This is a genomic window from Cytobacillus sp. IB215665 (assembly GCF_033963835.1).
GTDB lineage: Bacteria > Bacillota > Bacilli > Bacillales > SM2101 > Nanhaiella.
In genome coordinates, this window is sequence record NZ_JAXBME010000016.1 from 57,672 (window position 1) to 111,617 (window position 53,946).

54 protein-coding genes, 1 tRNA gene and 3 pseudogenes (1 of these 58 cut by a window edge) are annotated in these 53,946 nt (G+C 33.5%); 20 read left to right on the plus strand and 38 right to left on the minus strand.

The genetic code is table 11. The annotated features are described in order from the left end of the window. On the minus strand, positions 1 to 709 hold the start of the coding sequence (gene acnA / locus SLH52_RS17375; RefSeq protein ID WP_320210542.1) for an aconitate hydratase AcnA. It extends 1,997 nt beyond the left edge of the window; the window shows 709 of its 2,706 coding nt (coding positions 1-709); its start codon is at positions 707 to 709; its stop codon lies beyond the left edge, outside the window. A gap of 315 nt (positions 710 to 1,024) precedes the next feature. On the opposite strand from acnA, the gene sspO reads away from it, so the two are divergent. Beyond that, positions 1,025 to 1,174, plus strand: coding sequence for a small acid-soluble spore protein O (gene sspO / locus SLH52_RS17380; RefSeq protein WP_214482393.1), 150 nt, complete (start codon positions 1,025 to 1,027; stop codon positions 1,172 to 1,174). A 252-nt stretch (positions 1,175 to 1,426) separates the two neighbouring features. Here sspO and SLH52_RS17385 read toward each other — a convergent pair whose 3' ends face one another. After that, complete coding sequence (locus SLH52_RS17385) at positions 1,427 to 1,687, minus strand: hypothetical protein (RefSeq protein WP_320210543.1); 261 nt, start codon at positions 1,685 to 1,687, stop codon at positions 1,427 to 1,429. Between the two features lie 124 nt (positions 1,688 to 1,811). Between SLH52_RS17385 and SLH52_RS17390 the strand changes: the two genes are divergently transcribed. Then, entirely contained in the window at positions 1,812 to 1,955 is a 144-nt protein-coding gene (locus tag SLH52_RS17390; protein ID WP_214482391.1) for a small acid-soluble spore protein P, read from the plus strand. Between the two features lie 4 nt (positions 1,956 to 1,959). On the opposite strand, the gene selA is transcribed toward SLH52_RS17390, so the two are convergent. Then, positions 1,960 to 3,363: an L-seryl-tRNA(Sec) selenium transferase gene (gene selA, locus SLH52_RS17395; protein ID WP_320210544.1), complete on the minus strand. Its 1,404-nt coding sequence runs from the start codon at positions 3,361 to 3,363 to the stop codon at positions 1,960 to 1,962. A gap of 115 nt (positions 3,364 to 3,478) precedes the next feature. Between selA and SLH52_RS17400 the strand changes: the two genes are divergently transcribed. After that, positions 3,479 to 3,859 carry an Hsp20/alpha crystallin family protein gene (locus SLH52_RS17400; protein ID WP_320210545.1) on the plus strand — a complete coding sequence of 127 codons (381 nt, stop codon included), beginning with the start codon at positions 3,479 to 3,481 and terminating at the stop codon, positions 3,857 to 3,859. Between the two features lie 223 nt (positions 3,860 to 4,082). Here the strand turns inward: SLH52_RS17400 and SLH52_RS17405 are convergent, their stop codons facing one another. After that, complete coding sequence (locus SLH52_RS17405; protein ID WP_413785560.1) at positions 4,083 to 4,292, minus strand: Rdx family protein; 210 nt, start codon at positions 4,290 to 4,292, stop codon at positions 4,083 to 4,085. A gap of 208 nt (positions 4,293 to 4,500) precedes the next feature. On the opposite strand from SLH52_RS17405, the gene selD reads away from it, so the two are divergent. After that, positions 4,501 to 5,553, plus strand: coding sequence for a selenide, water dikinase SelD (selD, locus tag SLH52_RS17410; RefSeq protein ID WP_413785557.1), 1,053 nt, complete (start codon positions 4,501 to 4,503; stop codon positions 5,551 to 5,553). Between the two features lie 119 nt (positions 5,554 to 5,672). On the opposite strand, the gene selB is transcribed toward selD, so the two are convergent. The 3 genes from selB to SLH52_RS17425 all read right to left on the minus strand — a co-directional run bounded on the left by selB (position 5,673) and on the right by SLH52_RS17425 (position 8,410). Further along, positions 5,673 to 7,583 (minus strand): selenocysteine-specific translation elongation factor, encoded by a 1,911-nt coding sequence (gene selB / locus SLH52_RS17415; RefSeq protein WP_320210546.1) that lies wholly within the window; start codon positions 7,581 to 7,583, stop codon positions 5,673 to 5,675. 216 nt (positions 7,584 to 7,799) lie between these two features. Next, positions 7,800 to 8,003 (minus strand): hypothetical protein, encoded by a 204-nt coding sequence (locus SLH52_RS17420; RefSeq protein WP_320210547.1) that lies wholly within the window; start codon positions 8,001 to 8,003, stop codon positions 7,800 to 7,802. A 74-nt stretch (positions 8,004 to 8,077) separates the two neighbouring features. Then, on the minus strand, positions 8,078 to 8,410 hold the full coding sequence (locus tag SLH52_RS17425) for a DUF4257 domain-containing protein (RefSeq protein ID WP_320210548.1): 333 nt from the start codon (positions 8,408 to 8,410) through the stop codon (positions 8,078 to 8,080). A 622-nt stretch (positions 8,411 to 9,032) separates the two neighbouring features. On the opposite strand from SLH52_RS17425, the gene SLH52_RS17430 reads away from it, so the two are divergent. The 3 genes from SLH52_RS17430 (at position 9,033) to SLH52_RS17440 (ending at position 10,791) form a co-directional block, all read left to right on the plus strand. Beyond that, a tRNA-Sec gene (locus SLH52_RS17430) sits at positions 9,033 to 9,129 on the plus strand. 539 nt (positions 9,130 to 9,668) lie between these two features. Further along, a complete protein-coding gene (locus SLH52_RS17435) occupies positions 9,669 to 9,875 on the plus strand; it encodes a KTSC domain-containing protein (protein ID WP_320210549.1) in 207 nt (68 codons plus the stop codon). A 490-nt stretch (positions 9,876 to 10,365) separates the two neighbouring features. Further along, positions 10,366 to 10,791, plus strand: a complete 426-nt coding sequence (locus SLH52_RS17440; RefSeq protein ID WP_320210550.1) for a DUF2621 domain-containing protein — start codon at positions 10,366 to 10,368, stop codon at positions 10,789 to 10,791. 227 nt (positions 10,792 to 11,018) lie between these two features. Here SLH52_RS17440 and SLH52_RS17445 read toward each other — a convergent pair whose 3' ends face one another. From SLH52_RS17445 to sirA, 7 genes are all read right to left on the minus strand, one after another. Beyond that, complete coding sequence (locus SLH52_RS17445) at positions 11,019 to 11,495, minus strand: cytochrome c biogenesis protein CcdC (protein ID WP_320210551.1); 477 nt, start codon at positions 11,493 to 11,495, stop codon at positions 11,019 to 11,021. 417 nt (positions 11,496 to 11,912) lie between these two features. Then, positions 11,913 to 12,269, minus strand: a complete 357-nt coding sequence (locus SLH52_RS17450; protein ID WP_320210552.1) for a response regulator — start codon at positions 12,267 to 12,269, stop codon at positions 11,913 to 11,915. Between the two features lie 182 nt (positions 12,270 to 12,451). Beyond that, the gene (locus tag SLH52_RS17455) at positions 12,452 to 13,159 is read right to left on the minus strand and encodes a cytochrome c biogenesis protein CcdA (protein WP_320210553.1); all 708 of its coding nucleotides are present in this window, start codon (positions 13,157 to 13,159) and stop codon (positions 12,452 to 12,454) included. A 117-nt stretch (positions 13,160 to 13,276) separates the two neighbouring features. Further along, positions 13,277 to 15,064 (minus strand): ABC transporter ATP-binding protein, encoded by a 1,788-nt coding sequence (locus tag SLH52_RS17460; protein ID WP_320210554.1) that lies wholly within the window; start codon positions 15,062 to 15,064, stop codon positions 13,277 to 13,279. Between the two features lie 2 nt (positions 15,065 to 15,066). Then, positions 15,067 to 16,815: an ABC transporter transmembrane domain-containing protein gene (locus SLH52_RS17465; protein ID WP_320210555.1), complete on the minus strand. Its 1,749-nt coding sequence runs from the start codon at positions 16,813 to 16,815 to the stop codon at positions 15,067 to 15,069. A gap of 307 nt (positions 16,816 to 17,122) precedes the next feature. Beyond that, positions 17,123 to 17,335, minus strand: coding sequence for a YneF family protein (locus SLH52_RS17470; RefSeq protein WP_320210556.1), 213 nt, complete (start codon positions 17,333 to 17,335; stop codon positions 17,123 to 17,125). Between the two features lie 184 nt (positions 17,336 to 17,519). Then, on the minus strand, positions 17,520 to 17,957 hold the full coding sequence (sirA, locus tag SLH52_RS17475; protein WP_320210557.1) for a sporulation inhibitor of replication protein SirA: 438 nt from the start codon (positions 17,955 to 17,957) through the stop codon (positions 17,520 to 17,522). Between the two features lie 299 nt (positions 17,958 to 18,256). On the opposite strand from sirA, the gene SLH52_RS17480 reads away from it, so the two are divergent. Next, positions 18,257 to 18,679: a hypothetical protein gene (locus tag SLH52_RS17480; RefSeq protein WP_320210558.1), complete on the plus strand. Its 423-nt coding sequence runs from the start codon at positions 18,257 to 18,259 to the stop codon at positions 18,677 to 18,679. A 110-nt stretch (positions 18,680 to 18,789) separates the two neighbouring features. On the opposite strand, the gene tkt is transcribed toward SLH52_RS17480, so the two are convergent. From tkt to SLH52_RS17500, 4 genes are all read right to left on the minus strand, one after another. Then, positions 18,790 to 20,796, minus strand: coding sequence for a transketolase (tkt, locus tag SLH52_RS17485; protein ID WP_320210559.1), 2,007 nt, complete (start codon positions 20,794 to 20,796; stop codon positions 18,790 to 18,792). Between the two features lie 197 nt (positions 20,797 to 20,993). Further along, the gene (locus SLH52_RS17490) at positions 20,994 to 21,224 is read right to left on the minus strand and encodes a DUF896 domain-containing protein (protein WP_214482369.1); all 231 of its coding nucleotides are present in this window, start codon (positions 21,222 to 21,224) and stop codon (positions 20,994 to 20,996) included. A gap of 619 nt (positions 21,225 to 21,843) precedes the next feature. Then, the gene (locus tag SLH52_RS17495) at positions 21,844 to 22,494 is read right to left on the minus strand and encodes a recombinase family protein (RefSeq protein WP_320210560.1); all 651 of its coding nucleotides are present in this window, start codon (positions 22,492 to 22,494) and stop codon (positions 21,844 to 21,846) included. A gap of 12 nt (positions 22,495 to 22,506) precedes the next feature. Beyond that, a complete protein-coding gene (locus SLH52_RS17500) occupies positions 22,507 to 22,821 on the minus strand; it encodes a LysM peptidoglycan-binding domain-containing protein (protein WP_214482367.1) in 315 nt (104 codons plus the stop codon). A 242-nt stretch (positions 22,822 to 23,063) separates the two neighbouring features. Between SLH52_RS17500 and lexA the strand changes: the two genes are divergently transcribed. The 3 genes from lexA (at position 23,064) to SLH52_RS17515 (ending at position 26,339) form a co-directional block, all read left to right on the plus strand. Next, positions 23,064 to 23,687: a transcriptional repressor LexA gene (lexA, locus tag SLH52_RS17505; protein WP_214482366.1), complete on the plus strand. Its 624-nt coding sequence runs from the start codon at positions 23,064 to 23,066 to the stop codon at positions 23,685 to 23,687. A 727-nt stretch (positions 23,688 to 24,414) separates the two neighbouring features. Next, entirely contained in the window at positions 24,415 to 25,020 is a 606-nt protein-coding gene (locus SLH52_RS17510) for a TetR/AcrR family transcriptional regulator (protein WP_320210561.1), read from the plus strand. Positions 25,021 to 25,205: 185 nt separating this feature from the next. Continuing rightward, positions 25,206 to 26,339, plus strand: coding sequence for an alpha/beta fold hydrolase (locus SLH52_RS17515; protein WP_320210562.1), 1,134 nt, complete (start codon positions 25,206 to 25,208; stop codon positions 26,337 to 26,339). 247 nt (positions 26,340 to 26,586) lie between these two features. On the opposite strand, the gene SLH52_RS17520 is transcribed toward SLH52_RS17515, so the two are convergent. Both SLH52_RS17520 and SLH52_RS17525 read right to left on the minus strand, forming a co-directional pair. After that, positions 26,587 to 26,808 (minus strand): hypothetical protein, encoded by a 222-nt coding sequence (locus tag SLH52_RS17520; RefSeq protein ID WP_320210563.1) that lies wholly within the window; start codon positions 26,806 to 26,808, stop codon positions 26,587 to 26,589. Between the two features lie 420 nt (positions 26,809 to 27,228). Continuing rightward, on the minus strand, positions 27,229 to 27,822 hold the full coding sequence (locus SLH52_RS17525; protein ID WP_320210564.1) for a dienelactone hydrolase family protein: 594 nt from the start codon (positions 27,820 to 27,822) through the stop codon (positions 27,229 to 27,231). A gap of 606 nt (positions 27,823 to 28,428) precedes the next feature. Between SLH52_RS17525 and SLH52_RS17530 the strand changes: the two genes are divergently transcribed. Both SLH52_RS17530 and rarD read left to right on the plus strand, forming a co-directional pair. Then, a complete protein-coding gene (locus SLH52_RS17530; protein ID WP_320210565.1) occupies positions 28,429 to 30,078 on the plus strand; it encodes a M20/M25/M40 family metallo-hydrolase in 1,650 nt (549 codons plus the stop codon). A gap of 227 nt (positions 30,079 to 30,305) precedes the next feature. Beyond that, positions 30,306 to 31,217: an EamA family transporter RarD gene (gene rarD / locus SLH52_RS17535; protein ID WP_320210566.1), complete on the plus strand. Its 912-nt coding sequence runs from the start codon at positions 30,306 to 30,308 to the stop codon at positions 31,215 to 31,217. Between the two features lie 306 nt (positions 31,218 to 31,523). Here the strand turns inward: rarD and SLH52_RS17540 are convergent, their stop codons facing one another. The 6 genes from SLH52_RS17540 to sigY form a co-directional block, all read right to left on the minus strand. Continuing rightward, on the minus strand, positions 31,524 to 31,808 hold the full coding sequence (locus tag SLH52_RS17540; RefSeq protein WP_320210567.1) for a hypothetical protein: 285 nt from the start codon (positions 31,806 to 31,808) through the stop codon (positions 31,524 to 31,526). Between the two features lie 495 nt (positions 31,809 to 32,303). Continuing rightward, positions 32,304 to 33,101: an ABC transporter permease subunit gene (locus SLH52_RS17545; protein WP_320210568.1), complete on the minus strand. Its 798-nt coding sequence runs from the start codon at positions 33,099 to 33,101 to the stop codon at positions 32,304 to 32,306. A gap of 13 nt (positions 33,102 to 33,114) precedes the next feature. Continuing rightward, positions 33,115 to 33,990, minus strand: coding sequence for an ABC transporter ATP-binding protein (locus SLH52_RS17550; protein ID WP_320210569.1), 876 nt, complete (start codon positions 33,988 to 33,990; stop codon positions 33,115 to 33,117). Between the two features lie 34 nt (positions 33,991 to 34,024). Next, a complete protein-coding gene (locus tag SLH52_RS17555) occupies positions 34,025 to 34,243 on the minus strand; it encodes a sigma-Y antisigma factor component (protein ID WP_320210570.1) in 219 nt (72 codons plus the stop codon). Then, positions 34,240 to 34,581 (minus strand): YxlC family protein, encoded by a 342-nt coding sequence (locus SLH52_RS17560; protein WP_320210571.1) that lies wholly within the window; start codon positions 34,579 to 34,581, stop codon positions 34,240 to 34,242. The genes SLH52_RS17555 and SLH52_RS17560 overlap by 4 nt, the downstream gene beginning before the upstream one ends. Beyond that, positions 34,535 to 35,098: an RNA polymerase sigma factor SigY gene (gene sigY, locus SLH52_RS17565; protein ID WP_320210572.1), complete on the minus strand. Its 564-nt coding sequence runs from the start codon at positions 35,096 to 35,098 to the stop codon at positions 34,535 to 34,537. The genes SLH52_RS17560 and sigY overlap by 47 nt, the downstream gene beginning before the upstream one ends. Positions 35,099 to 35,468: 370 nt before the next feature. On the opposite strand from sigY, the gene SLH52_RS17570 reads away from it, so the two are divergent. Beyond that, a complete protein-coding gene (locus tag SLH52_RS17570; RefSeq protein WP_320210573.1) occupies positions 35,469 to 36,905 on the plus strand; it encodes an NAD(P)/FAD-dependent oxidoreductase in 1,437 nt (478 codons plus the stop codon). A 120-nt stretch (positions 36,906 to 37,025) separates the two neighbouring features. Here the strand turns inward: SLH52_RS17570 and SLH52_RS17575 are convergent, their stop codons facing one another. Beyond that, a complete protein-coding gene (locus tag SLH52_RS17575) occupies positions 37,026 to 37,946 on the minus strand; it encodes a DMT family transporter (protein ID WP_413785558.1) in 921 nt (306 codons plus the stop codon). A gap of 332 nt (positions 37,947 to 38,278) precedes the next feature. Here SLH52_RS17575 and SLH52_RS17580 point away from each other — a divergent pair, with 332 nt between their 5' ends. Next, positions 38,279 to 38,479 carry a cold-inducible protein YdjO-related protein gene (locus tag SLH52_RS17580; protein ID WP_320210574.1) on the plus strand — a complete coding sequence of 67 codons (201 nt, stop codon included), beginning with the start codon at positions 38,279 to 38,281 and terminating at the stop codon, positions 38,477 to 38,479. Positions 38,480 to 38,737: 258 nt separating this feature from the next. Here SLH52_RS17580 and SLH52_RS17585 read toward each other — a convergent pair whose 3' ends face one another. Next, positions 38,738 to 38,899, minus strand: coding sequence for an LPXTG cell wall anchor domain-containing protein (locus tag SLH52_RS17585; RefSeq protein WP_320210575.1), 162 nt, complete (start codon positions 38,897 to 38,899; stop codon positions 38,738 to 38,740). 341 nt (positions 38,900 to 39,240) lie between these two features. On the opposite strand from SLH52_RS17585, the gene SLH52_RS17590 reads away from it, so the two are divergent. The 3 genes from SLH52_RS17590 (at position 39,241) to SLH52_RS17600 (ending at position 43,324) form a co-directional block, all read left to right on the plus strand. Beyond that, on the plus strand, positions 39,241 to 39,678 hold the full coding sequence (locus tag SLH52_RS17590; RefSeq protein WP_320210576.1) for a MarR family transcriptional regulator: 438 nt from the start codon (positions 39,241 to 39,243) through the stop codon (positions 39,676 to 39,678). A gap of 184 nt (positions 39,679 to 39,862) precedes the next feature. Beyond that, complete coding sequence (locus tag SLH52_RS17595; RefSeq protein ID WP_320210577.1) at positions 39,863 to 41,239, plus strand: MATE family efflux transporter; 1,377 nt, start codon at positions 39,863 to 39,865, stop codon at positions 41,237 to 41,239. Positions 41,240 to 41,638: 399 nt separating this feature from the next. Next, the gene (locus SLH52_RS17600; RefSeq protein ID WP_320210578.1) at positions 41,639 to 43,324 is read left to right on the plus strand and encodes a HAMP domain-containing methyl-accepting chemotaxis protein; all 1,686 of its coding nucleotides are present in this window, start codon (positions 41,639 to 41,641) and stop codon (positions 43,322 to 43,324) included. A gap of 336 nt (positions 43,325 to 43,660) precedes the next feature. On the opposite strand, the pseudogene SLH52_RS17605 reads toward SLH52_RS17600, so the two are convergent. Next, positions 43,661 to 44,306: pseudogene (locus SLH52_RS17605) on the minus strand (MOSC domain-containing protein). A gap of 288 nt (positions 44,307 to 44,594) precedes the next feature. Next, positions 44,595 to 45,410: a VOC family protein gene (locus tag SLH52_RS17610; protein ID WP_320210580.1), complete on the minus strand. Its 816-nt coding sequence runs from the start codon at positions 45,408 to 45,410 to the stop codon at positions 44,595 to 44,597. Positions 45,411 to 45,775: 365 nt separating this feature from the next. Here SLH52_RS17610 and SLH52_RS17615 point away from each other — a divergent pair, with 365 nt between their 5' ends. Then, positions 45,776 to 46,045: a DnaJ family domain-containing protein gene (locus tag SLH52_RS17615; RefSeq protein ID WP_320210581.1), complete on the plus strand. Its 270-nt coding sequence runs from the start codon at positions 45,776 to 45,778 to the stop codon at positions 46,043 to 46,045. 895 nt (positions 46,046 to 46,940) lie between these two features. Here SLH52_RS17615 and SLH52_RS17620 read toward each other — a convergent pair. The 8 genes and pseudogenes from SLH52_RS17620 to SLH52_RS17655 all read right to left on the minus strand — a co-directional run. Continuing rightward, positions 46,941 to 48,221, minus strand: coding sequence for an MFS transporter (locus SLH52_RS17620; RefSeq protein WP_320210582.1), 1,281 nt, complete (start codon positions 48,219 to 48,221; stop codon positions 46,941 to 46,943). Between the two features lie 294 nt (positions 48,222 to 48,515). Further along, entirely contained in the window at positions 48,516 to 49,688 is a 1,173-nt protein-coding gene (locus tag SLH52_RS17625; RefSeq protein ID WP_320210583.1) for a HesA/MoeB/ThiF family protein, read from the minus strand. 84 nt (positions 49,689 to 49,772) lie between these two features. Next, complete coding sequence (locus SLH52_RS17630) at positions 49,773 to 49,919, minus strand: hypothetical protein (protein ID WP_320210584.1); 147 nt, start codon at positions 49,917 to 49,919, stop codon at positions 49,773 to 49,775. Positions 49,920 to 49,947: 28 nt separating this feature from the next. Further along, positions 49,948 to 50,640 (minus strand): TfuA-like protein, encoded by a 693-nt coding sequence (locus tag SLH52_RS17635; protein WP_320210585.1) that lies wholly within the window; start codon positions 50,638 to 50,640, stop codon positions 49,948 to 49,950. Next, positions 50,606 to 51,886 carry a YcaO-like family protein gene (locus SLH52_RS17640; protein ID WP_320210586.1) on the minus strand — a complete coding sequence of 427 codons (1,281 nt, stop codon included), beginning with the start codon at positions 51,884 to 51,886 and terminating at the stop codon, positions 50,606 to 50,608. Before SLH52_RS17640 ends, SLH52_RS17635 begins: the two co-directional genes overlap by 35 nt. 6 nt (positions 51,887 to 51,892) lie before the next feature. Next, positions 51,893 to 52,162 (minus strand): MoaD/ThiS family protein, encoded by a 270-nt coding sequence (locus SLH52_RS17645; protein ID WP_320210587.1) that lies wholly within the window; start codon positions 52,160 to 52,162, stop codon positions 51,893 to 51,895. A 238-nt stretch (positions 52,163 to 52,400) separates the two neighbouring features. Beyond that, positions 52,401 to 52,599: pseudogene (locus SLH52_RS17650) on the minus strand (mercuric reductase); the annotation flags it as partial. Between the two features lie 219 nt (positions 52,600 to 52,818). Next, positions 52,819 to 53,337, minus strand: a pseudogene (locus SLH52_RS17655) (DDE-type integrase/transposase/recombinase); the annotation flags it as partial. A gap of 97 nt (positions 53,338 to 53,434) precedes the next feature. Between SLH52_RS17655 and SLH52_RS17660 the strand changes: the two are divergent. Further along, entirely contained in the window at positions 53,435 to 53,572 is a 138-nt protein-coding gene (locus SLH52_RS17660) for a hypothetical protein (protein ID WP_320210588.1), read from the plus strand. The last annotated feature ends 374 nt before the right edge of the window (positions 53,573 to 53,946 follow it).

Genomic DNA, 53,946 nt, shown 5'->3' on the forward strand with positions numbered 1-53,946 from the left:
TACCTGCCTCTGCTTCTATACCACCAACACCCCAGCCTAGAACTCCTATACCATTGATCATTGTCGTATGTGAATCCGTACCTACAAGCGAATCAGGATAAGCAACAAATTCGCCATTCTCCTCTTCAACCGCTTGAACAACATTTGCTAAGTACTCTAAATTTACTTGGTGAACGATACCAGTAGCTGGTGGTACAGCACGATAATTATCAAAAGATTTTTGAGCCCAGCTTAAAAATTTATAACGCTCTGCATTTCGCTCAAATTCTAAGTCCATGTTAAAGTTTAACGCATCTGCACTACCTGCTTTATCAACCTGTACAGAGTGATCAATTACTAAATCTACAGGAATTTCAGGGTTAATTTTATCTGGATCTCCACCCATATCTGCCATAGCTTTACGCAGTGACGCTAAATCAACGACAGCTGGTACTCCTGTGAAATCCTGTAAAATAACACGTGATGGCTTAAAAGGTACATCTATGGCTTTTATATCCTTAGTGCCCCATTTAGCTAAATTTTCCACATGCTCTTTTGTAATTACTCGACCGTCAACTTGACGTAAAACTGATTCCAACAAAACTTTAATAGAATATGGTAGGCGAGTAATGTTACCTAATTTTTGTAAAGAACTTAATTGAAAATAATTATACTTTTTTCCATTAACCTCAAATGAAGAACGCGCTTGAAAAACGTCTTGCTTTGTCATTTGTCCTTCCCCCTGTGTCGAAATTTTAAGAATGTAGTCTCAAAAACCCTTCTGAGCGCACATTAATTTGAACATATTATTAATATGTTCAATAATTAGTTGAGAGTATTATCGAAAAATATCATTTTTTCTCCCAATTCTAAATTACTTCTCATCCATCTTAATACAAGGAAGATTATAAGTAAATATCAATAATGTTATTGAAAATGATAAGTTTCCCTTATTATACATATTTTTTCCCTTGCAAATAAAAAATAGTAGTGTGTGCAATTTATCAGCAAAAATTGTAATTATAAAGATGATGGAGGTGAAGAAATGGGCAAACGTAAAGCAAACCATGTCATCCCTGGTATGAATGATGCAAAATCACAAGGAATGGGTGCGGGTTATAATGAAGAAATGCAAAATGAGCCATTGACTGCTGAGCAAAGAGCGAACAATAAGAAGAGAAAGAAAAATCAATAAAAGAGATCAGACCAATTCGAAAATTTATTCATGATTAATGCACGAACCTTGTTTTATTTAACATTACATCAAAAAAAAATATTCTGAACAAAATTTCAAGGACAAGTGCCATTTCGCAAGAATATACACCTCTTCTCTTGTGAAATGGTTATTTCATTAATACGTAAGTTCAACGCACATCAATTGAATCTAAAAAATTTCAAGAAAAACGAAATTAACATGATGAAGACAAAAAAACCTGCCAATGCAGGTTTAAGGTGTATTATTGATTTCATTTACAATCGTGTGTAAATCTTGCTGAAATTGCTCAAGTTTCGGCTTTTGGTTTTCAGAGGCAACTTCAAGTGCATTATTTATTTGTTCGTAAGCTTCATTTATTTCATTAGATAAATGTTTTAATTCAGAACCATAATCCGCACGATTCTGTACGATATTATTGTATACGTCCCTAGCTTCCTCTGTACCTTGTTGTGCAGCTTGAAAAGCTTGCTGTTTATTTTTATGATAAGGCACTTAATGTCAACTCCTTCAAATAGATGGAACTTTCTTAGCTAGTATAGACAAAGCCTCTAATATCTATTCATTGAATAAAAAAAAACTATACTGTCATCCTAAACAAGAAGGAGGAGATTTATCCATGGATGAAAATAATACTAAAGGAATTCGAAAAAATGCTCCTGATGGTGAAAACCCTGGTCAGCCTGAACCATTAGACGGATCGAAAAAAGTGAAAAATCATAACCATACGAGACAGAAGCATAATAAAGGACATGATATGTAAAAAATTATGAAATCCTATGTAATATATCAACTATTACATTTGCCTCTTCTAAAGTCACAGTTCTAAAATCTAGTACGACCTTGCCTTTATTAATTCTAGTAACAATGCTAGGTGTGCTCCTTCTTAACTGTTGTGATAGCTGTTGAGACGATTTGCTATGGTGCTCTACTGTTACAACATATGTAGGGAGAGTTACTCCTGGCATTGTTCCTCCGCCAATTTCGGATTCACCTTTTAATAAATCGAACTTATAATCATTTGTTTTGGTGTTAACCAACTCTATAAAATGCTCAGAACGCTGTTTAATCGCTTCAGTCGTTTCTAATATATCTCGCAATGTTGGGATCTCAAGTATATTACCTTTCAAGTATGACAAAAGTGTATCTTCAAGTGCTGCAAAAGTCATTTTATCAACTCTTAAGACTCGCGCAAGCTGATGTTTTTTTAACAGATCAATAAGAGGCTTTTTCCCAACAATTATTCCTGCCTGAGGCCCCCCTAATAATTTATCTCCACTAAAAGATACTACGTCAACTCCTTGTTCAAGGATGTCTCTTACAACAGGCTCATCCCCAATGCCATTTTTCTGAAAATCAAATAAACTCCCACTACCTAGATCTTCATAATATATAATGTCTTCATACTTTTCTTTAAGCTGTACAAGGTTTTGTGTAGGTACTGTTTTAGTAAATCCAATCGTTTTAAAGTTACTCGTATGCACCTTCATGATCATCGCAGTTTGCTCATTTATTACTTCTTCATAATCGTGTAGATGAGTTTTGTTAGTCGTCCCAACTTCTTTAAGGGATACTCCACTCTCCTCCATAATAGCTGAGATTCGAAATGAACCCCCGATCTCTACAAGCTGCCCTCTAGACACAATGACCTCTCGATCCTTTGCTAATGCTCTTAATACTAAAAATACAGCAGCGGCATTATTATTGACAACCATCGCAGCCTCAGCACCTGTCACTTTGCTAATGATGTGCTCAATGATGTCATGTCGAGAGCCCCTAGTGCCCGAATCAAGGTCAAATTCTAAATTGGAATAGTTTGATGCAATTTCTGCTACTCTCTTTACAGCTGAATCACTTAAGCGGGCTCTCCCTAAGTTTGTATGTAGGATTACTCCCGTAGCATTAACTACCTTTTGTAAATGATATTCAGACATTGACTGTAGTTTAGCTTTAACATTAGTAAATATATGATCAATCATGGAGACCTGCCCATGAAATTGAATGATATATTCATTAGATAAAAGCTGTTCTCTCAATTGATTCACTTCGGTTTGAATAACTTGAGTCAACGTTGGCTCGTCTATATTAAACTCTAATAACATAGTAAAAAATTGATTGTTTTTTTGCAATATATGTATTGGTGGTATTTGTCTTAATAAATCAATTCTCATGAAATCTTCCCCTGTCCATTTTTTATCAATTATTATTAACCATTTTAATTGTTGACACCTTTTTCGTTCAATCATCATATCATATCCAATAGTATATTTCTGGAGGATAATTCAAATGGTTAATAACAAATATCCTAAAGCGATGCAAATCCAATGTATTGAAGATTGGATGGAGCAATTTTTTCATGACTCTTTCTATCAGATGCTTGACGAGCAGCAATTTAGAGTTGATTTATTTGAGACTGAACATGAATATATAGTCGAAGCAGAATTATCTAATGTGAAAAAACAGCACATTAATATAACAAGACACAATAATGAGGTTTCAATTATCGTTAACAAAGATGAGCAAGAGGTAGTTGAAAGAAACGTGACTCTTCCATTTTCTATTGAATCGAAAGAAATGAAAGCACTGTTTCATAATGACATTTTAGAAATTTATATTAGTAAAGAAGCTAAAACAAATATTCAAACAAAACATATTAACATACAGTAATATCCTATTCATCTTCTACGCTATATGGTAGGAAATTTGACCACAATAATAAGCATCAGTCACACGCTGTGAACAGATGCTTTTTAAATTGTTCTGATTGCTTTATAAGTGTACCGCTACCGAGATAAATGGGATATTTTGCAACCTCGGTCAGGAGGAATAAAGTCTCCACATCATACACCAATGTTTATGTTATTTTGAACATGTTCACATCTTATTCCATTTATTCTTTTTGCTCAATCATATTTATAATTTCATTGGGATCCGGATGTTCACCAGTTTCAAGCTTTGAATAAATCTTCTCACCATTAACTGAAACTTCGAAAGCACCACCTGAACTTGGAATAAGCTCAAGACTTGATATTTTAGAATAAAAATGAGAAAACAACTTCTCTGCGAAACTCGCAGCTCTAGGTGCATAGTTTCACTGCATACAAAATTCTACGGATACTTTATAATTTTTCACAACTATTCCTCCAGTACTAAATTAATTATTTCAACATATGCCTAAGTAACATGTGATAGCAAATATTTTGCAACCACTTTTATTGTAGTACATCCATTATTATATCGTAAAGTTACTTAAACTATTGGTTTTTTTTTATTGTCAGTCTATACTTTTATTAACGGAGGTGAAGATGATGAGTGAACATGAAAAAATCCGTTTAACTGCGTTATCAACAAAAGCTGGTTGAGGCTGTAAAATTGGTCCACAAGACCTAGCGCAAGTTTTGCGCTATTTACCTGAACAAAAGAATAATCCAAACCTTCTGGTCGGACATGAAACATCCGATGATGCAGGAGCCTACAAAGTAACTGATGAATTAGCATTAGTACAAACTTTAGATTACTTTACTCCAATCGTTGACGATCCATATATGTTTGGTCAAATTGCAGCTGCGAATGCATTGAGTGACCTGTATGCGATGGGAGCTACGCCAAAAACAGCATTAAACATTGTCGGTTTCCCAATCAAAAAGCTAGGTGCAGAAATTCTAGCACAAATCTTAAAGGGAGCTGCTGATAAGGTAGCAGAAGCAGATGCACTAATTATTGGTGGGCATTCCATTGATGATCAAGAGCCTAAATTTGGGTTATCTGTTACTGGCTTTGTTCACCCGAACAAAATATGGAAAAATATTGGTGCTACACCTGGAGATGTATTGGTGATTACGAAACCACTCGGTGTAGGAGTTTTAACAACTGGCATTAAACGCGATAAAACAACACTCGACCAGTCAAAACTAGTTTCAGCAACCATGGCACAATTGAACAAGCTGGCAGCTGATTTGCTACAAAAATATACACCAAGTGCTGTTACTGATATAACGGGATTCGGATTACTTGGACATGCAAGTGAAATGGCGCGAGGAAGCAATGTAAGCATGTTAATTGATTATTCGAAAACACCTCTATTAGACGGTGCACATAAGCTAGCAGAAAATGGAGTAATACCAGGAGGCTCAAAAGCCAACCATAAATGGCTGAAACAATTTGTGACATATGGTACGAACATCACTGAAACTGAACAGTTACTATTATGTGATGCCATTACTTCGGGTGGGCTCTTTATAAGTATGCCTATAAACGATGCAAAATCGTATGTAGAAGAGCTACATAATAACGGTATTGAAGACGCAGCGATTATCGGGCGTGTAATAGAAAAAGAAGATCAGTTTATATACGTGGAATAAGTTTTTACTTTAATAGGATTTATATACGAGAAATAATGGTTAAACAATTACAAACTAAGCTGTTCACAAGCCATGAAATGATAAAAGCAAAAGGTCCAAACAGTAGAAGCAGCGGGAATCTATTCTGAACCGCTGCTTCTTATTTGAACCCATACTCGTTTAGAGTCTTCTCTTGTTGTATATTTTAGCTTATCAAATAGTTCAAGTAATGGTACTAAATACTTCCTAGATAGTTGGAGAACATCTTTAGCGTCTTTGAGCTCAAACTGTTTCGGAAAATGTGAACGTAGCTTAGCATTAGCTTCTTGTAAAGCTGCAAAATGAATATAGTGTTTATCATTCATACCTACAAGTTTTCCAGTAGATATCAAATAATTTCGTAGTTCGTCAGCTTCTGTATTAGGTATTCCTGATTGTTTTACATATTCTGCCCAAGACAGAACTGTGATTCCGTCCTTTCGGATCATTTGAATCATATTCTCCATTCGTTTTGCCCATTGTTTAGGATAACTAGGAGTAAAGCAATGCATTGAGATATATTGCTCTTTCTTAATAAATATATCTTGATCCGACGTTTGATTAAGTACAAAATCAAGCACTTGTGTTGGATATTTGGTTGAAAAGTGTTGAAGTAATTCCGCTTTGTTGATTCCTGTTCTTAGTGGATAACGAACATGGTAAGTATGTAAATACGATTTCAACTCTTCGATTATATTAAGGATAATAGCATTTAGTGTAACTTGGTTATCGTTAATAACAACAAACTCTGGATGTAAGACCAATTCACCTACCAGGCGTTCGTCAATCGAACTACGCTTATTAATGTCAGATATGGAAATGATACCAGCTTGTTCGATCAAATCTATTAAACGTTCTTTCGGAGTCCCTTTCATTTTGCTATGCAACATAGATACCGAATCTTTGCCAAAACGGTATTTCTGACCATTAGGGTCAATTACCCATCCCCCACCAATTGTTTCTACTGGAGTAGGCCTACGAATTATAAAACGATCTCCTCTTGTCACAACCGTTGACTCTGCTAAACGGAGTTGACAGAGAATTTCTGCATGATCTTCATCACTATTTACTTCATTACGATCAAAGAAAATAATTTTCGCCATTATTTCAGCTGTTCCAATGTGGCATTTTACTAGAGACCTTTGTTTTAGTGTGTGCTTAACATGCTTACTTAGTGAAAGTGCAATATCAATCGTATTTGTCACTAAATAAGATTCTGAAGAAGAAACTAAAACATCTCCACGTTTCACTTCACCACGTAAGGACGATACATTTATGGCTATTCTTTGTCCAGCCCAAGCTTCATCTACTGGTTTGCTATGCATTTGCATTTGCCTTATATTTGCTCTTTGGTTTGAAGGTAATATCGTTACTTGCTCATCTTCTCGCACAGACCCATCAAAAACTGTTCCTCTTACGACTGTTCCTTGACCTTTTAACGTAAAAACTTGGTCGACTGGCAAGCGAAATGCATTTCTTGTATTTCGTGGAGAGATAGCCCGTAATAGTTTTAATAATAGCTCTTTTAGCTCATCAATTCCCTTATTTGACAAACTATCAACTAACAGGGCTGGAGCATATTCAAAAACTGTCCCTTGTAACTCTGACTGAATATCTTCTTTAACGAGTTCAAGCATTTCATCATCTACTGTATCTATTTTAGAAATTGCAATAACTCCATGTTTAATTCCTAAAAAAGATAATATTTCTAGGTGTTCCTTCGTTTGTGGCATGACACCTTCATCGGCTGCAATTACTATAACAACAACATCTATGCCAGCCACTCCTGAGATCATCTGTCTAATAAACCGTTCGTGACCAGGACAATCAATGATTGAGGCTATCATGTTTTCATGAAGGTGCAAAGGTGCAAACCCTAACTCTATAGTAATCTTGCGCTCCTTCTCCTCTTTCAATCTGTCAGTATCTACATTTGTCAACGCTTTTGTTAAAGCTGTTTTTCCGTGATCTATATGACCCGCTAGGCCGATCGTATAATGCTGCTCTGTCAAGTAACATCACCTGCAACTCAATCACAATATTACATTGTAATTTCTCTTTGTATTATTTTAAAACTGATACAGTAATGACCTATTCTATATACTTCTTAAATAGCATTGAAAAAAACACTAATCACACCATTTTAAAGGCATAATTTTTGAGTGTCACAACACGAATACTTGGCACTAAATGTATGATATAGTCCATGTATGCCAAGGACAAATATATTACGCAATGGTAGCTGCTTGTTCTTCTATTGCCTTTTGCATATCTTGGTTAGTTACACGTTTTTCAACTTCATCTAATAGATCATGGATCTTGTTTTCAAAATACTGTACTTCTTCTTCGGTTAAGGCATTCTTCATTTTTTCTGTTAGCCGATCAACATGCTCTTTCTCTGCTTCAGTTAGATGCTTTGCTAATCCTCGCATGAAAAGACCTCCGTTAATTTATCAGTACTGCTATTATATCATAAAAACCTTTAATCGTTAGATCATTCATGCGACTACATTAACCTTTTTTTAACACGTTCAAGTCCATCTACTTTTGTTCGCTCAGTTTTAATTTCTCGATGTAATAATATATTTTCAGCTGCCATTCCTGATAATATTGAGATACCGACTAAATCTGTAACATTACACGGTGAAAATAAATATGTTGTGGCTAAAACTGCAGCCACTGCACCTATTAAAAAGTCCGCAATAAATCCAACATCATAACCTTTTGGCTCTGTCCTTTTTTTGGGGAAGATGAGAACTCTTTTATTGCGAATGAGATGGGCAATGATTCCCGTAACCCCCCCTACTATCGCCGAAATTAACACGGTTTCAAGTAGCATTTCTCACCTCAACCTCCTTTTAGTTATAAAACAATAAAATTCTACTTAACTTCCTTTACAATTTTACAAAACCTAAGCATATGACGATGTAGATAGCAGTTAATAAAGAGTTAATACTATATTCAATTGCATAATATAGGTTTGATAGAAATTGGAAGCAATAGTTTTAATAGTGGGTAGATGGGTTAATAAATATATTGGGGGATTGAATTTATTGAAGTAATAAAAGTAAAGCACATCTAATTTTTCTTAATTTTCAGTCTTTTATAAGCGTTTCTTAAGCTTGTTCACTGTCCTTGAATGGGCTATAGTATTATTTATTATCATAACATATATAAAAACATTATTTTCCTTTTTTATCTTATAATTATAAAAATAGGAATTTGTACTTGCATAACTCTTGTTTTGCTATGGTATTCAAGTACTAGTATCAATATTGCAGAAACTAATATCTTAACTAACATCATTAAATTATTTAATATTATTATTATTTATATATATAAATAGATTTCTTGACTTAATCTATCAACCTTAAAATTAATATATGCAAAAAATTTCTCTTGCAGATTTTATGTAGTGGATTGTATAATGTTACTCGTAAATTACTATTATAAATCATTGTGGGGCTGGGTGTACATCTGGTGAGTGCCGCGGTCTTCAAAACCGTTTGAGAGGCGCGTGTCGTCTTTGGTGGGTTCGATTCCCATGCAGTCCCGCCAACATACATATAACTTATTGTGTAGATTTAATAAATAAACCCCACAGATTTCATACAGTCACAATCAACATTGCTTTGAACTGCTATAAAAAACCGTTATAGTCTATAGCTAAAACTGTCCGCTTTAACAATATAAAGGCGGGCGTTTTTTTATGCCTAAAGGTTAAGTTATTAACAAACAGGATGACGGAACATAGAGTGGAGTGAGATAGTATTCAATGTAAAGCAGGCATTAGTATTTCCCTCTTACCTACTTCTTATTCGTCAAAACCTGAAACTGTATCGTCAACACTTGCTGTTTAGTACACTGTTCCAATAATCGTTCTCCATTAAAAGTACCTTCCAACGTTACCCATACGATTGTTTTTCGGTCTACATGACTTCTTGAGAAACTCCATTCTAGCTCTGGCCAACTAGTCCAGCAAGCAAAAAATAGAGTGCTTTAAAATTTAATGATATGTAAAGTGCATCAGTTACCATTTTACAGCTAAAGTAACACAATTTTTATTTATTATGTATATTCTGTAAAGAGGTGATATCATGCAACTACAAGCAATAAATTCATCAAAAATTGAAGCAGTGGGATATGATAACAACGGAATGATTTTAAGGCTTAAATTTAAATATATCACTTGTGACTACTACGAAGTTCCCAGCCAAGTATACAGAAACTTAATGGCAGCATCTTCAAAAAGTGGATATTTTACAAAACATATAAAAAATTCATACCGTTATTGTATCGTTTAAAACATATTAATGAGAAATAACTGCTCGTACAAGTAGTTATTTCTTGTTCCTCTCAAAGATATCTACACTGTAAGATTTTAAATGAGACATCAAACAGTATGTAGAGATTTTTTGGAGCTTTTCTTTTTACTCTTTTTATAAACTTTGTTCTTTCTGCTACTAAATTATGACCGTAAAAAATAATGTTTACCATTAGGCATCGTTTTAATAGTAGAAATTTGCCACAATAGTTAGGTGAGAGAAAACACTATACATATAAATCTTGCGGCAAGTTTACTTCTACTAATAATTTGTTATATTTTATACCAATTATATTATATAATCAGATATACGTTTAACATATACTGTATATTTAAATGTACGAAAATTGTTACAATTAATGTCGAAATGTTATTTTAAACATTTTCATAGAATTTGTTGCTTTATATCTCAAACAATAATAATATTAATTTTGATGTTATGAACGTGAGAATTTTTTGAGGTGAAAAAGATGTTAACTGGTTGGTTTTTATGGTTTATTCTGTTTTGGGTCGTTTTTCTTATTGGCATGTTTGCAATCGGAGGCTATTTCATGTTCCGCAAATTCTTCAAAAGACTTCCGAAAGAGGATGGTAAATCCGAATTGGATTGGCAAGATTATTATATTGAAAAAACGTATCACTTGTGGACTGATGACCAAAAAGCTTTATTAGAAGAATTAGTTAAGCCAGTACCTGAACTTTTTAGGGATGTTGCCCGCCAAAAGATTGCAGGGAAAATTGGTGAAATAGCATTAGAGGAAAAAGCAAACTCAATTACACAAAGTTTAGTCATCAAGGGTTATATTTTAGCAACACCTAAGAGAGATCATAAATTTTTAGTTCGCACTTTACGCGAAAAACAAATTGATCTAACACCGTACGAAAGTTTTTTTTAACACCTACTAAAAGAGGCTGACTCAATTAAAGTGCTCCCTTTATAAAGGACATTTTAAAATGAGAACAGCCTCTTTTTATCATTGTTTGTTGTCTTCGTACTAAGAGTAAACTGTGTTTTGTGCATCTTATCATTTCTAATTTAATTAAAACCGTTTCTAGATTGCTAACAAAAGCAACAACGTTGTTAACAAGAGCTATTTTAAAAGCTCTTCAAATTTTGCAAGTGTTACACCGATTCGTTCGTGGCCAACCTGGATGTATAAATCTTTTTATATTGAAAATACATTGCAATACGCCAAGGTACAATCATGCCAAAAGCTAAAATCCAAAACATGCCACTCAACTCAGCATAGTTAATTTGTGTACTTAAGTATGATTTAAAGATGATTCTAATGATTAATAGCCCTATTAAAATGAACACAAAAGCTTTTGATCTTTTTAAATAAATATCTTCCCCTCTCACTTCAAACTTAGAAGTCTTAATTAAAAGTATTGAAAAGAGAGCCCCGACTGTCAATGCTTCTATCAATTCAGCTGAAGAAACACGAAACATTGGATGGATAAACATCAATGCCCCCGTGCTCATAAATATTGGTGGTAACACTATTTTTTTTACATTCGTAGGTTTTTTGGCTGCTTTCATTCTAATTAAGATGACAGCAATCGCCATTAAAATTGCAACTATTGATGAAGCGTAAATCAATCAAATCAATCCTTTGCTTATTTATCTATAAAGTTTATTATACGTAATCATCATTATAAACGATAGTAGATAAATAAAAAAACCATTTAAGCCTTTTCTTAAATGGTTTTTTACATTAGCATTGTTTTTATGTTGTGATCGTCTAGAACATTTAAATGAGGTTTTATGCCATCGTCTTTAAAATAGGTGATTTTCACATTAATAGCTATTTTACTTCCTCAGAGCTGACACGAATACATGAATGATTCGTAGCATGTATGCAACTCGAAAGAGCAATTGCTCAAATTTCATGGAAAATAGCAAAAACTTTTATGTATGGAGCCTAGTTGTAAAGAAGAAAAGCATGAACTTTAAGGGTAGTGTCGTTAATTCGTTATTACAAATTACGTCAACAGAAACCTAAGCCGTATCATCGAATTAGATAACTCGATTAATAGCTTCTATTACACGACCCTCATCGAACGGTTTAACAATAAAATCTTTTGCACCTGCTTCAATTGCTTCAACAACCATTTTTTGTTGTCCCATCGCTGAACACATAATAATTTTTGCATGCGGATATTTTTGTCTAATTCCTTTAACTGCATCAATTCCACCCATACCAGGCATTGTTATATCCATAGTTACTAGATCAGGATGTAATTCATCGTATAACTTAATCGCTTCATTTCCGTTCTCACCTTCACCAACGACTTCATGGTGTGCTTTTTTTACTATGTTTCCAAGTGTCATACGCATAAATTTCGCATCATCAACAATTAATACTCTTGCCATACAATTCTTCTCCCCCTCGACTCTAATAGCTCTATATAGTCAAAAAGTAGTGACATCATATACTTTATCGAAAAATCACAATTTTTTCAATACTTTTGTTGTGATATGAAAGTCCTAATTTATCACAAAATGACCCTTTAAAACATTAACGGGGAACAAAAGTCCCCGTCACTCCTCTTGAGTTAAAATCCTGTAAAACCACCAAATAATGGAGTAAGATAAATCGTTATTTTCGTCATTAAGTCAAAAAACAACATAATTCCAAAGACTATCATTATAAATCCACCAATTTTCATGATGGTTACATTATGTTTGCGTATCCAGTGCATTTTTCCTATGAAAAGGGATAGGATTAAAAATGGGATTGAAAAACCTAAAGAGTACGCAGTCATGTATATTACTCCTGAACCCGGATTAGCTGCAGCTAGCACTAACACACTTGAAAGGATTGGACCAGTACAAGGCGTCCAACCTGCTGCGAATGCCATACCAATTAAAGAAGATCCTACATAACCAGATGGACGATTTTTAAATTCGAGCTTTACGTCTTTCATCATAAATTTAGGCTTAAAGACCCCTATTATAACTAGACCGAAGAAAACAATTAATATTGCACCAATTTGCCTTATTAAATCTTTGTAGTTAATAAAAAATTCTCCAATAAATGATGTGCCAAATCCTATCGCAATAAAGATTACTGAAAAACCAAGTAGAAAAAATATTGTATGTAGTAAGCTTCTTTTTGCTAATTTGGTATTTTCATCTTTCAATTCTCCAACAGAAACACCGGTGATATATGATAAGAATGCTGGATATAATGGCAAACAACAAGGCGATATAAAAGATAAAAAACCAGCTCCAAATGCTAGAAAGATGTTAACATCAGCCATTTAAACAACTCCTACGTAGTAGATTCTCTTTATATTCTAGCAAATAAAATAGATAAATCCTCATTTGAAATTGTGACATATTTGTGTCGAACTTACTTATCTCGTTTGATGCTTTCCTTAAAATACTATTTCTTCTAATTTATCAGATTGACCATTTTGTAAAATAAACATTTTATAATATAGGCCTTTTAATTGCAGGAGCTCTTGGTGAGACCCTCTTTCAACAATCTCTCCTTTATGGAGAACGAGAATTTGGTCTGCATCTTGAATTGTTGAAAGTCGATGAGCAATCGCTATTGTCGTTCTACCCTCTCGCATTTTAGTTAATGCAGCTTGGATGGCTTCCTCAGTTTCAGTATCGATATTTGCTGTTGCTTCATCAAGTATAAGTACCTTTGGGTTTGTTGCAATTGTCCTTGCAAAAGCGATGAGTTGACGTTGACCACTAGAAAATGTTGACCCTCTTTCAACTACTTCTTGATTATATTTATGCGGCAGCTTGTCAATAAATGAATCAGCTTGTACAAATTGTGCAGCTTTTTTTATATCCTCTTCTTTTATAGAATTATTTTTCAACTTGATGTTATCAGCAATTGTACCAACGAATAAAAACGGATCTTGAAGAACGAGGCCAAGACTAGACCTTAACTCCTTATTTTTATATTTTCGAATAGATACTCCATCAATAAGAATATCTCCTCGATTAAATTGATAAAAATTCATTAATAGGTTGATGATCGAACTTTTCCCGCTACCAGTATGTCCAACTAAAGCAACAGTCTCACCTTTGTTGGCAGTAAACGAAATATTCTTTAAAATATCTTGTTTACCATCGTAAGAAAAACTAACATTTTTAAATTCTATATTACCGACTTTGATCAAAGGATTGTTATTACTACCGCTATCAGGTGCTAGTTCATTTTCATCCATTAAATTGAATACTCTATCAGCTGACACAATGGCTTGTTGATAAAGTGATAATCTCATCATCATCTCATTTACAGGTTCAAAAAAACGGTCTAGATAGCTAATAAATGCATACAGTACTCCAATTTCAATAGGTCCTTCCATTGAAATAATCCCAAAATAAGAAAGCACTAGGATTAATGCTAATGTAGAAACTACGTTTATAGCTGGACGTAATAACAAACCATCTAATTTAATATTCTTCATCCCCGCACGAAAATGACCTTCATTAATATGAGCGAACTCTTCTCTTAATCTACGCTCTTGTCTGAAAACTTGAATGATTGCCATACCTTGAAGGGATTCATTCAGTTTAGCATTTAGCTGACTCAACTTTTCACGCATATCTTGATAATATTTAGAGCTGTAACGGCGATAAGTTTTCATAATAAGAAAGATAATCGGAATTAGGACTAAACAAAAAATTGCTAATTGGACATTTAAGAAAAACATAGCCACGAAAATACCAATTAAAAATACACCGTTTTGAACGAAAGTTGCTAAAACACTTACAAACATATCTTTGATTGCTTCTGTATCATTCGTTACTCTAGAAACAATGCTCCCATCAGGGGTTTTATCGAAATACGATAAACCAAGTTTATGTACTTTGTCAAATACATCAATACGTAATTGCTGAATAATTTTTAGTGCTATTTGCTGAAACTTTAATAATTGGAAATATTGAATAATGACTTTAGCCAAAATCGAACCTAAATATCCAATTGCTAACAATAGAATCGGTCCATATTCTAAATTTTGTGGCGTTAAATAGTCATCAATAAATATTTTGACTAAGATTGGACCAATGATATCAGCTGTTGTAGCTGTTATTAGTAAAGTAAATGCAATGACAAAAGATTTTTTATGCGCTTTCGTATACGAAAGAAGTCGAAATAACACTTGGCGCTGCTTTTTAGCAGAAATTGATTTTTCCATGTTTATCCTCCAAATTCAACAAGTGCTTCTAATTGCTGAGTAACATACATCTTTTTATACCATCCAGCTTGATTCATTAGCTGTTCATGCGTCCCTTGTTCCATAATCCTACCTTCATCTATAACTATAATGAGGTTTGAATGTTGAATAGCACTCAATCGATGAGATGTTATCATTGTTGTTTTGCCGTTACGGTTCTCTTTTAGAGACGATAGAATTTTCTCCTCTGTCTTCGCATCTACGGCTGATAAAGAATCATCTAAAATGAGAAGTTCTGGATCCATCAACAACGCTCGTGCAATTGCTATCCGTTGCTTTTGTCCACCTGACAATGAAACACCCCTTTCTCCAACTACCGTTTCATAACCATGTGTAAATCCGGTAATGTCTTCATGAATATGAGCTAGCTTTGCTGCATGGTGTATTTCAAAAATTGATGCTTCAGGTTTAGCAAAAGCAATATTATCTGCTATCGTACTTGAAAACAGAAAATGATCTTGTGGCACATAACCTATGGCACTACGTAATTCATGCAAAGAATACTTCTCAATAGGATGTTCCCCAAAGAAAATATCCCCTTCATATTTATCAAACTCTCGTATAAGGAGCTTTAAAAGAGTTGTTTTACCTGCACCCGTTTTACCTACAATTCCAATTGTTTCCCCTTTTTGTAGTTTAAATTTAATTTCATGTAAAACATTTTGCTGTTCATTAGGGTACGTAAAGCTATTAATATTATAGGTAATATGACCAGAGGGAGTTTTCTTACTATCCTTTGAATCATCGTCAATGTCGACTTTTTCAGATAATAAATTAGACACACGGTCATATGATGCTCTTCCTCTTTCCACAATGTTAAACAGCCAACCAAAAGCCAGCATAGGCCAAATAAGTAAACCTAGATACGTCGTAAATGATACTAACTCTCCTAATGTCATCTCACCTAGTATGACATATCTTGAGCCAAACCCAACTGCTAATAGAAAAGATAGTCCAACAATGAGAGATATAGTAGGGTCAAATAGCGAATCAATCTTAGCCACAGTTACATTCTTTTTGACTACGTCTTCAGATTGTTCAAAAAATGCCTCATTGTCTTCTTTTTCCTGTCCAAAAGTTTTAATAACTTTTATCCCGCTAGTACTTTCTTGAACTTTGTCGTTTAAAGAAGAAAAAGCTTCCTGAGCTTTATGAAAATGTTTATGCAATAATGTTCCGTAAAAATTGGTTGCTAATGCCATAAAAGGCATTGGTATTAGACAAATTAATGTTAATTTCCAACTAATCGTAGCTGCCATTGTAATTAATACAAAACCACCTGTAGCTACTGAGTCGACAAGTGTTAATACTCCCGCACCTGCTGTTTGCTGAATGGCTTGAATATCATTTGTAGCATGTGCCATTAAGTCACCTATACGCTTCTTTTGGTAAAATGATTGAGACATTTTTGTGAAATGCTCAAATAATTGGTTTCGTAACAACCTAGCCAGCTTTACTGATGATCCAAAAATCATCATCCTCCATACTAAACGGAGAAAATAAACTATAATAGTAACTGCAATTAATAACAACATCCACTTTAATAATAGATTGATTGATAACGTCTGATCATTAATATGATCTACAACAATCCCTATTACTCTTGGTGCTACTAGTTCCAGCATAGCTACTATACATAGAACGAGAATCCCAAAAATATATGACTTTTTTTCTTTTTTAAAAAACCACATCAAGTCTTTAAAAACACTCATCTTTTGTCCCCCATTGAACTCAGTCAAGTAAACTTGTAATTCGTTGTACTAAGGTAAGTCTCTTGCCTCACCCTTTCTTCACCTATAAGATTTAATCCATCAGTGAGAAAGTGCTTGATATTTACTATGATAAGATATGTGCATATACATAAACATAGAAAATAATGTTTATCAGTATTGCAAAGAAATGATATGTATGAATAATCTAACACATACGAAAACTTCTAAACATTTATTTACAGACCATATTCATTATTTGTAATCGAATTCATAAAAAGACACCCAACCATTTGAGTGCCTTACAACTTTATTTTATTTGGTTGTTCATTGCTTTCATCATTTGATTGATTTTCTTTTGTGATGGCTTTTGACCCATTTGTGCCATCATCACTTTCAACATTTGTTCATTAATAGGTGGATTTTTCTTAAGATAGTTCATCATATATTTTCGAGCTATGAAAAATCCTAGAGCAACTCCAGCGACTAAACCTAAAGATACCCATAGAACTATTTCCCACATACTATTTTCCTCCTTCAAATTGTCTACATTACAGTGTACTAAACCAAATATGATTATACAATAGTTGAGCACAAAAGTCTCAATAAGAAATAATTTTTATATAAAACATGTAGTTTTATTTTTTTAACAGAACATTCAAAATATTATATGTGTGACAATAGTAATGAAAGATTCGCTATCATTACTAAAAAGCATTCATTTTAACTGGTTTTAACCAGCCATACCGGTCGAGCTGTAAATCCATTGCCAAGAAACAAGGATCGAATTTTCTTATAATCTCAAAAAATACAGCTTCAGCTTCATAGCTTCCTTCAGCAGTCAATTGCATGTATTCTTCATATACGACTAATTTTGCATAGCTTTTATTATCAGGTAATAATATGGAATGAACCTTACGATGAGAGTTATTATCGTTCTGGTTGTGTAGTTGTTTCACCAATAATTTGTGGATTGTAAGAGTAGGGATTGGTTGAGTAATATACTCTATTTGTTTTTTTAGTAATTGTTTTCTTGCACTATTAGCATGTTCATAATCTACAAACAGCTGTAATAGCATTTTCTCTCGTCCAAAATAATGTTTAGCAAATTGTTCTTCAATTAAATAAATACGATAGTGTCTCACGAAGTTCCCTCCTTTATCCTACATATTTAATCTAATTATAGACTTGTCTTATTTAAATTATTGTCTTATTCCGCAAAAATGAGCCACTTGTTTTGCCGAATTCTGTCTAATATCTCTGTTAATGATAATCACCTATTTTGTTTACGAGCGTATAATATAAAAGTTGAAAGCTATTTTCACATATATAGTTGTATTTCCTACTAAGACAAAACGTGTATACAATTCGTGTAAAGTAATATTAATGCAAAAACGGCCGATCAAAAAAAGCTAAACCGAAAGAGTGAAGGAGGTAAGATAAGGTGTTTACATCCCGAGTTAATTTCGATGCTAATGCATGTCATTATCAAATAATATATAATTCTCCTCAGTTACTTAACGACTATCATGTAAACCATACTAGTCGACACCCATATAACAACAGACAATTTCCTCCTGTTGACACAACAATGTTTAGTAAATCCGCAAAAGAAATGCAAAAGTTGATGAGTGAGGCTGCTTTAGTTCTAAATAAAATTGCTTACTCTAAGGAATTTGCACTTCAGGTCATGACCGCTGCTCAAGAGTCTCAGTTAAATAAAGTTGAACAATTAATTAAATCAACAGGTATTACTTCAGAAGTTGAATGTTCATTTAATCCAGATGGTATTACAATCACTTTTATTTTAGCAACTAGTGAAATTGATTGTTGCCATTTAAGTATTATTTTACGTTGGAGAAGTTAAAGAAAGGCTGTTGTCGTAAACATAATAATCTAGTGGTTTTCGTGTTTATTAAAAAAATCTATGCGAAAACACCTAAAAAAAAGAGCCCTTTAAAAAAGGCCCTCTTTTGCTTATTTTTGTAATAAGTTCTTTACTTTGTTTACTACGTTTTCAACTGTAAAACCATACTCTGCCATTATTTTTTCTCCAGGTGCAGATGCGCCAAACTGATTGATCGCTAAAATATCACCTTCATCACCAGTATACCTTTCCCAGCCTAATGAAGAAGCCATTTCAATACCTAAGCGTTTTTTAATGTTTTTAGGTAAAACAGCATCTTTATATTCTTGTGATTGTTCTTCAAAACGATCCCAAGATGGCATACTAACAACTGATACATGAACGCCATCATTAGCTAATGACTTCTGCGCCTCAACAGCTAGACTAACCTCTGAGCCAGATGCTAATAGCAATGCATCTACATTGTCATTACTTGCTGGAGACACAACATATGCTCCTCGCTTTACACCTTCATATGCATCACGCTTCGTATTTGGTAAAGTAGGCAAGTTCTGACGTGTAAGAACAAGTGCGTGTGGCTTATCAGTAGCTTCAATTGACACCTGCCAAGCTGCAGCTGTCTCATTCGCATCACCCGGTCTAATGACTGATAGTCCAGGCATTGCACGTAGTGCTGGCAGCTGTTCAACTGGCTCGTGAGTTGGTCCATCCTCACCAACAGCAATACTATCATGGGTAAATACATAAGTTACTGGTAATTTCATTAAAGCTGCTAAGCGAATGGCAGGACGCAAGTAATCAGAAAATACAAAGAAAGTCCCACCAAATACTTTCACACCACCATGAAGTGTCATGCCGTTTAGAGCAGCTCCCATGGCAAACTCACGTACACCAAACCATATATTTTTTTCTTCATATGAATTTGGCATAAAGTCATTTGACTCTTTAATCATTGTTTTATTAGATCCTGCTAGATCAGCAGATCCACCTATAAATTGTGGAACACTATTAGCTATAGCATTTAATACCTCACCAGAAGAGGATCTTGTCGCTAGGCTACTTCCTTCCTCATAAGTTGGTAATTCCTTTTCCCAACCACTTGGAAGCTTTCCTGTAATAGCTGCTTCTAGTTGTGCTGCTAATTCAGGGTATTGTTCCTTATAATGAGCAAACATTTGGTTCCATTCATCTTCTTTTTTACTACCAGCATCCTTCACAGTAGCAGAGAAATTGTCGTACACTTCAGACGGTACATGGAAATCTTCTTCAAATGTCCAGTTGTAGGCCTCTTTCGTTAATTTTAACTCATCTGCACCTAGTGGCGATCCGTGTACTGCTGACTTACCTGACTTATTAGGTGCTCCGTAGCCAATGACTGTTTTAATCTCAATCATCGTTGGATGGTCAGTATCACCCTTTGCTTCTTCAATAGCTTGCGATAATTCTTGTATATCATTACCATCTTCAACACGAATATACTGCCAGCCGTATGATTGGTAACGGTTTTTGATACTTTCAGAGAATGACTTATCGAGGTCGCCGTCTAAAGATATATCGTTGGAATCATATAACACAACTAGACGTCCTAGCTTAAGGTGACCTGCGAGCGATGCTGCCTCAGCTGATACACCTTCCATTAAGTCACCGTCACCACAAATTGTATACGTGTAGTGGTCTACAACATTAAATGTATCTTTATTATATGTAGATGCCATATGTCTTTCAGCCATAGCCATACCAACAGCCATCGCGATACCTTGACCAAGTGGCCCTGTTGTTGCTTCTACTCCAGCAGTATGCCCAAATTCTGGGTGTCCTGGTGTTTTGCTTCCCCATTGACGGAAGTTTTTAATATCATCCATCGTTACGTCATAACCACTTAAATGTAATAAGCTATATAATAGCATTGATCCGTGCCCAGCTGATAATACAAAGCGATCACGATTAAACCATTGAGGATTAGACGGGTTGTGGTTCATATATTTAGTCCACAACGTATATGCCATAGGAGCAGCTCCCATCGGCATGCCAGGATGTCCTGAGTTAGCTTTCTCAATTGCATCAATCGATAAAGTTCTGATTGCAGCAATAGATAAATCATCAATATTAAGTGACATAAAATACCACCCTTTCAATCATTATAGTACATATCATATATTCAAAATGAACAAATGTACATACATTGTGAAAAAAAGATACATTTTGTTCAAGAAAACATCTTATCATAGTATGTACAAAAAACGATACATACTATGATGTATCCTTAAACTTCCTTCATTCAGCCTATAATTTAGAAAGATTGTAAAATTAAGCCTTAATGAAAACGGCTATTCTTACTCTTTTTTAATTTTGTAGGCGTAACATCATTTCCTTCTTTATCTACTACTTTTACTGAATGTAAAGTATTTTCCATCGAATTACGAAACGATTGAATATATTCCTTGCGTAAATCCTGTTGTTCACGTTTTTCTTCATCCGTTAACCCAGATGATTTTGATTTTTTTGACAAATAGTTAATGCGATTAATTTTTTCATTTGATAACACGTAAATGCTTCCTTTCTATACAATAGAATATTATGTTCTGTACATATTACAAGAAGAGAGCTTCATTTTCAACGGTTTTGTTTTAGTACAAAAAACTAAAGACTTATGCAATTAGCATTAACCCCATCTTTTCTTCGCTGAAAATAATGTCAATATTATAATACGATCTAACCTTCCACTAAACTTGAATACAATGATATTGCCAAAAGTGCCATTTTAATAGTTTAATTTCATAAAGATTGTTGCTTTTCAGACTATGATTTAAGCACGTATACACCTAACTTTTGTGGTACCTTTTCTACTACTTATAATTTTGGGGATCCGACGAAACTCCGTCTTTCTGTCTTCTTGTTATTATAATAGCAACAAAAGTTTACGAAAGGCTGTTTTCACATTGATTATTGTTTTTCGTATTAAGACTCAACTAAAGGTTGAGGCATCTTTTCATCTCTACAACGATGACTAACATGTAAAGTCAAATTATTTTGTACTAATTTGTAAACAATAGTTACAAAGTTACGAACACAGCCTAACGAATTTTCCTTACAATAACAACGTATTAAAAGTATACAATTGTAAATTGTATACTACAGCATTCTTCCATTCTATTGTTAGCCATCTACTCTAAATTATTATGCATATATTCTTTATAACGTCGATGTACCGTTGCTTTTGACACATCAAATCCAAGACCACGTAATGTTGCCGCTATATCTGAAAACGTGAGATTATTTTGTCGTAACCTTATGATTTCCTCAATAGGTATTTCCTTTCTTTCTCTACCTGAGCTTACATGGATGTTTTTTAAATTCCTCTCAGGTCTATATCCTTCTTCGATAGCTCGTTTCATTCCCCGTTTAATTTTTAAATTATGTATTTTTCGTTGATATTCCTCAACAATGCTGACAATTTCCAACATCATGGAATCAGCTTCAGACAATTGTAACTCTCCATGATGATGAACTGTGTATATTTTAACTTGTTCTTTTAAAATAAAATGCAGCAAAGCTATTCTAGCATTACCCCTACCTAGCCTCGTCTCATCTTGTATTAAAAGGGCATCGATATGCTGTTCCTTAATTTCATTCAATAACTCATAAATGCCATCTCTATCCATGTCATATCCACTTGCTCTTTCTACTACCACTTTCTTCACATCAAAATGATAACTGTTTGCAAGCTGAAGTAATTCTTCCTTTTGTCGTGTTAACGATGTCTCCTGTGTTTGTTTATTTGTACTAACACGACAATATATTATTGCTTTTTCCATTTCTACCTCCGATTAATTGTTAACAGCATAAGTATCATACATTTTATTACCTTCTGATTTTAACACTGGAATATAAATTTCATCACCATAAAAAATTCTATCAGGAGCTATTTGATTTACATCCTCTACCCAACTTATAAAGTCATTGATTGATAAATCGTGACTGTTACTATACTCGGACGCAATATCCCAAAGTGTATCTCCATCTTCTACTTTAATAGTAATGTAATCATTTTTCTCGATATCTTTATAAGAAGTAATTAGTGCAAAAGCAAAGCCGATAAAAACAGTAAAAAACAAGATATAGTAAATTTTAGATTGTTTCATAATAAGTCCCCCTGATTAACAGAATACATGTTCGTTTTTAGTTATTGTATACGAACAAATGTTTTATGTCAACATTTTTACGAACTTACGTTTGTTATACATAACAAGTCGTGCTATAATGAATGAAAGTAAAATCTTTCTAGTATATCCTTACAGTGTTAATAGACGATGTTAATTTTTAAATGTTATGAACGGGTATACATGCTAACAATAGAAAAGATTATTATAATGAGGTGCTAACGATGGCAAAATTATCGAAAAGGCAACAAGACATACTAGATTTCATAAAACAAGAAGTACAATCAAAGGGATATCCACCTTCTGTTAGAGAAATTGGAGAAGCGGTAGGGCTAGCTTCAAGCTCAACAGTTCATGGTCATTTATCTCGTCTAGAAAGTAAGGGACTAATCCGTAGAGACCCAACGAAACCTAGAGCAATTGAAATATTAGATTTAGATCCTGCTGATGTAATCCCAAAAAATAACGTAATGAATGTGCCAATCATAGGAAAGGTAACAGCTGGTCAACCAATAACAGCGATTGAAAATGTTGAAGAATACTTCCCTCTTCCTGATAAACTTGTATCTCCTGACGAAAATGTTTTTATGCTTGAAGTAATGGGAGATAGCATGATTGAAGCTGGTATATTAGATGGGGATCACGTCATTGTTCGGCAACAACAAACTGCTTCCAATGGAGATATCGTTGTTGCAATGACCGAAGATGATGAGGCAACAGTTAAGAGATTTTTTAAAGAAAAAGACTACATAAGACTTCAGCCAGAAAACTCAACTTTAGAACCTATTATTCTTCGTAATGTAGCTATATTAGGAAAAGTGATCGGGGTGTATCGTACGATTCATTAAACATTATGATACATAACGAATGTATGATCTACTCTTTGACAAATAGTCACTTTTAAAAGGTTGTACCAATCAGTTCGATTAACATACAGGTTAGCTGTCCACAATGCTTTTTAATGTATTCATACGATCTCATATTATAATCCAATCCTTAGCTTAGAACGTCAGAGCTAAGGATTTTTTCGTCATATAGTAAGCTCCCTGCCAACTTATTTTTATTTGCTATTTTCACAATGGTTGCTGCTTTTTAGTTTTAAGATATACACACGTATATATAGTGTTCGAGACACCTTTTCTACATTTTTAATTATTGATCTCCTATAAAACTAATAACACTGTCCATTTTTAGTAAAAAAACAAAGTTCACGAAAAAAGTCTTTAGTTTTAACTTTATCATTCAATGAATTTCTTAGTAACTTGCTCTCATATTTCCCACACTATGACCATTAATTTTATGCTTATTACCCCGGATTAGACTTGACGGTCTAGACCATACGGTCTATTATGTATAATAAGGAAGCAGCATTAACTATTAGGCCATTTCCACATAGCGTGTTTTACTTAACTAAAACACAAACTCGAATACAGCTAGATTTCGTGCCATCATTTCACATATAAAACAATGTATATTGAGTAACGACGTCTATATCTTCAGAATAAGGATTTAAAGCAACAAAGTTTACGGACAGAGCTAACTATTAAGATTAAAAACTTGTAGGAGATGATGTAATTGACGCAAGGATTTAATAAAGAATTCGAACACTCAGATGACTTAATGCAAGCAGCATTAAATGAATTTGTGGAAAAAGGCTATGACAAAGCCTCATTAAATCATATATTGAAGACGGCGAATATGAGTAAGGGATCATTTTACTATCATTTTAACAACAAGGAAGATCTTTACTTAAATCTCATAGACATGTTAATTCATAAAAAGCAAGAATTCCTTGTCAAAGTTATGAAGCCAAGTGATTATTCCAAAGACATTTTTACAATATTTAAAACACAAATCCAGGTTGGAATGCAATTTGCCAATAAATACCCAGATATTAACCGTTTTGCAAACAGCTTTATTAAAGAAAAAGGAACTGACATATACGAAAAGGCATTGACAAGGCATAATTTTCAGGATAATGATCAAATGAACAAGCTCATTGAAGCATCCTATAACAAAGGTGAAATAAGGCAGACACTACCACTCGAATTCGTCCAATCATTAATTGGCTTCTTGTTCACTAATATTGTGGATGTAGCTGATATGTCAAAGCCTGACAACTATGAATCAAGCCTAAACTACTTAATTGATTTCCTGAAAAATGGCCTGGCAGATCAGTGATGATCAAAACTATCACATGTTGACATCAGCAAAGTAGTTGAAGATTCAAGTCTTTACCTAACCACCTGATAATTTGGAGTAAGATAAATAAATGCTACATCTGTGCATCGATGAAGTTATAATTCCTTTCTGCCTTCAATTAGTTTTCAAAATAACAAGCTTAATTTGAAAAGGAGAGTTATTACATGGCTCAATTTGATTATCCTGTAGGATACCATGATTTTCATAAAACAAAAATTATAGACTATCAAATGAATCGCTGGTATTCAATGGGATACACACGAAAAGAAGACATGGTAGATGCAGCAAGCAGAATAAAAAAGTTAGAAGATTGGAAAAAGGAAATGATAAGGCAGGCTGAAAAAGCTATTGATGAAAAACGCATAATGAATGGCACATTTTATTACAGGGCTGCAGAATTTTTTACTCATCCGAATGACCCAGATAAGTTAAGTCTTTATGATACATTCATTGAAATGTTTTATAATGACCTGTTTGTTGAACATGATATTGAACGTTATAACATACCATACGAAAATGTATTCTTACCTGCGATGAGACTACCTTCTAACAATAAAAATGCCAGAGGAACGATTGTCATTCATGGAGGATTTGATTCCTTTATGGAAGAGCTATACTCCATGGCAAACTATTTTGTACATTTAAACTATGATGTCATTTTATTTGAAGGTCCAGGGCAAGGTGGTGCCTTAAAAAAATCTGACTTAGCACTTAGTTATGAGTGGGAAAAACCAACGAAAGCAGTTCTAGATTACTTTCAGTTAAATAACGTAACCTTATTAGGTGTGTCCATGGGTGGCTGGCTCTGTTTTAGAGCAGCTGCGCATGAGCAGAGAATTAAACGAGTTATAGCTCTTAGTATAGCCTACGACTACATGAAAATTCCCCCACCTATAATTGAGAAATTTGCTTTATGGCTTTTCAAACACCCTAAATTAATGTATTGGATGGCTGATGTAAAAATGAAGATGATGCCGCAAGAGAAATGGGGAACAGATAATTTAATGTACATTACTAAAACTGATACTCCGTTAGATGGTGGCATGGCATTATTAGAATTCAATGCTGAACATTTAAAATCAGAACACGTTACACAAGATGTATTAATATTAACAGGGTCAGAAGATCATTTTATACCGTTGAAGATGCACGATATTCAAGTAAAAGCTCTAACGAATGCAAAGTCTATAACTGAAAGAGTCTTCACTAGAGATGATCATGCTCATAATCACTGTCAGGTTGGAAATTTTGGCCTTGCTCTTAGTGTCATGGCAAATTGGTTAAATGAAAAAGTATAACAAATTAAAAGGATTATAGATATATAGATAAACCTAAGCTGCTGAAGAAAACCCCAATAACTAATATAAATCAGTTAGGGGGTTTTTATTTAGACTGTTTTCCTATTCGTTGTTGTTTTTCGTATTAAGATGTAGACACGTATCACTAGAGGTCGTGGGCATTTTTTCTTCTGTACAACGATGACTAAATATAAAATCACATTGATGGGATTTTATTTAAACATACAGTTAATTAAAGCAGTTTTATTTATTCTCCCCCTCCCCCTCCGCTGTCACCACTGCCCCCACTGTCTCCGTTACCGTAATCAGATGAAAATAAACCTACACCATTTCCATCGTCGTTACTACTAGTGGATGAACTTGTCCGATGATGAATACGATGTTTTGTTCTGTTAGCATTTCCAGTACTAAAAGCAGTAATTGAGATAATAATAACTAATAAGATAAACCCAAGTATCATAAATTCCATATAAATCCCCCCACATTTAGTTATATATAATATACGAATAAAAACAGTATGAAGTTTCATGAATTTGGAAAAAAGTGCAGCTTGAAACAGCAAAATTTTAACATTTCTACCTAGTTCAGATATTTCTAATAGCTGGTTTCACATTAGTTGTTGCATTTTATAATAGCTGTTTTCGTATAAAATGATATATGTCGTACTAAAATTTAACACGTATAAAACTAGTATTCAGGGCATACTTCTTCTATAAAACGTCACCTTTATCTTCTGTTTTAGGAACTATTTGAACAAAGTTTACGAAAAGAGCCTTATAATAAGAGCTAAACATGTTCGGCACCTTATCTTCTTTATAGACTATAAAAATCATATAACACACAAATGTAAGTGAAAAAATACAACATAGTTTACAAAGAACCCATCCTATCAACTACATATAAATCGTAATAATTCGTTAAATGAATATTCAGCACATAATTCACAATAGTGCTCTGAGTTGATATCACTAAAACCATGATTTGCTCTATATTTTTTAATGGTGATTTTTTCTTTATCCTTTAGCTTAGTAATTAATTGATCAACATTAAATGATTTTTCATTCTCTGGGAAAATTAGTAGTGTGGGACAAGTTGGAATCATGTCAAGATAATCCCTTATCCTTGAGCCGTAATAACTAATAGCTCCATCGCAATTCTGGTCTTCACTGCATAGCCATGCGACGGTCCCACCTACACTATATCCAAGAATAAAGATTTTACTGTATTCCTTCCTGTATTTTTTTAAAAGTTCCTTAACGTATGTAGTTGCTAGATCAAATCCGACTTTATTAACAAAATGGTGATAAGCCAATTTCTCCTCATCGTAATGAAATGCATTGTTTTCACTATACAAATTGGGACAAATCACATCAAAGCCTTTATTTGATAGTTCTTTACATATATGTTTCATATGCCTATTTAAACCGTAAATTTCATGAACAATGATCACTAATTTATCTGAATTATTTTTGTAAGAAATCATTTACTTTACCCCTAATAATTATTGATCTTATTTCTTCAATTCATTGATTTTAATAATTGTTGCTCGTACATGGAATACGTAACAATTAATGCAGAGGGTATTATTTTCTTTATAACGATGACAACAACCGTATAACCTACTTGTTATTGTTGTCAGTTGTTAACAATAGTAAATAAAATGTTCGATCAGAACCATTTCTACAACATATATACTTCTCATTTGTTCGGATCTGTCAATTAGGAGAAGTTTTCAATTGAATTATTATTGAATGCATTTTCTATAATGTGTTCATTTTATTCACATTATTGTAACTTTGATAATAATTAAATAATAGTCTATTCATTTGTTAATTTTTCTAGTAGAATAATTAACAAATTTAATTAAGCTCATTAAGTAAACTCTGTTGCAGTGTTTACTAAAAATGTACAGTATAATGAGTTTATTTGAAAGCTCAATAATTTTAAAAGTAGAAAAGATGCAACGATCGTTAGATAAATATGTGCTTGTATTTAAGAACAATATGAACAAACAATGCGAAAAATCCTCGAGTTATTTAAGGATTTATTATAAATAACTTTTTTATAAAGTATGTGGAGGGATAATCATATGAGTAATAAATGGCAATCAAAGCAGCAATTCATAGATCTTATTTGCCAGCTTGTAAGTATTCCTAGTGTCACTGGTTCACAAGCAGAAACATGGTTACCACAATTTGTAATCTCCGAACTCGAGTCACTACCCTATTTTCAAAATCACCAAGATCAAATATCATTATATGCAACAGACGATGGACGTTTTTTTGCGACAGCGCTAGTTAAAAAGTCTGACAAATGTAAAAAAACCATCATCCTCCTTAGCCACTTTGACGTCGTTGACGTTGCTGATTACGGCAACCTCCATCACCTTGCCTTTGATGCGAAAAAGTTAACAGCATATTTCTATAAACACAAACTTGAGATGCCAAAAGAAGTAAGAGATGATTTAGATACTGGAGATTGGTTATTCGGAAGAGGTACGATGGATATGAAATGTGGCCTTGCTATGCACATGCAAATGATTGAGTTAGCATGCAACGGAGAATTTGATGGAAATATTTTATTGCTAACAGTTCCTGATGAGGAAGTGAATTCTGTAGGTATGAGATCTGCTATACCTACCCTTCTCGAAATAGCTAATACTCACAAATTAACATATACTGCTGTACTCAATTCGGAACCGATGTTTTCACGCTTTCCAGGCGATCAAACAAAATATCTTTATACCGGAACAATTGGCAAAGTTTTGCCCGGTTTTTTTTGTTATGGAAAAGAAACACATGTTGGTGAGCCATTTTCAGGGCTAAATGCCAATTACATGGTTTCAATCATAAACGATGAATTAGAGTTAAATACAACTCTTTGTGAAAAAATAAATAATGAAGTAACCCCACCACCAACTGCCCTTATTCAACATGACCTACAAAAAGAATACTCTGTTCAAGTAACAAATAAAGCTGTGACACTCTTTAATGTATTTATGTTTAAAAAACCATTGAATATACTAACAGACGAATTAAAGAAAATTACCAATACAGCTGCCTTACGTATCCAACAGTCATTTGTTGATAGTGCTAGCAGCTTTGCAGCATTAACAAATTCTGAAACACCATCCTTACATGTAAAAGTTTATACGTATGAAGGGCTCGTTAAATACGCGAAAGAAAGGTACGGAAGTGAAAGAATTGAAGCATTGCATCAAGAAATATTCGAACAGCATAACCAAAATCTAGATGATCGAGAGCTTACTATTAGTTTAGTTGATCAACTCTCTTCTTTGTGTAAACATTTATCTCCGATGATCGTACTCTTTTTTGCTCCACCCTTTTATCCAGCTGTCTATTCTCATGAACATCCAATGATTCAACAAGTTATGTCAGACATCAATATCCATGCTAACAACATACACAACATATTATTTCAACAAGTGCTTTTTTTTAATGGTATATCCGATTTAAGCTATGTCGGACTCCAACATTCACCATCTTCCATTCAACCATTAATTGCTAATTTCCCACTTTGGGATCATGGATATTCATTGCCAATTGAAGATTTAAAGCGTTTAGATATACCTGTTTTAAATGTTGGACCAATAGGACGAGATGCTCATAAATGGACAGAGCGACTAAATATTAATGATACTTGTGACACCATGCTCGAGTTGTTCCCATACTGCATCCAAAGATTATTTGATTACTCGAAATCTGATCAAGGTTGTTAAATGTATTCTTTCCTCAGTTCTGATCTACTGAAAAGTCTTCAAACAAATCAACTAGATATACACGTCATTCCAACAAGGTTACTCGATCGTGTTCATGTCGTTTAATTTTCTGGAATATTTTATAGCAGAACAATATCATAGCTATAAATCGAAGAATTGTTTTATTGCACATTTCACTGTTGTTGACTACAATAGAAAATATTCTTAAGTGAAATGAGTGATATACTTTGAAGCAAACTAAGGTTGGAATATCTTATACAATTATTGCGTATGTGCTTTGGGGAATACTTCCATTATATTGGAAAATGATTGAGCATGTTCCTGCTAGTGAGATACTCGCTCACAGAATTATTTGGTCCTTTATATTTGTTTTATCAATTATTATTTTTAAAAATAAATTTATGAATTTAAAAAAAGAGTTAAGTTCATTAGTAAATCGACCGAAGAAATTGGCAGCCGTATTTCTTGCAGGGATTTTAGTAAGTGGAAACTGGTTTATATACATTTGGGCGGTAAATACCGACCACCTTGTTGAGGCTAGTTTGGGCTATTATATTAATCCCCTTTTAAGTGTATTACTCGGTGTACTCGTCTTACGGGAAAAATTAACAAAATGGCAGATTATATCTGTTCTCTTTGCAGGGATAGGTGTAGGAATATTAACTTTGCAATATGGAAAGGTCCCTTGGATTGCATTATCATTGGCACTATCCTTTGCCCTATATGGATTAGCTAAAAAATTAGTTAAACTGGACTCACTGTTCGGTCTCGCAATAGAGACCTCTATCGTTACTCCAATTGCTTTCATTTATCTTGGAACGATACAAGCACAAGGCACAGGCATGATCTTGTCGAGTTCTTTCAGCACAGTGTTATTATTAATTGGAAGTGGAGTAGCAACAGCGATACCATTAATATGCTTTGCAGAGGGAGTTAAACGCATTCCGTTATCAATGAATGGTTTTTTTCAATACTTAGCTCCTACAATAAGTTTATTAATTGGGGTATTTATCTTTAAAGAAGAATTTACAAAAGTTCACCTAGCAAGCTTTACGTCTATTTGGTGCGGTCTTGTTATTTATACAGCTTCAAATTTACATCTTGGTAAACAAACAGAGAAGAAAACTCTACGTGCGTGAACAATAATTCAAGGCTTTTTCCGCAAAGCTTTAATGCTATTATAACTAGCTGAATCTTCATGCCACTCTATTTTTCATGACCTCGAAAGAGAGTTGCTTTCGTGTTTATGTCTAAGAAAAACAATCATCATTGCAAAACTGCGAATATAACAGCTGACAAATAGAAACAGGTAATTGAATATTCTCACCTGTTTCTATTGCTAGATAATTAGCTTACAAGCTTAATATGTACTGACGGTTTTACATATTTAACTTTATTCAGCCATGGACGAAGTTGGCATCAGTGTTTTTTCCATGTGAATTAATTCATTGAATGTAATATCTGTAATCAAAATGGTACCAATTATAAATATCATAGCCTCGCCACCAAAAAAATCCTAAGATCACACATAAAAATATCACATTAAATATGATACCTTTTCTATTACCCTCTTTAAAATTCTGTATTATTTTCTCAACTCCATCAATTAAGAACCATCCCCCCATAGAAAGAACTCCTAAAAACGGCCTGCCAAATCCTAACTCGACACTACCAAAAACTAGTAAAGCTACTTTCAAAATCCTATATATTTGTTTTAGTATTTTAGTCAATCTATTTTCAACTCCATTACTTACATTTTTTGCTTTATAAAGGTTTTGTCGCTTAACATTATTCGTAATAAAATTTGGCTCTTCTCTTAAACTTTGTTGCTATTGTTATTAAAAATCAATAACCTTAAAACTAGAAAAGATATGAACACTAAATGTATACATGCTCTTCTCTCAGAAAGAAAAGTAACAATCCATGCGAAAACAGGCTTTACTTACAATAATATCATAGTCTATTCATTTTTTTTTAATGGTATTTTATTACACAATAGTGTTTTTCATAAATTTAGTTGCCCTTCTACAACAAACGAACGGCGTTATTTTGGATTAATAAGATATTTTGGAAGAAAAAGTGTTACGAACCGTATTTGAAACGTGTTTACTTCTTAGCACGAGAAACAACTGTTATTGCGAAATGCAAGCTAAACAAAAAACCATTACTCCTCAATTATGAGGGTAACGGTTTTTAAATGATTCTACTTTTTTAAAAATATATGGTTACGAGGCAATATCTTTTTTTCGATAGACAGTAAATGCCCCCAAGAAACTCACTGTTATGATTAAGAGCATAATTATCAAGTACAGAGGTTTTATCGTGTTATCAATCATGATTGAGGCGGAATCAACATATTCGAACGGCGTAAAATATTTTATTGCGTCAAATTTATTTGAAATGCCGGATATGATATCTAAAAAGTATGAAATTAATACAATACCTAGCGATATAGAGATTATATTTCTCGATTTTTTCATCACACTAGATATGAAGAATGCAATTGCTGCAAACGTTAAATGTAGTAGAAAAGGTGCTATGGTGATTAGAAAAAATGTCTTTGATTCTATAGGCTCATCACCTGCTATCGTAAAACCAATGTATGTGATTAACGACAATGCTATATTAAAGACTATTAAAGATAATAACACAGCGCATAATTTTTGTCCTACAATCTCTGTTCGAGTTAGCGGTTTAGAAAGTAAAAATTCTGCTGTCTTCTCACTTTCTTCTTTAACGAGAATACTAGAAGCAAGTAGGACCGCGTATATACTTCCGAACAATGTTGTAAACAAATAGCCTTCAATAGCATAAAATCCAAGAACCGTATGCAAGCTAAATTGATCCATGTTAAATGCCTGTAGCATAGCTTCTGGGTAAGCATTTAACAATTGATCTAATGTTTCTTGCTGCTCCGCAAAAGAAGGGTACATACTTAACATCATTATCATTAACCCTCCGAGAACTGCTATCCAAATCCATAATGCTTTCTGTGCTTTTACAAACTCCCTTTTGAATAACATTGCTTTTCTCCCCTTAATTCTCATAATAGTGCATGAACACTTCCTCTAATGAAGGTTCCTCAATGTTAATATCTGTTAATTGGAAATTGTATAACTGTTTAATTAGCGCAGTTGCGTTACCACTATATAAAAAATGCATTTCATCACCAATTACTTCTTGATTAATAACACCCTCTAAGTCCAAGCCTTGTGGCGGTTGTTCAGAGAACTGAATTGAGACCTTTTTAAATTGATTATGGCGGAGCTGTTCAATCTGTTCTACTTTCAATACCCTTCCCTCTTTAATAATTCCTACTCTATCACACATTTTTTGTACTTCACCTAAATAATGTGAAGAGAAAAAGATGGTTGTTCCATCATTCCTCAATTCATGAAGTAAATCAAAGAACGTTTGTTGAATTAATGGATCTAATCCACTTGTAGGTTCATCTAAAATTAATAGTTTAGGTTGATGAAGAAGAGCTTGGATGATTCCTACTTTTTTTCTATTCCCAAATGACAAATCTTCGACCTTTCTCGTTAAATCTAAATCTAACCTTTCCGCTAATTCATTAATTTTAGCTGTAGCATCTAGTTTATAAAATTTCGAAGAATATTGAAGTAGATCTTTGGCTTTCATATCATCGTAGTAATGTACCTCTGAAGGAAGGTAACCAATTATTTTACGAATTTCTTTCGTATCTTTTACTACATCCATTCCGAAAACAGTAGCGCTTCCTTTAGTAGGATATATTAAGTTTAATAATGTACGGATGGTTGTACTTTTGCCTGCGCCGTTAGGTCCAATAAATCCAAATATTTCTCCTTCTTCTACTTCTAAGGTAACATTTTCAATTCCTCGATTTTTACCAAAAAACTTCGTTAAATTATCCATCTGAATAGCATTCACGGTATTCCCCTCTTTCTATTAATGAAGAAATACTTCATTTTTTGTGCTTATTATTTCTCCTATTAAAATAGTATCCACCTCTTCTCACAAATAGCACATAAAATAACGATGGCATAGGGGCTTGTATTAACCCAATGATTCCCCACAACCAATAGTTATAGCCATGTTTTCTAGCGTCAAAAAATAACAAGGTACTTTGAGTAATTAGTATGATGGCTACAATTGGTATAACAACTAATTCTTCGCTAGTCATCCATCAGCCACCTGCTTCTCTTTTGTAAAATAAACGATAATTGGAAGGATGGCAGTGACAACAAGTTGTAATGCAACAAAAATTGCTGGCGATTTAGTTAATATCACAATTAATCCGGAGCCTACGGTCAAGGTTATCAAAATGTATATGAGTAAATCTCGTATAAACCTCTTTCTCAAAGCTAATTTATCCGCTACTATTTTTTGTTCAAGCCAATTTAAATCTGGTGTTTCGATTGAGAACTGATTATCGATACTTGCTAAGCCTTTATTAACCTCTTCCACAGTGCTCTTATAGCTTTTTTTGTCGTCTATGTGTGTTAATTTGTTTTTCGTCACTAATTTTCAACTCCCTTCTAATCTTATCTATTCCATAATGAATACGTGATTTAGCCGTACCTACTGATATATTAAGCATTTTTGATATTTCTTCATACGTATATCCATAATAATGCTTTAGTACAATGGGGATCCGGTAATTACTAGATAATTGTCCCAATACTTGATTAACATCGGTCCAATCCTCATTTTGGGTTTCAAACTGCCATTTCATTTCTCGCAAAGCTTGCATTTGTTCAAGCCATTTTTTTTCACGTTTGTTCTTTCTACATTGATCTATATAAACATTTGTAGCGATAGAAATAAGCCACGAAGAAAAAGCCGACTTCCCATTGTATAACCTTATTTTTTCAATGCATTTTGTCATCGTTTCTTGAGCAAGTTCCTCTGCCAAATTGTAATTCATAGTGACTTTTATTAAATACTTTACTAAAAAGGGATAATGATCTTGAAATAATATTGCAAAAGCTCTTGAATCTCCTCCCTTTGCTTTCTCTATCAGTTCTTGTTCCTGCATACCCACCCTCCTTCATGGGAACCCAATCACCAAAGCCTTCGAATCAATAATAATACGCTACACATATTAGATTCGTTCAAAAAATCTTACATAAATTCGTTATCATCTTGAAAAATATATTGAGATGGTAGTGAAATATAATGATTATTCACTGCCTAAACATATTATAAACGAATCTTTAGCCTAGTATTAAAACGATTAAAGTACTCTTGAAATAATTTATATTTTTTACGAACATTTTAATTTAATCACTTTAATATTATTCGTGATTTGATTGACATCCATTTAAATTATTGTTATATTATCCTCTGGTTAGAGTAAAAAAATAATATTTATAAATTCACAATATAAAGTCAATGGAGGATTTCTCATGAATTTTGATTATGATGTAATTATTGTCGGTGCAGGACCAGCTGGTATTTTTACTAGTTATGAAATTTCCTTAAAAATGCCACATGCCAATGTCCTATTAATAGATAAAGGTCACGATATATACAGTAGACATTGTCCAATTCTAGAGAAAAAGATCCAAAAATGCCCTCCACCAGCTGGAAAAAAAGATTTCTCTGGTTGTTTACCAGCATGTTCAATAACAAACGGTTTCGGTGGAGCAGGAGCATACTCTGATGGAAAATTTAATATTACAAGTGAATTTGGCGGATGGATGACAGATTACCTGCCTAATTCTGAAGTAGTTGATCTTATAAAATATGTTGATCAAATTAACTTACAACACGGAGCTACAGAAACAATTACAGACCCCTTAACTTCAAAAGTTCGCGACATTGAAAAAAGAGGTTATGCAGCAGGCTTAAAATTATTACGTGCACAAGTTCGTCACCTTGGAACAGAACAGAATCTTCAAATACTACAAAGTATTTATGAATACTTAAAAAGAAAAATAGAGATGAAATTTAAAACTGAAGTTACCGATATCATTACTGAAAGGGTTGATGGTCATCATACCGTTAAGGGAATCGAACTTACGAACGGTGAAATTATAACATCTAAAAAAGTCGTTATTGTTCCTGGACGTGACGGTTCTGCGTGGCTATCAAATATATTTAGAAAACGACGACTTAACATGATAAATAACCAAGTAGATATCGGTGTTCGGGTAGAGACATCAGATATAGTGATGGAGGAAATTAATACACATTTATATGAGGGTAAATTTGTATTCAATTCTTCTGTAGGTACAACGGTTCGGACGTTTTGTAGTAATCCATCTGGTCATGTTGTTGTCGAAAACCATTCTGGGATCATGTTAGCTAACGGACATTCGTACAAAGATCCTAATCTAGGAAGTAGTAATACTAACTTCGCTTTACTCGTATCACATAAATTTGCTGAACCATTCGATCAACCAAATGAGTTTGCTCACGAAGTATCTAGATTAGCAAACCGTTTATCAAACGGTGGGATTATCGTTCAAAAGTATGGTGATATATTAAAAGGTCGCCGTTCAACTGAAAAAAGAATGAAGGAAGGGTTTTTAGAACCAACTTTAAAAGAAGCAGTACCTGGGGATTTAGGCCTTGTATTACCTTATAACACGATGAAAAGTTTAATAGAGATGACAGAAGCACTTAACCATGTAACTCCTGGTCTTGCATCTGAACATACACTTTTTTACGGAGTTGAAGCAAAGTTTTATTCTGCACGACCGAATCTTAATAATAAGTTTGAATCTGAAATAGATGGACTTTATGTTGGTGGTGATGGGGCTGGTATCACTCGTGGTCTTGCTCAAGCTGGTGCATGTGGTGTATGGATCGCCCGTGATATTATAGAAGCAATTAAATAGTTCAGTAGTTAAATAGTATCATGTACTACTTTCCTAAAAACCACATGGGCATCCATATAACTCATGTGGTTTTCCTCGCTTGGAATTATTCGTCTTTTTTATGTTCAACAACCAATTTTGTTATGATGCTGCAGACTCATCCACCTTTGTAGATCGTTTATTTTGTGACAACATTAAAGTAATCGCCATGCCTATAAATGTGAGCACAATGCCAATCATTTGTAATAAGCTAGGTCGAAAACCTGTAATTATTGTATCGAGTAGAATGGCTACAATTGGATCTAAAAATACTAACGCTGATATTAAACCAGCAGAAAGATGTCTCACGCTTCCAAAGAACAAAAAATAGACAACACCTGTATGGAGAGATCCGATGAGTGTGACAGCAATCCAATTACTTGTGTCTAACCCCACGAACGCATCAAAATTAATAAAAGGTAATAACAAAACTGCACCGAGTGTTGTTTGAATGACAGTCACTGCATATGAACTTAATTGGCGAATGTTTTTGCTTAATAGTGTAAGAAAAGCATATAGCACCGCTGCTAAAAATGCCCAAATGAGACCAGATGAGAGCAATTGGTTAAATGGTGTATTAGTTCCTAAACCCGAAACGAGCATTGTCCCTAGAAAACAGACACTTATCGTTATAACAGTCACTACTGTTAACTTCTCTTTATAAAAAAGACTACCAAGTAGTAAAACAATCACCGGGGCTAAATAATAAATTGATACAGCAACGGTGACAGACATCATTTCGAATGCTTTAAAAAGAAACACCCAATTTAATACTAATATAAGGCCACAAAAAATAATTTGTTTTACTTCATGTTTGTTCCACTTTTCCGAAGCGAATTTTCCTGTTAATAACCAAAATACGCCTAAAAAGAATGAAGCAAAAACACATCTCACAAAAACTAATTCAAACGCATGAAGTCCAGTTTTTGCAGCTACAAATCCAATAGATCCGAAAATACTCATAGCTACAATCATGCCAACCATAGCTGCCGATTTCTTTGATGTTGAGATCTTTGTCTTCACTAATATTACCCTCCTTGTTGTTCAGACATTAGTTTATTTCTATTGGAAATGTACTTTATACTGTTACTAACAATAAATATTAATTATAAATAATTTCAAAAGCATTGTAAAATTTGCAAAATAATAAAAATTAAAGTAATGTACAAGTATTAATTATAATATCAATTACTTCAAGGTTAATTACTTGTTTATTTTTCATGAATGTTTTATCAAAAATTGCATATATTAAATTTTGGACGAATTGTTTTTAGAAAGTAAGTCGTTTCCTGAACAAATGGAGCTATCCAAAATCGGATGGCTTCTCTTGTTACATCACTTAGGAGGTTGATTGGATGGTATTTGGCAAAAAGGTTATCAAAGAAATCGAAACAGAAGAAACAAAAATATGGGTATGCTCATCTGAGTTGTGTAATTGTTGGGTGAGAGATAATTTTAGAAGTAAAGACCAAACTACTTGCCCAGCTTGTAATAGTGAGATGGAGATGGCATTTAAAGAGTTGGAAATCGTTCACAATAACTCCATTATTTCATAACCTCAATAATATTATCTATCAACGAACCATTAACCATTAACAAACCATTTCTATAAGCATAGTTTGTTATATTCAGAAGCTCAATAACGATCCGTGCCATCATCAGGTGTACTAATATGACAATGATGGCATGGGATCGATTGAAGCATGAACTTGTCTTGTCCAAGAACTCACACAAAGTCAATTAAGCCACTAACCTCCTGTTAGAAAAACTACACTTTCATAGGTAGCAACCTACAACCCTCTGTACATTTCACTTTAAATTCTCCCATGAAATTCAGCAATTTTTTCTTTCATTTCAAGTCTTTTACTCTCGATTTTTTTAATTTTACGCAGAGATACCAATGATATTATAGAAAGAAGCAAAAATCCTATATAAGTGATACTATGATTTTGCTGAATAATATTTGTCTTCATCAATTCCATTTCCTCCCCAAGCTTTATGTTGAACACTATTCACATTGATACATTATTTTTATTAAAAATCAATACTTAGCCCAAAGTGCTTGCATAATCTATTCTCAGTTGCACGTAAATCCACCGTGACGTTCAAAAAACAGCTTTCCACTTATGTATTAATAAATATTCATCCACCTACTATTTTTTCCACTTTATTATAACATCTACTTTACGACTAATAATTATTTTTCGTATCCTAAATAATTTTATAATACCGTACTAATATTTTCCTAAACATTCTTATTGCATTGCGACATAATTAGGTGTATATTTTATTATATAATATTTAGGAGGCTAACTAAATGGATGATTATCTCAACCATGTTGGTTTCAACTTAAAAGTAGTTGCTAGAACACTTACAAATATACAGAATAACAAATTAGAGCAGCACGGAGTAACGATCGCACAATACCGCGTTCTTTATCATCTAAAAGAAAAGGAGGGTTTATCACAGTCAGAACTCCTTGATGCTTTGCAAATTAAACCTTCCTCATTGACAGGGTTAATTGAACAGCTTGAGAATAAAGAACTTGTGACAAGAAAATGTGACAGTAAAGACGGCCGGTTAAAGAGGCTTTATTTAACTAATCATGGGTCCGAAAAGATTGAAAAGCTATGGAATATCATTGTCGATTTAGAAAATGAGCTTACAAGTGGATTTTCACCTGAAGAAAAGGCCCTATTGTTATCCTGGTTAAAGAAGTTGAAAAAAAATACTTGCAAAGAAGCAAATGAATAAAGATAGTATAGACTGTGACTCCCCTCTTCGAGATCATCTACCAACTATCCATATCTGACTAGTTCATTAACATTAACCACATTGGTTAATGTTAATTATGTTATTGTCACTTTAAGGATGATGGTTGGGAAAAAGTATTAACAAAAAGTTAGGAAGCTAATAAATTACAAATGGGGGAATATGTATGAATAATAGAAGTGAAATATTAGGTACCGAACCAATACCCAAACTATTGTCTAAGTTATCCATCCCTGCAATGATCGGCATGTTAGTTATGTCGCTTTATAACGTTGTTGATACAATTTTTATTGCTAAAGGTGTAGGAACGCTTGGAGTTGCTGGTGTATCAATAGCCTTTCCTTTGCAATTAATATTGTCGTCAATTGCTGCTGCCATTGGTATAGGTGGTTCGGCAGTCATATCAATCAAACTTGGGCAAAAGAAGCAAGAAGAAGCTAATCATGTTTTTGGTAATTTTCTTGCTCTATTACTCGGCTTAAACTTCATAGCAATTATTCTTGGCCTTTTATTTCTAGAACCGTTACTACGACTTTTCGGTGCAACAGATTCCATCCTTCCTTATGCAATGGATTATTTAAGCATTATTTTATTTGGAATGATCTTTTTTGCATTTGCCATGTCTTCGAACAATATTGTACGCGCAGAAGGTAACGCAAAAACAGCCATGATAACAATGATTGTTTCATCGATTATTAATATTATCCTTGATCCTATATTTATTTTCACATTAAATATGGGTGTCAAAGGTGCTGCAATCGCTACTATTATTTCACAAGTTGTAGCAGCGTTATATATATTTAATTATTTCTTTATAAAAAAGAAAAGTAGCTTGAGTATTTCATTTAAACATCTCAAATTAAAACTATCATATATTAAATCCATTATAACTATCGGTTCTTCTGCTTTCATTAGACAAATTGCAGGTAGTATTATGTTTGTTGCAGTAAATAGGATGTTAATCATTTACGGTGGTGAGCTTGGAGTAGCCGTATTCGGAATGATTCATAAGGTAATGGCTCTATCTGTCATGCCGATGTTCGGAGTTATTCAAGGCTTGCAACCTATTGTTGGCTTTAACCATGGTGCAAAACAACCTGAACGTGTGAACGATACAGTAATGTTATCCATTAAAGTAACAACAATAATTTCAGCTGCGGTATTCGTAATTGTTCTAGTATTTGCAAAACCATTAATTTCAATATTCACTTCTGATGTTCAGGCAATTACGATGGGCGAACACGCGCTCAGAATCATATTTGCACTTATGGTCACAGTTGGTTTCCAAATGGTTATTGGAGGCGTTTATCAAGCACTCGGGAAAGCTAAACCGGCATTCATTCTATCAATGGCTCGCCAAGTATTATTTTTAATCCCACTAGTTTTATTATTACCTCGTCTGTTTGGGTTAACAGGCGTGTGGCTTGCTTTCCCGCTCGCTGATTTATTTGCATTTATCATAACTTTCGCCTATGCATGGAAAGATCGTATAATTACTTGGAAGAAACAAACACAAAATAGCAATGCAAATGCCTCCGCATAGTATAAATTAACAGATGACTTGCTATTGTCATAATGTTCTTTTTTAAAATAATGACACTAGCGTATATCCAGCCGATGCTGATAATAAATACTACTTTTTCTACGAACATAGTATATTTATATAGTAAAAAAGATTGATCAGTATATCGATCAATCTTTTTTAGGTTCTTTTCACGAAGATTCTTTACACAGAACGATTATTGGACAATAAATACATACCCACCTACTTTGTTAGAAATACTATAAGATTTCACAAAAATGATCTTGATTTACAGCTATACATGCATTAATATGGAAATGCTTGAAGAAAATACAGGTTGCTTTGTTAACTCCACTATGTATTTAGCAACTACATAATAACCAAATGTTAACGTTACCACTTTTAGAAAGGGAGACACGGATGAAAATTAAAACAAAGCTGTTACTTTCATATTCATCTTTAATAATAATCCTCATTATACTGGGGAGTTATGCCATTGTTAATATTGCTCATATTAACGAAAACGGCAAAAATATAGTAGATGAAAGACTAGTACCTACCTCTTCAATTGGTAGAATTGCACAGTATGCCAGTAACACACGAATTCAAATGCTACAAGCTTTAGTCAATGAAGATAGCTCAATGACGGCAAAGGCAAAAAATAGTATGGATACCGTTGATCAAATGCTATTATACTATAGGGAAAATTCAATGACTGCTGATGAAAAAGAAATTTTTCAACAATTAGAAGATGACTGGGAGCTATTTAAAGAGCGAGTCACGACAAATATCGAGTTTATTTTGCAAGGTCAATATGAAAAGGCCCGTGATGGCATTGCATTAGGTGGTGATCAATTCGACAAAGTTGAGGATAAGATTGGAAAGCTCATGAAGCTTAATATAGATCTTGCAAATGACCTATCATTACAAAACAATAAAATATACCAATCTACAAAAACGTTATTATTGATTGGTCTAGTCTTAGCAATAATCATATCCTTTGTTATCGCATTAATTGCAGGAAGGAAAATTACTAATCCTTTAAAAACGATAAGTATGCGCGTAAGTCAAATTGCCGATGGAGAATTAACGGGTGAACCCATCAAAATAAAGACTAAAGATGAATTATCTTTGTTAGGAAATGATATAAATACGATGCAAGATAATTTAAGAGTGTTAGTTAATAATGCTGCTGAAGCAGGAGATCAACTCGCAGCAGCCGCTGAGGAACTAAGTGCAAGCACAGGACAAAGTTCACTGGCTACAGAACAAATGGCAACACTCACTCAGCATTCAGCTGAACGTGTTGAGCAACAACTACAAGGTATTAATGATATTTCATCAACAATTAAGAAGGTATCTGACAATACATTAGAAATAGCACTTAATAGTAGTGACATGGTAGAAATCTCTAAAAAAGCAACTGCAGCTTCTGAAAATGGCTCTATTATTGTTACAAAAGTCGTTGAACAAATGAAAATGATCACTGATATCGTAACTGACAGCACAAGTCAAATATTTCAACTTGATCAAAAATCTAATAAGATTAGTAATATTATTGATATTATCACCGATATATCAGAACAGACTAACTTGCTTGCCTTAAACGCTGCAATCGAGGCGGCAAGAGCAGGAGAAAATGGTAAAAGCTTTGCTGTTGTTGCAGATGAAGTAAGGAAACTAGCAGAAGAAACAAAGCATTCCGCATCACAAATTGCTTCTGTATTACATGAGATTCAAAATGAAACAAGAAGTTCTGTAAAACATATGAGTGAAGGTACTGACAAGGTAAATGAAGGCATTACGTTAACTGAAGAAGTAAATGTCGTATTCAGTAATATATCTCAATTAATCTCTGACGTTGCTACGAAAGTAGACGAGGTTATGGGTTCTATTCAAATGATGGCTGAAGCAAATGAACAATTAGTATCTAGCTCAAAATCTGTAGAAGAAATGGCACATTCATCTGTTTTAGCAAACCAAGAAAGTTCTGCAGCTTCTGAAGAGCAATTAGCTACTACAGAAGAAATCACGAGTTCCGCAGAAGCCTTATCTGCCCTTGCAGATACATTGCATAATCAAATATTAAAGTTTAAAACATCTTAAAAACATCGCACGTGTAGTTAACTATTCTTCGATGTAACGGTTGTAATGACATTAATTTTGCTTATCACCTATTAAAAAACTGAATAAGCTACAATTATAAAAAGCGTGTTTGAATGAAGATTGTTCAAAGCACGCTTTTTATGTTTTCTTTTTTCCATATTCTATTATCGTGCCGGTTGCTTCATAATACGATTTATTGTGTCAAAACTTGCTTATGCATATGATAATAGAGATCAATCACTAACAAGCTATCTTTCACTACTGTTATTTCTAAATAACGTTTAACCCATGGGTGAGATGTGATTAAATGAGTAAACAAAGGTATGTATTATATGGTTAAGTGAGATTTTTTAATAATTTTCCAACCTTATCTTTCCAGGCATCTGCTAGGTCTGAACATTTTAAAATTTCCTCTATAGCATTTTTATTCTTCTTATCATGAAATAAAACTTGGTTAGCAGACCATATTGACACGTTATTTTGTACACGCTCGATCAATTTGATCCCCGAGTTACAGTTCACAGCACCTTCCTTAAGGACTTTAAAGAAATAACCAGTATACCCTGTTTCTACAAACCTAGATAGTAGAGAATCAATTTCGTTGAACTTCGAAATCGTATTACAAGGAATTCTGCCCTGTGAAACTTGAACAATTGCATCTCCAAGAGCAAATATATCTCCTATAAAAATATCTTTCTCAAGCATATTCCTTACTGTTATATTTTCGCCAAATGCTGGTGGTTCAATAGATTTATTAAATTCTTTTTCAAACTGTAAGTAATGCTCATATGGATAAACACAAACAGCTCTATCTGGTCCACCATGATACTTTTGATTAGCTACTCCATCACCTACAAACCCCTCTGTTGTTAAAAAGGCTTCCTCAATGATCTTTTTCCCTATACCTGAATCTTCCGATTTTCCATTCCAAACATAACTTCTTGGGTTGTCCAATACTTATAGAAACTATGTTTCTTTCCATGTCAATCACCTCAATTTTCCATCAACGTTTTTATTCTAGCTGTTATTGTAAATATGTTCAACTTTTTCCTTTTATGATCAATTGATTCATATAATAATGTTAGTAAAATTGAACATCGGCAAATTAAGTGACAACCCTATCCAAAGCTCATCTGTAGAAGTGTGGACAAACTCAACAAACGGCTGTCACCAATTTATAAGATGAAATGATAACGGTGAACATATTAATTGTTAAGAACGGTAACATACATAATATATGAAACCTGATTCGTTCTTATTTTTTTCCTGATTACATCATGCGATACGACCAAACGTTAATACGATTGCCATCTGGGTCGAAAAAATGGAAGCCTCCCCAACCTTCCAATGGATTCCCTGCTATTTCTGATAATTCCATATGCTGATCTTTGAGTCTATTATATGTTTCATAAAATTTATCCGGTCTAATATCAAAATATGTACGTACTGCAGGATTCCCTCTAACTGGTTCATCAATTTTTTCTAGAAAAATATTATCCATTAATGATTGTTGATGAACGTTGAAATCATACGCATCTTCCGTTTGAAGATGAGCATATCCTTTCTCTCGGTCTTCAATGACCTTCAAGAAACCTAGATGAGTCGTATACCAATCAACAGCTTTGCTTATATCAGTTACACCGATTCTTGCATTGATCTCACCAAACCCTAGTAGTCTAGCATCAGGGTAATTATCCTTCTCTGAAGGGTTTTCAAAAACTGTAAATCGAGCATTTTCAAATCCATAAAAATCAAATGTTTTCAAACCATTTACTAATGTGACCTGTTTTGAGTAAGTAATGTTATGCTGTTCAAAATAGTTAAGTGTATTTTCGATACTGCCAATTTCAAAACACAACCTTACATTACCTTCTTCCCCAGTTTCATTTATGAAATGGTCTATATCGGAATCAAATGATTTTACCGTAACTACTCCTAGTCTAGGCATTTTCAAAAAGGCTTTTTTTCCCAGTGGTGTCTGAACCTGATCTAGACACTCCCATCCCATATGTGTTGTATACCATTCTACTCCTTCATCAAATCGCTCCCACGAAACCATGATGAAGCCTCCATCCCAACGAAACATAACCAATCACACTCCTTAACAATAATTTCTATACATATATCCTAAACCTTAAAGTGGGTTTAATGTCAATATTTTTTAATAATTTCTTTTAAAAAAACGCTTTCATAACATTCTTTGCTATAGTCCTAAACTAGAAAATAAAGATATCTTTTCACTACAGGCATCTTTTTATAGTGTACAAGGATACCAAGAACGGTAGATGTACATATTTTAGTAAGAAAATACCTACAACAAAAAAGAAACTCCTTTTATGCAGAAGTTCCTATTTAAAATTACAGTTTTTTTCGTAAACTTTGTTCTGCTAGTACCGAGTAAATTCAGCTAATTAATCTTATAAAATCTTCGTTGGTACAAAAACTATATTTATGCCCTTGAAAGGTAAACCAATATCTAAAGAGTATTTAGAAATGGACACATATCAACGCTTTCAAAAAATAGCAAAGGATGCGGGATATCTACCTACTTGGTTAAAATTACAAAAAGAAATCTCTCAATTAGTACATTCTTGTAAAACAGAACAGGATGTCATAGTCATTAACGAGAAAATTAGTATACATAACACAATATGTCCTAGCCCTATGCAAAAAAATCAAATAAACCTGGATGAATTAGAAAAAGCCAAAATAATTTGGTGATTTTCTGTATCCTTGTTTAACAATCACTCGAGAAACCCACTGTTTTTCCGTAAGTTATCAGCTTGTCCCTTTAGGGGTGGAAGTGTCAAAGTGTTATTTAGAAGTTAGTTACTTGGAAAGTAGTTATGAAACACAATAGAAATTCAGTCGAATAAGTCGTCTATTAAGGATATTTTCTCTAAATAACAGAAAAAGGGCAAGCTGTATGGATGCTAGTACAAGAAGTATATCAAGGTCATTAATTTAATATATAATAATTGATTTTTAGGAGAGAAAAGCCATATGGACACCTATTTATATGTAATGACTATGGTATGTTTTATGTGTGTGATGATAGAAGTAGATACCAGTATATTTGGTCCTCAAACTAGTGTTGGTTTAACATTCACTAGAATAGGAGACATAATTTAACTGAAAAAGTTAATAATCATTGTGTTGCATAAAATTGATTAATTTGACCTATCACATTAATACAAGCTTAATTAAATATATTACATACCATAAAGTATACCCTTTATTTCTAAATTAACACGATTTCATCTTCTCATATACCATACTTTACTTCGATACGATTGGCTCCGCAGCCAGGATTCGAACCTGTGACATTCGTATTAACAGTGCAACACAAATACCATGCTGAGCTACTAGGGAATAATTGGATGACAACTTCTTTACCATCCTTAATATGTTTGGATAATTCTTCAACAATTTTAGAAATTAACGCACTTTCTGTTTTACATGTAAGGTAGGGTATTGCTATTTCATAGCTGCGCCCATGTTCAATCCTTTAAAATTCCAATCTCAAATAATTGTACTCAGACATAGAATCTTTTTACTGGGTTTAATTCGATGAGATTTGTATCCAAACCCAAGTGATTTACCAGGTGGTTATATATCATATATACTCTTTGATCTTCAGATTGGACTTTCTACCTTCCAATCTTCCCATAATATAAAATAGTCCAGCACTAAAAAATGCAAGTATTCCTACTACATAGAATGTTTGAGTAACACCAATCCATATTGTCATGGGAATTGCCAGAGGTGCAATTGTCCGACCAACTGTATACCTTAAACTAGCAGCAGCATAATATTGTCCTCTCATATGTTTAGGAGCTAGTTTGGCAACATAGCTTTCCTGTACACCAACTACCATGAGTTCCGCAGTAGTGAATATTAACATAATTAAAAATAAAGCCCAAAAATTCAATGTACTACTAAACAATATAATCGCGATGCCATACAATATTGAGGATGTTAGAAACAATTTCCACTCATTAAAATGACTAAAGATTCTCGTCGCAAGGACTGTAAACAGAGTCACCATTAGACCATTTTCTGCTAGTATCAAGCTAAATGCTTTTTCTCCGTATACATCAAAGGACCATCCCCTAAAAGAAAAGATCGTTTGTAATGGAACATTATCGGATATATAAACAGATAATAATAAATTCATTTGCAAAAACGTTTGAGAAAGTAGAATACCTCCTAAGATAAACATAAGAAAAATTTTATCAGTTGCTATAATTCGATAATTTTTTACTTGCTCTACTAAGAAAACATACCATTCCCTTTGTTCCTTTACATTATCATTTATAAAGGTAGGTACAGTTTCTTGGACAAAGAGCTGAAGCATGATCGTAAAGATTACACTAATAAGTAATGCTATTACAAGTAAACCAAAACGATAATGAAAAAAGAATACCCCACCAAGGATTGGCCCTATAACAACAGAAATATTGAGCACCATATAAAAAACAGCAAAGACACTGCTTCGATCTTTTTCAGGGACTACATCTGCAACCATAGCGTGACTCGCAGGCCAGTATAGAGCGTTCCAAACCCCTACCAATGAAAATGATATAAAGGTTAATTCTGGTGATTCATACCACGGAGAATTAGCCATAGCAAATAAAAAATATGCTACAGAGGTACCGATATATGAAAACACCATCATTTTCTTACGTCCAAAGCGGTCTGCACAATATCCTCCGAACAAGTTAGCAAGTAAAGCAATGAATTGTGAGAGAACTAATAATAATCCGGCCTTACCTTTTCCGAAATATTCTGCAAAATAGATTGCCATGAAAGGAAAATACATTGAAAACAAAATATTAATAACGCCTTCACCATACAGCCGAATCTTTAAATTTTGATTCCAATCTTTCCACTTCATTTTTCCCACCGCATTCCATCCAATTTTCCGTTCAGAAAACCCAAGGTTTCAATTAATCTTTGAATTTGTTGTAACTCTAGAGATAAATTTTATTTTCAAAAAGCAAAGTACCACCTCAAATTGGATGGTTGTCAACCTAGAAAGTCTTATACAAGACGTTCTTGAGACGGCTTGTAATTCTTTTTGACCAGTTAACGCTGATAAATTCACAAAGCTAACAGCTTACAATGCTTTTGGGATAAAAAGGAACTTACTATTACAATAAGATAAAGTCAAGTTATCTATTAATAAGGATCATGAGTAAGTTTTATCTAGTTTAACTAATGGTAGATTATACCTCTCCCAATTTATAATACCACCATCAAGTGACCAAATATTCTTAATACCTATATCATTATATTCTTTTTGAATATGTTTGCTTATTTTACCGAACTGACAAACAATTATTAAGTTATACTGAGATTTTAATTCTTCTATTTTTTGGGGCAAGTTAGTTTCATCTACTAATATAGCACCTTCAATATGACCTCGATTAAACATATCTCTATCACGAATATCAATTACTTTATAAGATGATTTATCTTTCTTTAACACATTTAATTCTAAAGGTTTTACTTCATAGTGTTTTACTTCATTATCAAGTTCAAAAGGTTGTTTATTTTCCACAATATCACATTCTTCTGCGTACTTTAAATCCTTACTGATATTGTTACTACATATAGGACAATTAGGATTCGGTTTCCTAAGAAGAGTTTGGAAATTTCCTGTTAGAGAATTAAAATAAATAAGACGACTGTCATATATATGACCAATATTTAAGAGTACCTTAAGAGCCTCCATAGCTTGAATTGATCCCATAATTCCGACTAACGCCCCGAAAACTCCTGAGTTACTACAAGATGGAGCATTCTTTCCTTCAGGGGGATTAGGATAAAGGCAACGATAACACCCGTTGTTGGGCATATATACAGCTACTTGACCTTCATACATAACAGCGCTTGCATCGACAAGAGGTATTCCTAGCTTAACGCAGGTATCATTTACAAGGTATCTAGTTGAAAAGTTATCCGTTCCGTTAATTACTACATCAAAATCTTGAATAATTAAACTTGCGTTTTCCATAGTTATGTAATTGTGATATGGTTTTACATCAATACCTGGATTTATCTTTTTAATTCTTTCTGCTGCAGCTTCAGATTTTGAACTTCCTATGTCTTCTGTATTGTAAATAATTTGTCTATGTAAATTAGAAAGGTCTATATTATCTCCGTCGATAATACCTATAGAACCAACTCCTGCTCCTGCTAAATAAAGTAAAGCAGGTGAACCTAATCCTCCAGCTCCAATTACAAGAACAGAGCTTTTTTTAAGTTTTTCTTGTCCTTTAACTCCAATTTCTCTAAGTAGTAATTGACGAGAGTAACGTTCGACTTCTTCATCTGTTAATATAGGTTCTATAAATGACAAGTTGCCATACCTCTTTTCATTTGTTTTAATTAACAAAATCAAGAGTAGCAATAGCTACTCTTGAAAGAAATAATAAGTAAATTATTACACTCTTTTAGATGCTCTTGCATCTGCTGTTCTTGCATCCGCAGTTCTAGCGTCTGCCATTCTTGCATCTGCCATACGTGGCGTATCAATTAGTTGTGATTTTTTAACTGCATTTTTAAAATCTGAAAAAGAATAATTTTTCATGTAATTCACCTCCTTCCAATAGCCAAGCTTATTTGTTTTCTTGATTTAAAATCTCAATAGCTTTGTTTATAGCATTTATAGCATCTATTTTTTTGATTCTATAGTCATAATTTTCAGTAATATTTAGCAGCTTTTTATATTTCTCTTCTGTTAGAGATTCAGAAGCAAAACTTAAAAATATATCTAAAGTCCTTTTTGGAAAGTAAAGTTTCTGTACTTTATTAAATAAACTCATAGACTCAATTTCATTCAATGTGCCACTTTCTACTGCCTTTTCTATTATCACTCTAATGTGAACAAGCGGTTCAGATAAAGCATTACCAGTAGAAGGGTCCATTGACATTGCTACTTCATCATCTGCTATGATAATCTCATCCCTATACATCTCAAATACTTTTCCCACTCCGACCATACCGAATTTCTCTAGTTCAGTGGCACGAATTGCTCCTAAACTAGAGGAACCAATAACTTTTATACCTTGATCCATTAATGATAAGATTTCTCTAGGTGAAACAGTCAATGTATTAAGAAAAGCCCCATCTATCAATACAATAACTTTAGGCTGTTTAGCACCTGGTTTAAATTGGAAATCACCTCGTTTAGCAGGTGGTAGCACAGTCACATCAGGTGCCAATTGTGCTGTTTCTTCCATAGAAAGAGAGGGTCCAGTATATACCCAAATATCTTTATTCGAGTTCCAGTATTTCTCTACCTCGCTCACCTAGAACACACCCTTTAATATCAAAATGATTTAAAACCCACATTTCTAACTGTGGTATTAAAATTCTAACCACGGGAACCTGTAACTCTTTCTTATTTAAATTTATTAGGAATGCTTGGTTCCTTCCAATCTCCCATAGTCTATCAAGAATACAGCGAACATCCTCTTCTATAGTTTGATTCTTGTAATTAACACAATCATTAAATGACTTCATCTCTCCCCGATCTGAGGTCATAAAAGATAAATCATTAGGTTTTTGACTTGGTGCTTGTTCAGACATATCTTCCCTTGTTCCTTGAAAATCTGTCAATCTTGATTGTGCTGCTTCTGTTATTGCTCTTTCTAAAGCAATTTCTGCATCTGGATGTGTTCCAGCTCCACCATGACAATAATACTCACCTTCCCAATTTTCTTCTACAAGAGCTGCTGAAAAGGTTGGAATACCAATATCAGATGTAATATCTCGAATGATTAGTTTCACCCCTTCTTTTTCTATTCTCTTGGAAATTTCATATAAATGTTGGGGGACGGTATTAATATCTATCATTGGAAAACCTGTTGTATCACTTGGAACAAGAGGTTTTCCATCAATTATACTAGGAAGGTTCGGCTTTATGGTCGCTTTTAAAATAGCTAAGGTCCTAGCATCTCTTTCTACAACTTCATTAAGAGCATGACAAATAGCTTCTTCAATTACATTCCCACTACCCAGTCCATTTGTACTTTCAATCCAGATTCCTCTTCCGTTTCCTTCCCAAGGTATACTCACTAAGCTTGCCGGCACATAATATTGATCTCCGGAGAACAATTCTATAGAGGGTACCCAGTCTAGCACTTCTGTATGTAAATTTTGTTCCAAATCAATATAACTTGGTATTGAATAAGGATCTAAGACTTTTTCTTTTTTACTTAGATCTTCATAAGATGCAGTTATAACTGGTAATTCTATATTTTCCGCACAAAATGTTTCAATTGTTTCCATCATCGCTCCTACTTTAGCAGCTTCCATGGTAGTTCCTTTTCCGTTATTTACCGAAATTCCACAACGGTCATTTGGTACAGTTGCTGAAAAAACAGGGACTCCTAATCGATCCAGTCCGGTCAAATCTGCGATTCTTGTTATACCTACCTTTGGCAATAATTCTTTAATTCTATTTATTGTTTCGTTAGGTGATATTACCCTATGTGTCCCATGTCTATTAATTTTTGTTGTGTCCCCAAAGTCAATACCTCTTAAATCAACCATGATTTCTTATCCTCCTGCCACACTACCTATAAATAAAACTTCATCATTTTGTCTTAATTTAATATCTTTAAAATGACCTTCTAATTGTGTGCCATTTAAGTAAACTCCAACAAATGACCTAAAATTTCCATTACTATCTATAATTTTTTTGTATAAAGATGGCTTTTCCTTTTTTAATAGTAAGATAACGCTCTCAAACTCCTCCTCCAATACATTCCATACTTCAGGAGTGGATTGATTAACAAGAGATCCAGAAAATGTTATTTGTACGCTCATAAATATCATCCTTACTAAATATTTTTTATATTTTTAATATTACAAAATTAAATATTACATTACATTATTTTGTTTGTAAAGAATCATATAACAAAACAGGAAAATTATACTATATTATAAAATGTCTCCAAATTGTTTAGATTACAATATGGGGTACAGCCAACCTTTCGGAAATTTTTACGCTAAGAAAGATTTCAAATTGAAAAAGTCGGTTTCTTGTAGGATAAGAAAACCGACCTCTTGGAACAGCATCTAAAGGTAATACAAAAGTTTTCACTACATATCCTTTCCTTTTACTTGCTCTCCGGTTAAACCAACTGTAGCAATCGAAGGTTTTGTATATCTTACACCAGGAACATCCGATAAATCTAATTTTTTTAATCCACCAATCGCGTTATCAGCAACAATTCACCTTCAGAGGCTACAACATACACAAATAAATGACTTTCTTCTTACCATTTACTGTTCTGTTATATGAACCTTTTTGATTTGTCCCCCTTGTTAAAAAAAGTCTTGATAAAATAATGAAATGGACGCCAGCATTTATACAACCTGAACATATGAAGATGATGAAAGAAGCAAAAGCTGATTATTATAAGGTGCAAAATCCTGTATTAGATTAGCATGAGATAGAGAAAATCAATAGTACAATCTTAGAAGCTATGGAGTTCTCGTGTTAATTCTTCTAAACTTTCATACTGCCTACCTTTGACAAACTCTGTCTTAATAATCTTAAATGTTGCTTCTGCAACTGCATTATCATAGGGGCATCCCTTCATACTTAAAGAGCGTTTAATAGAGAATGTTTTTAAAGCATCATCAATTAACTTATTTTTGAACTCGTTTCCTCTATCTGTATGAAACAATTGGATATGATGAAGGTCTTCCTTTATTGAAGCGAGAGCACGATAAACAAGCAACGCATCCTTATTCGATCCAGTACTATGTCCAATAATTTCTCGATTAAAGAGATCAACAAAGACACATATGTAATGCCATTTTTTATCAACCTTTACATATGTTAAATCACTTACGACAACGGATAACGCTTCGTTCCGCGTGAATTCACGGTTTAGTTCATTGGAATAGTGGTCCTCATTTGGCTTTTCTGAATGGGGTTTAAACTGTGCCACAGTATAATTAGAAACTAGTCCTTGTTCTTTCATGACTCTACCAATACTAATACTTCAGGTGAGCCTTTTAATATTTTGCATATTTAGTAAAATTATTCTATTATTTAGTTGAGTATCTTTTTGTGGGAGGTAGATAACAATGGGTGATATATTTAATGATGTAGCAAAAAGTCTAAGTGTGAGTTTTATCGCTACTGTTAGCGCATTATTAGGCGTTGGGTTACTTTTTTATTTGATTGCTTATAAGTTAGCACCAACATTTAATATTTCTTTTTAAATATCATCTAAAGCTAGGTGATCTTTTTTAGTAGTAGGAAAAGCTCCCAGCGCCTTGACATATTACTATGATAGGTTTCCAAACGCTCTCCTCCGAACCGTACATACACCTCTATATGTATACGGCTCTCCACTTATCATCTAAATCTTTTTTTCATAATATTTCTTCCACTCTCTAATTAATATATTCATTTCATTTTTAGCACAAGCTCCAATTATTTATTCCTTTTGGTATTATAGACCCACTTCATTGCATTTTTTTATTAATCCGTTAATAACATTAACAAAACCTTTGTATTAGCTTTCATCATTTTCTTATACTCTCTACCAAAGCTAAATCCTCTGATGTAATATCTCCATTCTTTACTGCCCATC

Bases quoted from the DNA above. Each gene is read 5' to 3' on its own strand.
- sspO (WP_214482393.1), top strand. From the start codon at position 1,025: ATGGGCAAACGTAAAGCAAACCATGTCATCCCTGGTATGAATGATGCA.
- SLH52_RS17390 (WP_214482391.1), top strand. From the start codon at position 1,812: ATGGATGAAAATAATACTAAAGGAATTCGAAAAAATGCTCCTGATGGT.
- selA (WP_320210544.1), bottom strand. From the start codon at position 3,363: ATGAGAATTGATTTATTAAGACAAATACCACCAATACATATATTGCAA.
- SLH52_RS17400 (WP_320210545.1), top strand. From the start codon at position 3,479: ATGGTTAATAACAAATATCCTAAAGCGATGCAAATCCAATGTATTGAA.
- SLH52_RS17420 (WP_320210547.1), bottom strand. From the start codon at position 8,003: ATGCGAGGATTAGCAAAGCATCTAACTGAAGCAGAGAAAGAGCATGTT.
- SLH52_RS17425 (WP_320210548.1), bottom strand. From the start codon at position 8,410: ATGCTACTTGAAACCGTGTTAATTTCGGCGATAGTAGGGGGGGTTACG.
- SLH52_RS17435 (WP_320210549.1), top strand. From the start codon at position 9,669: ATGCAACTACAAGCAATAAATTCATCAAAAATTGAAGCAGTGGGATAT.
- SLH52_RS17440 (WP_320210550.1), top strand. From the start codon at position 10,366: ATGTTAACTGGTTGGTTTTTATGGTTTATTCTGTTTTGGGTCGTTTTT.
- SLH52_RS17450 (WP_320210552.1), bottom strand. From the start codon at position 12,269: ATGGCAAGAGTATTAATTGTTGATGATGCGAAATTTATGCGTATGACA.
- SLH52_RS17455 (WP_320210553.1), bottom strand. From the start codon at position 13,159: ATGGCTGATGTTAACATCTTTCTAGCATTTGGAGCTGGTTTTTTATCT.
- SLH52_RS17460 (WP_320210554.1), bottom strand. From the start codon at position 15,064: ATGGAAAAATCAATTTCTGCTAAAAAGCAGCGCCAAGTGTTATTTCGA.
- SLH52_RS17465 (WP_320210555.1), bottom strand. From the start codon at position 16,815: ATGAGTGTTTTTAAAGACTTGATGTGGTTTTTTAAAAAAGAAAAAAAG.
- SLH52_RS17470 (WP_320210556.1), bottom strand. From the start codon at position 17,335: ATGTGGGAAATAGTTCTATGGGTATCTTTAGGTTTAGTCGCTGGAGTT.
- tkt (WP_320210559.1), bottom strand. From the start codon at position 20,796: ATGTCACTTAATATTGATGATTTATCTATTGCTGCAATCAGAACTTTA.
- SLH52_RS17495 (WP_320210560.1), bottom strand. From the start codon at position 22,494: ATGGAAAAAGCAATAATATATTGTCGTGTTAGTACAAATAAACAAACA.
- SLH52_RS17500 (WP_214482367.1), bottom strand. From the start codon at position 22,821: ATGAAACAATCTAAAATTTACTATATCTTGTTTTTTACTGTTTTTATC.
- lexA (WP_214482366.1), top strand. From the start codon at position 23,064: ATGGCAAAATTATCGAAAAGGCAACAAGACATACTAGATTTCATAAAA.
- SLH52_RS17515 (WP_320210562.1), top strand. From the start codon at position 25,206: ATGGCTCAATTTGATTATCCTGTAGGATACCATGATTTTCATAAAACA.
- SLH52_RS17520 (WP_320210563.1), bottom strand. From the start codon at position 26,808: ATGGAATTTATGATACTTGGGTTTATCTTATTAGTTATTATTATCTCA.
- SLH52_RS17525 (WP_320210564.1), bottom strand. From the start codon at position 27,822: ATGATTTCTTACAAAAATAATTCAGATAAATTAGTGATCATTGTTCAT.
- SLH52_RS17530 (WP_320210565.1), top strand. From the start codon at position 28,429: ATGAGTAATAAATGGCAATCAAAGCAGCAATTCATAGATCTTATTTGC.
- SLH52_RS17545 (WP_320210568.1), bottom strand. From the start codon at position 33,101: ATGTTATTCAAAAGGGAGTTTGTAAAAGCACAGAAAGCATTATGGATT.
- SLH52_RS17555 (WP_320210570.1), bottom strand. From the start codon at position 34,243: ATGACTAGCGAAGAATTAGTTGTTATACCAATTGTAGCCATCATACTA.
- sigY (WP_320210572.1), bottom strand. From the start codon at position 35,098: ATGCAGGAACAAGAACTGATAGAGAAAGCAAAGGGAGGAGATTCAAGA.
- SLH52_RS17570 (WP_320210573.1), top strand. From the start codon at position 35,469: ATGAATTTTGATTATGATGTAATTATTGTCGGTGCAGGACCAGCTGGT.
- SLH52_RS17580 (WP_320210574.1), top strand. From the start codon at position 38,279: ATGGTATTTGGCAAAAAGGTTATCAAAGAAATCGAAACAGAAGAAACA.
- SLH52_RS17590 (WP_320210576.1), top strand. From the start codon at position 39,241: ATGGATGATTATCTCAACCATGTTGGTTTCAACTTAAAAGTAGTTGCT.
- SLH52_RS17595 (WP_320210577.1), top strand. From the start codon at position 39,863: ATGAATAATAGAAGTGAAATATTAGGTACCGAACCAATACCCAAACTA.
- SLH52_RS17600 (WP_320210578.1), top strand. From the start codon at position 41,639: ATGAAAATTAAAACAAAGCTGTTACTTTCATATTCATCTTTAATAATA.
- SLH52_RS17610 (WP_320210580.1), bottom strand. From the start codon at position 45,410: ATGTTTCGTTGGGATGGAGGCTTCATCATGGTTTCGTGGGAGCGATTT.
- SLH52_RS17615 (WP_320210581.1), top strand. From the start codon at position 45,776: ATGCCCTTGAAAGGTAAACCAATATCTAAAGAGTATTTAGAAATGGAC.
- SLH52_RS17620 (WP_320210582.1), bottom strand. From the start codon at position 48,221: ATGAAGTGGAAAGATTGGAATCAAAATTTAAAGATTCGGCTGTATGGT.
- SLH52_RS17630 (WP_320210584.1), bottom strand. From the start codon at position 49,919: ATGAAAAATTATTCTTTTTCAGATTTTAAAAATGCAGTTAAAAAATCA.
- SLH52_RS17640 (WP_320210586.1), bottom strand. From the start codon at position 51,886: ATGGTTGATTTAAGAGGTATTGACTTTGGGGACACAACAAAAATTAAT.
- SLH52_RS17645 (WP_320210587.1), bottom strand. From the start codon at position 52,162: ATGAGCGTACAAATAACATTTTCTGGATCTCTTGTTAATCAATCCACT.
- SLH52_RS17660 (WP_320210588.1), top strand. From the start codon at position 53,435: ATGGGTGATATATTTAATGATGTAGCAAAAAGTCTAAGTGTGAGTTTT.